Origin of the sequence: Sphingomonas arenae, from assembly GCF_016924655.1 — a bacterium.
GTDB lineage: Bacteria > Pseudomonadota > Alphaproteobacteria > Sphingomonadales > Sphingomonadaceae > Sphingomicrobium > Sphingomicrobium arenae.
In genome coordinates this window covers 558,089-613,123 of record NZ_JAFFJU010000001.1, presented here as the reverse complement: position 1 = coordinate 613,123, position 55,035 = coordinate 558,089, and the positions used below count along the sequence as shown (strand labels likewise).

General features: G+C 66.8%; 55 protein-coding genes (1 of these 55 running past the window's edge). 28 read left to right on the top strand and 27 right to left on the bottom strand.

The features are described from left to right. Positions 1-947 carry the 3' portion of a YihY/virulence factor BrkB family protein gene (locus tag JT720_RS03075; protein WP_205479275.1) on the top strand. The gene continues 85 nt to the left of window position 1, outside the view, so the window shows 947 of its 1,032 coding nt (coding positions 86-1,032); its start codon lies beyond the left edge, outside the window; the stop codon is at positions 945-947. Further along, a complete protein-coding gene (gene fabI / locus JT720_RS03070; RefSeq protein WP_205479274.1) occupies positions 944-1,747 on the top strand; it encodes an enoyl-ACP reductase FabI in 804 nt (267 codons plus the stop codon). Before JT720_RS03075 ends, fabI begins: the two co-directional genes overlap by 4 nt. Before the next feature lie 23 nt (positions 1,748-1,770). Here the strand turns inward: fabI and JT720_RS03065 are convergent, their stop codons facing one another. The 5 genes from JT720_RS03065 to JT720_RS03045 form a co-directional block, all read right to left on the bottom strand. Next, the gene (locus tag JT720_RS03065; RefSeq protein ID WP_205479273.1) at positions 1,771-2,490 is read right to left on the bottom strand and encodes a hypothetical protein; all 720 of its coding nucleotides are present in this window, start codon (positions 2,488-2,490) and stop codon (positions 1,771-1,773) included. Positions 2,491-2,515: 25 nt separating this feature from the next. Next, complete coding sequence (locus tag JT720_RS03060) at positions 2,516-3,805, bottom strand: adenylosuccinate synthase (protein WP_205479272.1); 1,290 nt, start codon at positions 3,803-3,805, stop codon at positions 2,516-2,518. A gap of 81 nt (positions 3,806-3,886) precedes the next feature. Next, positions 3,887-4,225 (bottom strand): tRNA-binding protein, encoded by a 339-nt coding sequence (locus JT720_RS03055; protein ID WP_205479271.1) that lies wholly within the window; start codon positions 4,223-4,225, stop codon positions 3,887-3,889. A 133-nt stretch (positions 4,226-4,358) separates the two neighbouring features. After that, a complete protein-coding gene (gene serA, locus JT720_RS03050) occupies positions 4,359-5,939 on the bottom strand; it encodes a phosphoglycerate dehydrogenase (protein WP_205479270.1) in 1,581 nt (526 codons plus the stop codon). Between the two features lie 100 nt (positions 5,940-6,039). Beyond that, a complete protein-coding gene (locus tag JT720_RS03045; RefSeq protein WP_205479268.1) occupies positions 6,040-7,158 on the bottom strand; it encodes a phosphoserine transaminase in 1,119 nt (372 codons plus the stop codon). Between the two features lie 378 nt (positions 7,159-7,536). Here JT720_RS03045 and JT720_RS03040 point away from each other — a divergent pair, with 378 nt between their 5' ends. From JT720_RS03040 to xth, 3 genes are read left to right on the top strand one after another with little or no spacing between them, the layout of a single operon-like run. After that, a complete protein-coding gene (locus tag JT720_RS03040) occupies positions 7,537-8,613 on the top strand; it encodes a M23 family metallopeptidase (RefSeq protein WP_237219625.1) in 1,077 nt (358 codons plus the stop codon). 37 nt (positions 8,614-8,650) lie between these two features. Beyond that, positions 8,651-8,986 carry an iron-sulfur cluster insertion protein ErpA gene (erpA, locus tag JT720_RS03035; RefSeq protein WP_336511929.1) on the top strand — a complete coding sequence of 112 codons (336 nt, stop codon included), beginning with the start codon at positions 8,651-8,653 and terminating at the stop codon, positions 8,984-8,986. Between the two features lie 23 nt (positions 8,987-9,009). After that, positions 9,010-9,783, top strand: a complete 774-nt coding sequence (gene xth, locus JT720_RS03030) for an exodeoxyribonuclease III (protein WP_205479265.1) — start codon at positions 9,010-9,012, stop codon at positions 9,781-9,783. Positions 9,784-10,456: 673 nt separating this feature from the next. On the opposite strand, the gene JT720_RS03025 is transcribed toward xth, so the two are convergent. The 4 genes from JT720_RS03025 to JT720_RS03010 are packed head-to-tail and all read right to left on the bottom strand — an operon-like array spanning position 10,457 to position 13,990. Beyond that, positions 10,457-11,590 (bottom strand): N-acetyltransferase, encoded by a 1,134-nt coding sequence (locus JT720_RS03025; protein ID WP_205479264.1) that lies wholly within the window; start codon positions 11,588-11,590, stop codon positions 10,457-10,459. A 44-nt stretch (positions 11,591-11,634) separates the two neighbouring features. Next, positions 11,635-12,507, bottom strand: coding sequence for a hypothetical protein (locus JT720_RS03020; protein ID WP_205479263.1), 873 nt, complete (start codon positions 12,505-12,507; stop codon positions 11,635-11,637). A 3-nt stretch (positions 12,508-12,510) separates the two neighbouring features. Then, a complete protein-coding gene (locus JT720_RS03015) occupies positions 12,511-13,482 on the bottom strand; it encodes a diacylglycerol/lipid kinase family protein (protein ID WP_205479262.1) in 972 nt (323 codons plus the stop codon). A 1-nt stretch (position 13,483) separates the two neighbouring features. After that, positions 13,484-13,990, bottom strand: a complete 507-nt coding sequence (locus JT720_RS03010) for a DUF2141 domain-containing protein (protein ID WP_205479261.1) — start codon at positions 13,988-13,990, stop codon at positions 13,484-13,486. 116 nt (positions 13,991-14,106) lie between these two features. Here JT720_RS03010 and lptF point away from each other — a divergent pair, with 116 nt between their 5' ends. From lptF to JT720_RS02990, 4 genes are all read left to right on the top strand, one after another. Next, positions 14,107-15,315: an LPS export ABC transporter permease LptF gene (lptF, locus tag JT720_RS03005; protein WP_205479259.1), complete on the top strand. Its 1,209-nt coding sequence runs from the start codon at positions 14,107-14,109 to the stop codon at positions 15,313-15,315. Further along, positions 15,315-16,409: an LPS export ABC transporter permease LptG gene (gene lptG, locus JT720_RS03000; protein WP_205480142.1), complete on the top strand. Its 1,095-nt coding sequence runs from the start codon at positions 15,315-15,317 to the stop codon at positions 16,407-16,409. The genes lptF and lptG overlap by 1 nt, the downstream gene beginning before the upstream one ends. Beyond that, complete coding sequence (locus JT720_RS02995) at positions 16,406-17,029, top strand: thioredoxin domain-containing protein (RefSeq protein WP_205479258.1); 624 nt, start codon at positions 16,406-16,408, stop codon at positions 17,027-17,029. Before lptG ends, JT720_RS02995 begins: the two co-directional genes overlap by 4 nt. A 78-nt stretch (positions 17,030-17,107) precedes the next feature. Beyond that, positions 17,108-17,932 carry a sterol desaturase family protein gene (locus JT720_RS02990; RefSeq protein WP_205479256.1) on the top strand — a complete coding sequence of 275 codons (825 nt, stop codon included), beginning with the start codon at positions 17,108-17,110 and terminating at the stop codon, positions 17,930-17,932. Between the two features lie 74 nt (positions 17,933-18,006). Here JT720_RS02990 and JT720_RS02985 read toward each other — a convergent pair whose 3' ends face one another. Further along, positions 18,007-18,627 carry an FxDxF family PEP-CTERM protein gene (locus JT720_RS02985; protein WP_205479254.1) on the bottom strand — a complete coding sequence of 207 codons (621 nt, stop codon included), beginning with the start codon at positions 18,625-18,627 and terminating at the stop codon, positions 18,007-18,009. Between the two features lie 290 nt (positions 18,628-18,917). Between JT720_RS02985 and JT720_RS02980 the strand changes: the two genes are divergently transcribed. Continuing rightward, positions 18,918-19,760, top strand: coding sequence for an N-acyl amino acid synthase FeeM domain-containing protein (locus JT720_RS02980; RefSeq protein WP_205479253.1), 843 nt, complete (start codon positions 18,918-18,920; stop codon positions 19,758-19,760). Positions 19,761-19,769: 9 nt separating this feature from the next. On the opposite strand, the gene JT720_RS02975 is transcribed toward JT720_RS02980, so the two are convergent. Both JT720_RS02975 and JT720_RS02970 read right to left on the bottom strand, forming a co-directional pair. Next, a complete protein-coding gene (locus JT720_RS02975; protein WP_205479251.1) occupies positions 19,770-21,224 on the bottom strand; it encodes a hypothetical protein in 1,455 nt (484 codons plus the stop codon). Positions 21,225-21,344: 120 nt separating this feature from the next. Then, positions 21,345-21,917, bottom strand: coding sequence for a DUF1993 domain-containing protein (locus JT720_RS02970; protein WP_205479250.1), 573 nt, complete (start codon positions 21,915-21,917; stop codon positions 21,345-21,347). A gap of 129 nt (positions 21,918-22,046) precedes the next feature. Here JT720_RS02970 and JT720_RS02965 point away from each other — a divergent pair, with 129 nt between their 5' ends. The 3 genes from JT720_RS02965 to JT720_RS02955 all read left to right on the top strand — a co-directional run bounded on the left by JT720_RS02965 (position 22,047) and on the right by JT720_RS02955 (position 24,426). Continuing rightward, positions 22,047-22,871, top strand: coding sequence for a hypothetical protein (locus JT720_RS02965; protein WP_205479249.1), 825 nt, complete (start codon positions 22,047-22,049; stop codon positions 22,869-22,871). A gap of 57 nt (positions 22,872-22,928) precedes the next feature. Then, positions 22,929-23,672 (top strand): 23S rRNA (guanosine(2251)-2'-O)-methyltransferase RlmB, encoded by a 744-nt coding sequence (rlmB, locus tag JT720_RS02960; protein WP_205479248.1) that lies wholly within the window; start codon positions 22,929-22,931, stop codon positions 23,670-23,672. 151 nt (positions 23,673-23,823) lie between these two features. After that, on the top strand, positions 23,824-24,426 hold the full coding sequence (locus JT720_RS02955; RefSeq protein WP_205480140.1) for a DNA-3-methyladenine glycosylase family protein: 603 nt from the start codon (positions 23,824-23,826) through the stop codon (positions 24,424-24,426). A gap of 79 nt (positions 24,427-24,505) precedes the next feature. On the opposite strand, the gene JT720_RS02950 is transcribed toward JT720_RS02955, so the two are convergent. From JT720_RS02950 to JT720_RS02935, 4 genes are all read right to left on the bottom strand, one after another. Next, the gene (locus JT720_RS02950) at positions 24,506-24,670 is read right to left on the bottom strand and encodes a hypothetical protein (RefSeq protein WP_205479247.1); all 165 of its coding nucleotides are present in this window, start codon (positions 24,668-24,670) and stop codon (positions 24,506-24,508) included. Positions 24,671-24,795: 125 nt separating this feature from the next. Then, entirely contained in the window at positions 24,796-26,076 is a 1,281-nt protein-coding gene (locus JT720_RS02945) for a hypothetical protein (protein ID WP_205479246.1), read from the bottom strand. Positions 26,077-26,194: 118 nt separating this feature from the next. Further along, on the bottom strand, positions 26,195-26,887 hold the full coding sequence (locus JT720_RS02940) for a pirin family protein (RefSeq protein WP_205479245.1): 693 nt from the start codon (positions 26,885-26,887) through the stop codon (positions 26,195-26,197). 38 nt (positions 26,888-26,925) lie between these two features. Beyond that, a complete protein-coding gene (locus JT720_RS02935; protein ID WP_205479243.1) occupies positions 26,926-27,450 on the bottom strand; it encodes a gamma carbonic anhydrase family protein in 525 nt (174 codons plus the stop codon). Between the two features lie 93 nt (positions 27,451-27,543). On the opposite strand from JT720_RS02935, the gene JT720_RS02930 reads away from it, so the two are divergent. Beyond that, positions 27,544-30,123 (top strand): PAS domain-containing sensor histidine kinase, encoded by a 2,580-nt coding sequence (locus JT720_RS02930; protein ID WP_205479241.1) that lies wholly within the window; start codon positions 27,544-27,546, stop codon positions 30,121-30,123. Beyond that, the gene (locus JT720_RS02925) at positions 30,123-30,485 is read left to right on the top strand and encodes a response regulator (RefSeq protein ID WP_205479239.1); all 363 of its coding nucleotides are present in this window, start codon (positions 30,123-30,125) and stop codon (positions 30,483-30,485) included. Before JT720_RS02930 ends, JT720_RS02925 begins: the two co-directional genes overlap by 1 nt. 6 nt (positions 30,486-30,491) lie before the next feature. On the opposite strand, the gene JT720_RS02920 is transcribed toward JT720_RS02925, so the two are convergent. The 4 genes from JT720_RS02920 to JT720_RS02905 form a co-directional block, all read right to left on the bottom strand. Next, positions 30,492-31,193 carry a methyltransferase domain-containing protein gene (locus JT720_RS02920; RefSeq protein WP_205479238.1) on the bottom strand — a complete coding sequence of 234 codons (702 nt, stop codon included), beginning with the start codon at positions 31,191-31,193 and terminating at the stop codon, positions 30,492-30,494. 1 nt (position 31,194) lies between these two features. Next, complete coding sequence (gene prfB, locus JT720_RS02915) at positions 31,195-32,322, bottom strand: peptide chain release factor 2 (RefSeq protein ID WP_205479236.1); 1,128 nt, start codon at positions 32,320-32,322, stop codon at positions 31,195-31,197. 112 nt (positions 32,323-32,434) lie between these two features. Then, positions 32,435-35,014, bottom strand: coding sequence for a penicillin-binding protein 1A (locus JT720_RS02910; protein WP_205479234.1), 2,580 nt, complete (start codon positions 35,012-35,014; stop codon positions 32,435-32,437). A gap of 47 nt (positions 35,015-35,061) precedes the next feature. Next, entirely contained in the window at positions 35,062-35,910 is an 849-nt protein-coding gene (locus JT720_RS02905) for an N-acetylmuramoyl-L-alanine amidase (protein ID WP_205479233.1), read from the bottom strand. 431 nt (positions 35,911-36,341) lie between these two features. Here JT720_RS02905 and JT720_RS02900 point away from each other — a divergent pair, with 431 nt between their 5' ends. The 5 genes from JT720_RS02900 (at position 36,342) to JT720_RS02880 (ending at position 41,821) form a co-directional block, all read left to right on the top strand. Continuing rightward, complete coding sequence (locus JT720_RS02900) at positions 36,342-38,954, top strand: Rne/Rng family ribonuclease (RefSeq protein ID WP_205479231.1); 2,613 nt, start codon at positions 36,342-36,344, stop codon at positions 38,952-38,954. A gap of 116 nt (positions 38,955-39,070) precedes the next feature. Further along, the gene (locus JT720_RS02895) at positions 39,071-40,438 is read left to right on the top strand and encodes a M48 family metalloprotease (RefSeq protein WP_205479229.1); all 1,368 of its coding nucleotides are present in this window, start codon (positions 39,071-39,073) and stop codon (positions 40,436-40,438) included. After that, positions 40,428-41,141 (top strand): DsbA family protein, encoded by a 714-nt coding sequence (locus JT720_RS02890; RefSeq protein ID WP_205479228.1) that lies wholly within the window; start codon positions 40,428-40,430, stop codon positions 41,139-41,141. Before JT720_RS02895 ends, JT720_RS02890 begins: the two co-directional genes overlap by 11 nt. 69 nt (positions 41,142-41,210) lie before the next feature. Then, complete coding sequence (locus JT720_RS02885) at positions 41,211-41,426, top strand: DUF2171 domain-containing protein (RefSeq protein WP_205479226.1); 216 nt, start codon at positions 41,211-41,213, stop codon at positions 41,424-41,426. A 134-nt stretch (positions 41,427-41,560) separates the two neighbouring features. After that, a complete protein-coding gene (locus JT720_RS02880; RefSeq protein ID WP_205479225.1) occupies positions 41,561-41,821 on the top strand; it encodes a DUF2171 domain-containing protein in 261 nt (86 codons plus the stop codon). A gap of 46 nt (positions 41,822-41,867) precedes the next feature. On the opposite strand, the gene JT720_RS02875 is transcribed toward JT720_RS02880, so the two are convergent. Continuing rightward, complete coding sequence (locus tag JT720_RS02875) at positions 41,868-42,248, bottom strand: hypothetical protein (protein ID WP_205479224.1); 381 nt, start codon at positions 42,246-42,248, stop codon at positions 41,868-41,870. Positions 42,249-42,357: 109 nt separating this feature from the next. Here JT720_RS02875 and JT720_RS02870 point away from each other — a divergent pair, with 109 nt between their 5' ends. Further along, complete coding sequence (locus JT720_RS02870; protein ID WP_205479223.1) at positions 42,358-42,696, top strand: hypothetical protein; 339 nt, start codon at positions 42,358-42,360, stop codon at positions 42,694-42,696. Between the two features lie 57 nt (positions 42,697-42,753). Here JT720_RS02870 and JT720_RS02865 read toward each other — a convergent pair whose 3' ends face one another. Then, on the bottom strand, positions 42,754-44,589 hold the full coding sequence (locus JT720_RS02865) for an autotransporter domain-containing protein (RefSeq protein ID WP_205479222.1): 1,836 nt from the start codon (positions 44,587-44,589) through the stop codon (positions 42,754-42,756). A 201-nt stretch (positions 44,590-44,790) separates the two neighbouring features. Here JT720_RS02865 and JT720_RS02860 point away from each other — a divergent pair, with 201 nt between their 5' ends. After that, positions 44,791-45,246, top strand: coding sequence for a hypothetical protein (locus tag JT720_RS02860; protein WP_237219624.1), 456 nt, complete (start codon positions 44,791-44,793; stop codon positions 45,244-45,246). A gap of 41 nt (positions 45,247-45,287) precedes the next feature. Here JT720_RS02860 and JT720_RS14100 read toward each other — a convergent pair whose 3' ends face one another. Both JT720_RS14100 and uvrB read right to left on the bottom strand, forming a co-directional pair. Then, positions 45,288-47,393: a M10 family metallopeptidase C-terminal domain-containing protein gene (locus JT720_RS14100; RefSeq protein WP_205479221.1), complete on the bottom strand. Its 2,106-nt coding sequence runs from the start codon at positions 47,391-47,393 to the stop codon at positions 45,288-45,290. Between the two features lie 189 nt (positions 47,394-47,582). Next, positions 47,583-49,784, bottom strand: a complete 2,202-nt coding sequence (uvrB, locus tag JT720_RS02850) for an excinuclease ABC subunit UvrB (RefSeq protein WP_205479220.1) — start codon at positions 49,782-49,784, stop codon at positions 47,583-47,585. Between uvrB and JT720_RS02845 the strand changes: the two genes are divergently transcribed. The 5 genes from JT720_RS02845 to JT720_RS02830 all read left to right on the top strand — a co-directional run bounded on the left by JT720_RS02845 (position 49,777) and on the right by JT720_RS02830 (position 51,585). Then, positions 49,777-49,944, top strand: a complete 168-nt coding sequence (locus JT720_RS02845) for a hypothetical protein (RefSeq protein WP_205479219.1) — start codon at positions 49,777-49,779, stop codon at positions 49,942-49,944. The genes uvrB and JT720_RS02845 overlap by 8 nt on opposite strands. A 32-nt stretch (positions 49,945-49,976) precedes the next feature. Next, complete coding sequence (locus JT720_RS14205) at positions 49,977-50,228, top strand: DUF6894 family protein (protein ID WP_419555380.1); 252 nt, start codon at positions 49,977-49,979, stop codon at positions 50,226-50,228. A 148-nt stretch (positions 50,229-50,376) separates the two neighbouring features. Then, positions 50,377-50,583 (top strand): hypothetical protein, encoded by a 207-nt coding sequence (locus JT720_RS02840; protein ID WP_336511928.1) that lies wholly within the window; start codon positions 50,377-50,379, stop codon positions 50,581-50,583. A 52-nt stretch (positions 50,584-50,635) separates the two neighbouring features. Then, a complete protein-coding gene (locus JT720_RS02835; RefSeq protein WP_205479216.1) occupies positions 50,636-51,190 on the top strand; it encodes a DUF3617 domain-containing protein in 555 nt (184 codons plus the stop codon). Further along, positions 51,187-51,585 carry a VOC family protein gene (locus JT720_RS02830; RefSeq protein ID WP_205479215.1) on the top strand — a complete coding sequence of 133 codons (399 nt, stop codon included), beginning with the start codon at positions 51,187-51,189 and terminating at the stop codon, positions 51,583-51,585. Before JT720_RS02835 ends, JT720_RS02830 begins: the two co-directional genes overlap by 4 nt. On the opposite strand, the gene JT720_RS02825 is transcribed toward JT720_RS02830, so the two are convergent. After that, the gene (locus JT720_RS02825; protein WP_205479214.1) at positions 51,582-52,424 is read right to left on the bottom strand and encodes a DUF2243 domain-containing protein; all 843 of its coding nucleotides are present in this window, start codon (positions 52,422-52,424) and stop codon (positions 51,582-51,584) included. The genes JT720_RS02830 and JT720_RS02825 overlap by 4 nt on opposite strands. Positions 52,425-52,599: 175 nt before the next feature. Here JT720_RS02825 and JT720_RS13730 point away from each other — a divergent pair, with 175 nt between their 5' ends. After that, positions 52,600-53,370, top strand: coding sequence for an NF038132 family protein (locus JT720_RS13730; RefSeq protein WP_237219623.1), 771 nt, complete (start codon positions 52,600-52,602; stop codon positions 53,368-53,370). Between the two features lie 204 nt (positions 53,371-53,574). On the opposite strand, the gene JT720_RS02815 is transcribed toward JT720_RS13730, so the two are convergent. Together JT720_RS02815 and JT720_RS02810 are read right to left on the bottom strand one after the other, a co-directional pair. Next, positions 53,575-54,624 (bottom strand): TerC family protein, encoded by a 1,050-nt coding sequence (locus JT720_RS02815; RefSeq protein WP_205479213.1) that lies wholly within the window; start codon positions 54,622-54,624, stop codon positions 53,575-53,577. 229 nt (positions 54,625-54,853) lie between these two features. Next, positions 54,854-55,027 carry a DUF465 domain-containing protein gene (locus JT720_RS02810; RefSeq protein ID WP_205479212.1) on the bottom strand — a complete coding sequence of 58 codons (174 nt, stop codon included), beginning with the start codon at positions 55,025-55,027 and terminating at the stop codon, positions 54,854-54,856. Between the last annotated feature and the right edge of the window lie 8 nt (positions 55,028-55,035).

Genomic DNA, 55,035 nt, shown 5'->3' with positions numbered 1-55,035 from the left:
GCCGCGTCCGCCCCGGGACTCGGCCGTTCGAGATCCTGAAGCGGGTTGCGCTCGGCGTATACAACGACGGCTTCATCCACGCCGGCAACCTTGCCTACCTGTCGCTGCTATCGATGTTCCCCTTCTTCATCTCGGCCGCGGCCTTGCTGCAGCTGCTCGGGCGGCCGGAAGATGTCGCGCAGACCGTGGGAGTGATCCTGGCGCAGGTGCCCGCGGACGTTGCCGACGTGCTTCGCGACCCGATCAGCGAAGTGCTGACGGCGCGGACCGGACCATTGTTGTGGTTCGGCGGGCTGGTCGGCCTGTGGACCGCGACCAGTTTCGTCGAGACGATCCGCGACATCCTGCGGCGGGCCTATGGCGTGAAATATACGGCGCCATTCTGGGAATATCGGCTGATCTCCGTCGCCTTCATCATCGGCGCGGTGCTGCTGCTGATGATCGCGTTCGCCGCCACCGTGTTCATGGCGTCGCTGCAGCGGGTGATCACCGGCGTGTTCCCGCAGTTCGAGGACATTGCGTCCACTATCCAGATCTATCGGGTGATCCCCGCGCTGGCGCTGTTCGGGACGGTCTACACCATCTTCGTGGTGCTGACGCCGTCGCGATATCGCAAGAAAAGCTGCCGCAAGTGGCCGGGCGCGCTGCTGGTCACCGTCTGGTGGCTGGGCACGGCCGAGCTGTTGCCCGAGGCCATCAGCCTGGCCGGCGGCTATGACCTGACCTACGGCAGCCTGGCGGGCATCATGATTGCCCTCCTGTTCTTCTTCATCATCGGGCTGGGCGTCACGATGGGCGCGGAATTGAACGCGGCACTGGCGGAAGTGGAGCCCACGGCGCTAGAGGGCGAAGTCTATTCGGGGCCGTTCCGCGACCAGCTGGAGGTCGAGGAAGCCGCCCCCGACGAAACGGAACCGAAGGAAAGAGAAGGGGGGGTGGAGGTATGACTCCGCTGATGCAGGGCAAGCGCGGGCTGATCATGGGCCTGGCGAACGACCGGTCGCTGGCCTGGGGGATCGCGCAGAAGCTCGGGCAGGCGGGCGCGGAGATGGCGTTCAGCTATCAGGGCGAGGCGCTGGAGAAGCGCGTGCGGCCGCTGGCGGCGGAGCTCGGGTCCGACCTGCTGGTCGACTGCGACGTGAGCGACATGGCGGCGTTGGACCGCACATTCGCGGCGTTGCAGGAGCGGTGGGGCGGGCTGGACTTCCTGGTCCATGCGATCGGCTTTTCCGACAAGAACGAGCTGCGCGGCAAGTTCGTGGACACCAGCCTCGACAACTTCCTGCTGACGATGAACATCTCGGTCTACAGCTTCGTCGCCTGCGCCCAGCGCGCAGCGCGGATGATGCAGCCGGGCGGGTCCATGCTGACGCTGAGCTATTATGGCGCGGAGAAGGTCATCCCGCATTACAATGTCATGGGCGTGGCCAAGGCGGCGCTGGAGACCTCGGTGAAGTATCTGGCCGCCGACCTCGGGCCCGAGGGCGTGCGGGTCAATGCGATCAGCGCCGGGCCGATCAAGACGCTGGCGGCGAGCGGGATCGGCGACTTCCGCTACATCATGAAGTGGAACGAATATAACGCGCCGCTGCGCCGGAATGTGACCATCGAGGATGTCGGTGGGGCGGGGCTGTATTTGCTTTCGGACCTTGCGTCGGGAGTCACCGGTGAGGTTCACCATGTGGATGCGGGCTACAATGTGGTCGGCATGAAGGCCGAGGATGCGCCCGACATCGCGACGGTGTGAAACTCAGCCCGGCTGTAGCGACCCTACAGACGGGCGCTCTGTCCCGCGAAAATTCTTAGATCACCTGTAGTTCGGTAGCCAGCTTGGCATGCCGAGGCCAGCAGACCTCCCGAAGCGTAGCCCACGATCGGGAGATCGGGCCTGACCGATGCAACGGCGCCCGTGGCGTCGCCGACGAGGTCGCAGTCGATCAAGGAAAACAGATTCGACATGCCGATGCAGGATTCCGAGACGTTGGCGATGCACCCCGCCGCATAGCTCCCTGCGTCCGTCCTTTTCCCCAAAATGGTAATCTCGGCGGCTTGGAGCAGCGACGCGCAGAACATGCGCTCTTCTGTCGGCGAGCCGGCCGCTTTCCATGCGTCTTCCCACTGTTCCAACGAGCGGGCATCAGTGACCCTTTCCCAGCCAACCTGCTCTCGGGCGGGGCCTTCGGGTCGGTAGATCCATGATGCCTCGAATAGAAGGTCGAAGCCTTGGTCGCGCAGATCAAGCTCGCTGAAGCTGTCCTTGTATCCAATCGCACCCCCAAACCTGGATGACAGCTGGCGGAGGTATTCCTTGACCTCCTCCGGATATCCCTCGGAAAGGATCGTCAGGTGCGAGTAATATGGGGGAGGAGGGCCTCCGGCGATGAAGGCGGCCGGCGTGCGAACGTATTCCAACCCGCGCGATCGAAAGACCGCCTCATAAAGATCGGCATTGTTCCGCGCAGCCATAGTTGCGCGAGGATCGGCGCTCACCGGCTCACCCGCGGACCTGCTCGGCTCACCCCGCGAACGGATCCCGAACCAGGATGGTGTCGTCGCGCTCGGGCGAGGTGCTGACCAGCGCGACGGGGCAGCGGATGAGTTCTTCGACGCGGCGGATGTACTTGATGGCCTGGGCGGGGAGTTCGGCCCAGCTGCGGGCGCCGGCGGTGCTTTCGCTCCAGCCTTCGATGTCCTCGTAGACCGGCTCGACGCGGGCCTGGTCGGCGGCGTGGGGCGGCAGGTGGTCGAAGGCCTGGCCGTCGATGCGGTAGCCGGTGCAGATGCGGATGGTGTCGAGGCCGTCGAGCACGTCGAGCTTGGTCAGCGCGACGCCGGTGATGCCGCTGACCGCGACCGCCTGGCGGACGAGGACGCTGTCGAACCAGCCGCAGCGGCGGCGGCGGCCGGTGACGGTGCCGAACTCGCGCCCTCGCTCGCCGATGCGCTCGCCGATCTCGTCGTGGAGCTCGGTCGGGAAGGGGCCGGAGCCGACGCGGGTGGTGTAGGCCTTGACGATGCCGAGCACGAAGCCGGCGGCGCCCGGGCCGGTGCCGCTGCCGCTGCCGGTGGTGCCGGCGACCGTGTTGGACGAGGTGACGAACGGATAGGTGCCGTGGTCAACGTCCAGAAGAACGCCCTGCGCGCCTTCGAACAGGATGCGGCGGCCTTCCGCGCGTGCCTCGTCCAGGTCCTTCCACACGGGCCGGGCGAAGGGGAGGACGAAGTCGGCGATCTCGCTGAGGTCGGCCTTGAGGCGCGCGCGGTCGACGGGAGGCTCGCCGAAGCCGGCACGAAGGTGGTCGTGATGGGCGCAGAGGCGGTCCAGGAGGGGGTCGAGCTCGCCGAGGTGCGCGAGGTCGCAGACACGGATGGCGCGGCGCCCGACCTTGTCCTCGTAGGCCGGGCCGATGCCGCGCCGGGTGGTGCCGATCTTGCCGGCGCCCGATGCGTCCTCGCGCAGGGCGTCGAGGTCGCGGTGGATCGGCAGGATCAGCGGGCAGGTCTCGGCGAGGCGGAGGACGTCGGGGGTGACGGCGATGCCCTGCGCGGAGATGCGCTGGACCTCGTCGCGGAAGGCCCATGGGTCGAGGACGACGCCGTTGCCGATGATCGAGGGCGTGCCGCGGACGATGCCGCTCGGCAGGAGTGACAACTTGTAGACCTCGCCACCAACGACCAGCGTGTGCCCAGCATTGTGGCCGCCTTGGAAGCGCACGACCATGTCGGCCCGGCTGGCGAGCCAGTCGACGATCTTGCCCTTGCCCTCGTCGCCCCATTGCCCGCCGATGACGGTGACGTTGCCCACTGTGTCTGTCCTTTCCGAGCGGCGACCCTGTCCGCCGCGAGTCCGCCGGCGCTCCTATTGGCTGGGGCCGGATTGGTCCAGTTAATGCAGCCTGGAGCCGTTCGGGACCGGCTTGTCGGGGCTGACCAGCACCACAGCTCCCGCTTCGTCCGAGAAGCCGAGGGTCAGGACTTCGCTCATGAACGGGCCGATCTGGCGGGGCGGGAAGTTGACCACGGCGGCGACCTGGCGTCCGACGAGGGACTCCGGCGTGTAGTGGACGGTGATCTGGGCCGAGCTGCGCTTTGTGCCGATCTCCGGGCCGAAGTCGATGGTGAGCTTGAACGCGGGCTTCCGGGCCTGGGGGAAGGGCTCGGCGGCGATGATGGTGCCGACGCGAATGTCGACTGCCAGGAAGTCGTCGAAGGTGATGGTGTTCATCTGGGTCTCCGAGCTAGTGCGCTCGTCCTGAGCGGACCCCGGACTTGATCCGGGGGGAAGTCGAAGGGCGTATGTCTTGCCGATGCCCTTCGACTGCGGCCCGGAGGGCCTCCGCTCAGGACGAGCGATAATCCTAGAATTTCAAGGGGACGACCTGGCGGACGCCTTCAAGGTGGCTGAGTTGTTCGACGACCTCCGGCGGGACCGTGCCGTCGACGGCTACCAGCGCGACTGCCTCCCCGCCGGCGGCGCGGCGGCCGAGGTTGAAGGTGGCGATGTTGATGCCGGCGTTGCCGAGGGTGCTGCCGAGCGCGCCGATGAAGCCGGGTGCGTCGTTGTTGACGATGTAGAGCATGGAGCCGGCGAGATCGGCTTCCACGCCGACGCCGAAGATGTCGACGAGGCGCGGGGCCTTGTTGCCGAACAGGGTACCGGCCACGCACCGCTCGCCGTCCGGGGTACCGGCGGTCACGCGAACGAGGGTGTGGTAGTCGCCCTCGCGCTCGTGGCGGATCTCGCGCACGTCCAGGCCGCGTTCCTTTGCGAGGAAGGGGGCGTTCACCATGTTCACGGTCTGGCTGTAGGTACCCATGAGGCCGGCGAGGACGGCGCCGGTGATCGGCTTCTGGTTGAGCTCGGCGGCCGCGCCCTCGACCTCTACCGCGACGGAGCGGACCTCCTCGCCCAGCACCTGTCCGAGCAGTTTCCCGAGCTTTTCGGCAAGCGCCATGTAGGGCTTGAGGCGCGGGGCCTCTTCGGCGGAGAGCGAGGGCATGTTGATGGCGTTGGTAACGCCGCCCAGCAGCAGGAAGTCGCTCATCTGCTCAGCCACCTGTATGGCGACGTTGACCTGCGCCTCGCTGGTGGACGCGCCGAGGTGGGGCGTGGAGATGAAGCCGGGCGTGCCGAACAGGGGAGAGGCGGTCGCGGGCTCGGTCTCGAATACGTCGAGGGCGGCGCCGGCCACCTGCCCGCTGTCGAGCGCGTCCTTTAAGGCCGCTTCGTCGATCAGGCCGCCGCGCGCGCAGTTGATGATGCGGACACCTTTCTTCGTCCTGGCAAGATTTTCCCGAGACAAAATGTTGCGAGTCTGATCGGTGAGCGGCGTGTGCAGCGTGATGAAGTCGGCGCGGCGAAGCAGGTCGTCGAGATCGACCTTCTCGATCCCGAGCTCCAGCGCGCGTTCGGGGGTGAGGAAGGGATCGAAGGCGATGACCTTCATCCGGAGGCCGAGTGCGCGGCTGGCGACGATCGAGCCGATGTTGCCGGCGCCGATCAGGCCGAGCGTCTTGGCCGTGAGCTCGACGCCCATGAAGCGGTTCTTCTCCCACTTGCCGGCCTGGGTGGAGGCGTCGGCCTCCGGCAGTTGGCGGGCGAGCGCGAACATCAGCGCGATGGCATGCTCGGCAGTGGTGATGGAGTTGCCGAACGGCGTGTTCATCACGACCACGCCGCGCGCGGTCGCGGCGGGGATGTCGACATTGTCGACGCCGATGCCGGCGCGGCCGACGACCTTGAGGTTGCGAGCGTGCTCGAGGAGCTTGGCCGTGACCTTGGTCGAGGAGCGGATGGCGAGGCCGTCATAGTCGCCGATGATGGCGGCGAGCTCGTCGGGGGTCTTGCCGGTGATCTCGTCGACCTGGATGCCGCGCTCCCGGAAAATGGCGGCGGCCTTGGGGTCCATTTTGTCGGAGATGAGGACTTTGGGGGTCATGTTTACCTCGTCGTTCCTGCGGAGGCGGGTCTCTTTCGTCCTGCCGTCGCGCATGATTGTGAGTTCAGGAGATGGATCCCCGCCTTCGCGGGGATGACGGTTAGGCCGTGTGCTGCCGGGCCCAGTCGAGCCACGGGCCGAGCGCCTCGATGTCGCTCGTGTCCACCGTCGCGCCGCACCAGATGCGAAGGCCCGGAGGGGCGTCGCGGTAGCCGGCGATGTCGTAGGCGACGTCCTCGGCGTCGAGCAGCGCGGCCATGCGCTTGATGCGGGCTTCGTCGGCGCTTTCCAGGGTCAGGCAGACGCTGGTGCGGGAGCGGATCGCGGGGTCGGCGGCGAGGTGGGACAGCCATTCGCGCTGCTCCACGATGCGGTCGAGCGCGGCGGCGTTGGCATCCGAGCGGGCGATCAGGCCCTGCAGACCGCCGAGACCCCTGGCCCATTCCAGCGCGAAGATCGCATCCTCGACGGCCAGCATCGACGGCGTGTTGATCGTCTCGCCCTTGAAGATTCCTTCGCTCAACTTCCCCTTCGAGGTGAGCCGGAAGACCTTCGGCAGCGGCCAGGCGGGCGTGTAGCTTTCGAGCCGCTCGACCGCGCGAGGGCCCAGGATCAGGACGCCGTGGGCGCCCTCGCCGCCGAGCACCTTCTGCCAGGAGAAGGTGGCGACATCGATCTTGTCCCACGGCAGGTCGTAGGCGAACACGGCGCTGGTCGCGTCGGCAAAGCTCAGGCCTTGGCGATCGGCGGCGATCCACTCGCCATTGGGTACCCGGACGCCGGAGGTGGTGCCGTTCCAGGTGAACAGCACGTCGTGGCTCCAGTCGACCTGGGAGAGGTCGGGCAGCTGGCCATAGTCGGCGCGAATGACGGTGGGATCGAGCTTCAGCTGCTTGACCGCGTCGGTGACCCAGCCCTCGCCAAAGCTCTCCCATGCGAGCGCGGTCACGGGCCGCGCGCCGAGCATGGTCCACATCGCCATCTCGTAGGCGCCGGTGTCGGAACCGGGCACGATGCCGATGCGGTGAGTATCTGGGAGTTGCAGCATCTCCCGCATCAGGTCGATGCAGTGGGCGAGGCGCGCCTTGCCGAGCTTGGACCGATGCGAACGGCCAAGGCTGTCGAGTTGCAGCTTGTCGGGGGACCAGCCGGGCGGCTTGGCGCACGGACCGGAAGAGAAGAACGGACGCGCGGGACGCACGTGAGGCTTGTCAGTCATAAACTCTCCTCGCAGAGAGCACGCGCCGCGTTGGGACGGCGTGGCCCGCGGCCCGCGTAGGTGTTTTTGCGGGTTGCGGCAAGTGCGTTCGCGAATCCGATTCTGTGGATAAGTTCCCTCGAGAGTCATTCGCGGGACTCATTTTGATCAACGACTCGGCTCCATTCATCGCTTCGCCTGCGCGACTCGTCCCGGATGGCCCGCGTCAAGGTTGTAATCATTAACCAACCGGGGTCTTTTCCTGTTCGCCGATGACGCGAGGGGCAAATCGTCGTGTCGGCGGGGGCTGGGGAGCTCCTTTGAGATGAAGGACTTGAGCGCGCGAGCAGCAACGCCGTGCGAGCATGTCCGAGTAGTGGATCGGGAGTGAAGACCTGCATGGCGCACGCACTGACAGCAACCAACGGCCTGTTCCGCAGCCGAGACCTGTTCGTGCATGACGGCGCCAAGCTGCGCCGGATCCGCCTGTCGGCCCCGGTGCAGGGGATGTTCCTGGTCGCGCTGATGCTGCTGGTCGGCTGGTCGATCTACGCCGCCGCGCTGATGAGCCGGGGCGAAGAGGTGCCGACCCCGGTCGCAACCGGCACTGCCGGCATCGAGAAGCTCGCCGCCGCTGCCGAACTCCGCGCCCGCGAGATCGAGCGTCGCCAGGAACTGTTGGCCGCAATGCTGTCCGGCCAGGACATCGACCCGGCCGACCTGCCCAAGACCACGGAGATGGCCGCCCTGCCGGCTGAGATCGCCGGTCCGCTCGCCCGCGCCGAGGACCGCCTCGCCGCGGAGGAGAGCGCCGCCGCTGCCGAGCTGGAAGCGCGCTACAAGACGGCCGCACGCGAACTGCGCAAGCTCGGCCTCACGCCGCAGCGCGTGGCCGTGGGTGGTCCGTTCGAGCCGGCCGGCAAGGGCGGTTCGAGCTTCAAGGCGCTGTTCAACAGCTGGAAGAAGCTCGACCAGCTGCAGGACGGCGTGATTTCCGTCCCGGCCGACAAGCCGGTTCGCACCGCGGCGTTCACCTCCGGCTTCGGCGTCCGCTCCGACCCGTTCGGTGCTGGTGCGGCCCGCCACATGGGCATCGACCTGGCAGGTCCGGTCGGCACGCCGATCTATGCCACTGCCGACGGCGTGGTGACGGAGGCAGGGTACAACAACGGCGGCTACGGCAACCTCATCAAGCTGGACCATGGGCGCGGCATCGAGACGCGCTACGGCCACCTGTCGGCGTTCAACGTCCGGGCCGGCCAGCGCGTGAAGCGCGGCGACATCATCGGCCGCATGGGCTCGACCGGCCGGTCGACCGGCAGCCACCTGCATTATGAAGTGCGGATCGACGGCCGCGCGGTGAACCCGATCCCGTTCATGCGCTCCACCGATTACCTGCTGGCGATGCGCAACGGCACCGGCGTCGGCGCCATGGACCATGTCGCGCTCGGCGGACCCGAGAAGGGCCGCAAGTAAGCTTGTCCGGGTTGCCCCGACTGCCTATCTCGGCCTCGTGAGCGAGGCCCTTCCCATCATCCTGACGGCAAACGCTGCCAAGCGAGTTGCTGCGATCGCATCCCGGCAGAACAAGCCGGCGATGCTGCGGCTGTCGGTCGACGGCGGCGGGTGCGCGGGGTTCACCTACAGGTTCGGCCTCGCCGAGGAGCCGGAGGCGGACGACACGGTGGTGGAGACCGACGGCGTCAAGCTGGTGGTCGACGCGATGAGCCTGGAGCTGGTCCAGGGATCCGCGGTCGATTACGTCGAGGATCTCGGCGGGGCAGCGTTCAAGGTCCAGAACCCGAATGCGGCCAGCGGCTGCGGCTGCGGGTCGAGCTTCTCCATCTGATCGTTGCGGGCTAGGGCGAGGCCATGAAAATCGCCACCTTCAACATCAACGGTATCCGCGCGCGGCTCCCCCGCCTGCTCGAATGGCTGGAGCGGGAGAAGCCGGACGTCGCCTGCCTGCAGGAGCTGAAGTGCGCGGACGAGGCGCTGCCGGTCGGCGACATCGAGGCGGCGGGCTACGGTGCGGTGTGGCACGGGCAGAAGGGCTTCAACGGGGTCGCGATCCTGACCCGCGGACGCTCACCGGACCTGCGGCGGGTAGGCCTTCAGGGCGATCCGGACGACAGCCACAGCCGCTATATCGAGGCGGAGGTGGACGGGGTTGTGATCGCGTCCATTTACCTGCCGAACGGCAATCCGGTCGGCACGGAGAAGTTCAGCTACAAGCTCGCCTGGATGGAGCGGCTGCGCGAGCACGCCGCCGAGCTGCTGGCGAGCGAGCGGCCGGTGGTGCTGGCCGGGGACTATAATGTGGTGCCGGAGGACCGCGACGTCTGGTCCGCGACGCGGATGGGGCATGACGCGCTGCTGCAGCCGGAGACGCGGGCGGCGTGGCGGCGGCTGCTGTTCCAGGGCTGGACCGACGCGCTGCGTGCCGTTCACCCGCGCGAGGAAAAGCTGTGGACCTTCTGGGATTATACCGCAGGCTGCTGGCAGCGCGATGCGGGCTTCCGGATCGATCACCTGCTGCTGTCACCCGCGGCGGCCGACCGCCTGCAGGGTGCGGCGGTCGACAAGTGGGTGCGGGGGGAGGAGAAGGCGAGCGATCACGCGCCCACGTGGGTGGCGCTGAGCTGAGGGGGTTATGTCTGCTTAAGACCCATTGCAGGCATTAGGGCCGATGGTAGCCTGTGCTTGAAGAGAGGCCGTATGAGTGCTGCTACGGAAGCTTTTGCTGCTCACAAGAACATATCTATCAAGCGTATAATGATTGTGGGTCAGCCTGGCTCCGGGAAGAGCACCCTAGCCGCCGTGCTTGGGAAGCGCACTGGCCTTCCGGTCATCCATATTGATAAGATACACTGGCAGCCAGGATGGATTGAGCGAAGCACGGTCGAAAAGACACGTTTGTGCCGCGAGGCTGAGCAGCAAGAGGAGTGGATCTTTGAGGGTGGTCACTCTATCACTTGGCCAAGCAGGCTAGCACGAGCAGACATGCTGATATGGATTGATCGACCGGCAAGTCTCCGCTTGTGGCGAGTGCTTCGAAGGGCAGTTCTGGGTCTCGGGCAAACCCGACCGGATATGGCAGACAACTGCCCGGAGAGGCTCCGCTCACTACCTGAGTTTTTCAATTACATCTGGAAAACTCGCGAGAGTGGCTCTGCGAAGATCGCCAGACTTGCTGCGCTCGCTCCCGTTGGTTGCGAAGTCGTCCGCATAACCTCGAACGCGGACGCTGAGAAGTTCGTCGCGAAGTTCGCTCCGTTGTGTCCGCTTTCCACCCAGAGCGGACATTCGATCACCAGCCTCAGAGCGCTTTCTCGTACACTCGATAGACCTTGTTGATGTCCGCGCCGGGCAGCTGGGCGATGGACATCATGCCCTGGTTGTCCTCCAGCACCCAGCCGAACTCGCCGTGGCTGGCGCCATACTTGCCGACGGAATAGGCGCGGGACTTCTCGATCATCATGAAGGCCAGCTGGCCGGCGAGGCGGGAGCCCTGGAGGCGCTTGGCCACGCCCATGAGCGGCACGCGCATGCGCCGGGTCCGGGGCTTGCGCAGGCGCCACAGCAGCTTGGCCCAGCCGAACGGGAACAGCCGGCCGTCCAGGTCCGCGAGCAGTTCGTTGATGTCCGGAATGGTGATCATGAAGGCGACCGGCTCGTCCTCATATTCGGCGACGTAGACCAAATCCTCGAAGATGATCGGCTTCAGCTTCTTGCCGGCGTAGGCGATCTCGGACTCGGTCAGGGGAATGAAGCCCCAATTGTCGGACCAGGCATCGTTGAGGATGCCGAGGATCAGCGCGGCTTCTTCGGCGAAGCGGCTCTTGTCGACGCGGCGAAGGCGGATGCGGGGGTTCTTCTCGCCCGCGGTGATCAGGCGCTGGATAAGCGGGACCATGCTGATGCGGATGTCGAGTTCGTAGGTATAGAGGTCCTTGGCCTTGGCGTAGCCGGCGGCCTCGACCCAACCTTCGTAGGCGGGGCGATGGTGGCCCATCATCGCGGTCGGGGGCTGGTCGAAGCCCTTCACGAGGAGGCCGACTTCGTCCCACACGGACAGGCTGAAGGGCCCGAGGGCTCGGGTCATTCCCTGGTCGCGCAGCCACTGCTCGGCGGTGGTGATGAGGGCGGCGGCGGCCTCGGCGTCGAGCGCTTCGAACATGCCCCATTGGCCGGTGCCGGCGCCCATGTGGTGGAGCACCAGCTCGTCCACTTGGGCGCTGATCCGGCCGACAGGCTTGCCGTCGCGCTCAGCGAGCCAGAAGGCGGCGCGGGCATGTTCGAACCACGGGTTCTTGCCCGGGGTGATCAGGCCCATGACCTCGTCCTTCAGCGGCGGAACCCAGGCGGGGTCGTCGCGGTAGACGTCCCAGGCGAGGTCGACGAAGCGCCGCCGGTCGGCAGCGGTGGTCACGGGGCGGATCACGAGGGTCATGGGTCGGGGACCTAGCGCAGCGTGGGATGGCACGCCATGGCTCGCTAGCGGACGGCGCGGGTCTTCCACAGCTTCGGCGCGAGGCTGACGGCCGCGAGGAGGGGCCAGCGCTTCTGCCAGGGCTTGAGCTGGATGTCGGTGCCGGCGTGGCGGTTGATCTTCCACGCGATATATTCCGCGCCGCCGGCGAAGGTGGCGCTGGCCTTGGCGAGGCGGAGCACGGACAGGAGCTTGCCCTCGACCCGGCGGCGGCGCCAGCTGACGTTGCGGCGGCGGCCTTCGGCGCGGGCCGCGGCAAGGGCGGGACCGGTGAAGCGCAGGTAGCGCTCCGGATCGGCGTCCACGACCGACTGGCCACGCTCCTTTCTCTCGGCGCGGAGTTCGGCGGAGTAGGTGAGGGCGAAGGCGGCCCGCCACAGGTCGAGCGGCGGCTGGTCGTTCGGGAGGACGGCGAGGGCCGAGCAGAGCAGGGTCGGTGCGGCGCGGGCGACGGCGGCGATCGTTCGGCCTTGAGCGGCGACGTCCGAGAACCACACGAGGCGAGACGGCTGGGCGAAGCGCGCCCACACCGACACGCTCCGGGTCTCCGGCCCGTTGAGGCGAAAGAAGTCGGCCTCGCTCAGCACCGCATATTTGGCGGTGAGCCCGTCATGTTCGAACGGGAAGACGTTGGGCGGGATCAGCCGGTTGGCGGGCGCGAGCCAGCTGCGGCCATAAGCGTCGGCATAGCTAGACACGATCAGGTAGAAGTCGAGCATCAGCCCGTCGAGTTCGCGCTGACGCAGGCAGGAGCCGTAGAAGAGCACCGCGCGGCTGGCCTTGCCGTACTTGTCGGCTAGCGCGCGGGCCATGGCGGAGACTCGCGGATCGACAGGTTCGAGGAGTTCCTCGCGAACGAGCTCGCGCAACTGGCTCATGGCTCAGGCCGCCAGTCGGACGAAGGACAGGGGCGAGGCCGGGCTCAGGTGGATGGGCTTGCCGATGCTGGCGTGGAACATCTCGCCGTCGAGGATGACGCTGGACTGGTCGCCTTCGATGCTGATCTCGTCCGCTTCCTCGACATGCACGCCGTTGAGCTGACCGCGACCAAGCCGACCGGCGAGGCCCGCGATCACGCCGCGCAGGACCGAGGAGGGGCGCTGCTCGATGGCGAGCAGCTTGAGCGGTCCGGACCCGCGGCCATGAAGGTCGCCCCCGAGCAGCAGCTTTTCGAGCGTGGTCACGGCCAGCAGTGCGAAGCGGCCGCTGATCATGCCGCCCTTGCTGGAGACCTGCAGCGGCATGGCATCGGGCGGCAGGAAGCTCGCCCTGATGCCCAGCAGCTGCCGAAGCAGGACCGCAAAGGCCGTGATGACATGGCTGAGGCCATTCGGCAGCCCGAGCGGATAAATGCGGTCACGGCAATAGAGCATGGTGTCGGCAAGGCCGGCGCCGCCGAGGAACATGCCGATGACCGGGCGCTGTTCGCCCGGGCCGCAGCGCAAGGCGATGAGTTCGCGCGCGACGAGGTGCGGAGAGAGGTCGGCTTGCGCGAGGTTCGCGAGCCGCTCCAGCGCGACGATCGGATCGCCGTGGGCACCGAGGTCCAGCGCGATGAGGTTGGTCTTGCCGCTCGGGAGCACCGCGACGGGCGGCGTCGCCTCCCCGAAGTGGCCGCCATTGTGCAGCTCGGTCAGGGCCGCCTGCACGGTCCCGTCGCCGCCGTTGATGACGAGCATCTTGGGCTTGACGCGCGCGATGGTCTTCAGCGCCTCGCCGATCTGGTCGGCCTGCTCGACCTCATAGTGGAAGATGTCGGGCCGTTCCGCACAGAAGGCGCGGATGCAGGGCAACTGCTTCACGTTGCCGGTGGAGCGCGGATTGGAGAGGAGGGCGATGCGCGCCTGGGCCATGTCAGCCTTTCACCGGGCCGATACGCAGCCCCTGCAGATACTGGAGCTGAACCGGGACCACGCGTGGGCCGCTGCCGACGCTGACCGCCGTCGCCTGGAACCGGGGCCTCAAGCTGGTGAGGCTCAGCCTCGGGTTGCGCGAGAAGCCGCCACCGTCGGTGCGGTCCTTCTGCTTGTCGCCATCGACGTCGTGGTGGACCGCGACGGCATAGGTGCCCGGCGCGGGCACGGCGATGCAGACGTCGAGTGCATCCCTGGATTGCACCGGCACGCGGACCTTGCGTAGCGAGCCGCCCTTCTGGAGGTAGCCGTCGGGCCCGTAGAGGACGACCCGAACCGTTCCCGCAGCCTGCTTGAACCCGCGCACCTGGACGTGGAGCGACGGCTTTCCACCGTTGCACGCGGCCGCATCCTTGCCGACCACCGCGGCCGACACGGGCGCGAGCGCCAGCAAAGCGGGCAGGGCCAGCCCGGTCGCGGCCAGTGCGAGGAACGGAAGTTTGGACATGCTTTTGTACGCCAATCCGTTATAAGCCGTGTGTGGGGCGCCGGGACTGAGCCCAGCGTCTGTGTTCCATCTCGTGGCCCTTTGCGGCCAAATCGTGGTGTTCCGGCGACAAATTCGTGCGCAGCCTTTCCCTGATCGACCGCTACATCGCCCGGTCCATTGCCGTGCCGCTGCTCGGCACGCTGCTGCTGGCGGCCATGCTGCTGGTGCTGGACAAGATGCTGCGGCTGTTCGACTTCGTTGTGAACGCCGGCGGGCCCGTCAGCGTGGTGTGGCGGATGCTGGCCAACCTGCTCCCCGAATATTTCGCGCTGGGTATCCCGATCGGGCTGATGCTGGGCATCCTGCTGGCCTTCCGCAAGCTGGCGCTGTCGTCGGAGCTGGATGCGCTGCGGGGCCTCGGGGCCGGGTTCGGGCGTCTGCTGCGGGTGCCGTATGCCTATGCGTTCGGGTTGCTGCTGCTGAACCTGTTCATCGTCGGCTGGCTGCAGCCGTGGACCCACTATGGCTATGAGCGGCTCCGCTTCGACCTCAGGTCCGGGGCGCTCGGCGCGAGCCTCAAGGTTGGGGAGTTCAACACCCTGTCCAACCGCTTCACCCTGCGCATCGACCGTTCCGAGAAGGGTGGCACGCAGCTGCACGGCCTGTTCGTGCAGGTGGACGACAAGGCCGGCCGGTCGGTGGTGGCCACGGCCGAGCACGGGCGATTCCTGGCGACGGACGATCCTGACACCATCCTGCTACGGCTGGAGCGCGGCCGGCTGATCCAGCAGTCGCCCAAGTTCCAGACGCCGCGGACCCTGGCGTTCGAAAGCTACGACCTGCCCATCAACCTGCCGCGCGTGGACAGCTTCCGGCAGCGCGGCAACGCGATCGACGAGCTGACGCTGCCCGAGCTGACCCGGCAGGCCTACGGGGGCGGCGCGACCGGCGAGGCAAACCTGGCGGCGCGTGCCAACCTCCACTTCCGGATGACCGAGGTGGTGATGATGCTGCTGCTGCCCCTGCTGGCCGTGGCGCTGGCGGTGCCGCCCAAGCGAAGCGCGTCGGCGCTGGGGATCTTTGTCGGGATCGTGATCGTGGTGGCCTACCACAAGGTGAACCAGTGGGCGGAGGACGCGGGCGCGCAGGGGCGGCTGAACCCGGAACTGGCGCTGTGGGTGCCGTTCCTGATCTTTGCGCTGCTGATCCTGTGGATGTACCACACGCTGGCCAGCAAGCCCGGAGGCCAGCCGATCGGGGCGCTGGAGCGCGGGGCCGGACGCGTCGGCAAGTTCGTGCGCGGCCTGCTGCCGCAGTTCGGGCGTGAGGCCGCAGCGACGTGATCAACCTTCAGTTCTTCCCGTCCAAGCGGCTTGCGCTCTACAGCGTCCGGCTGTTCCTGACCCGCAGTTTCGCGGTGCTGGTCGCGCTGGTGCTGGTGCTGATGACGCTCGACCTGCTGGGCGAGAGCGGCAAGATCCTGGCGGTGCCGGGCAATGGCGAGGCCGAGCTGTGGCGCTACGTGTCCTATCGGGTGCCGATGCTGATCAGCCGGTTCCTGCCGTTCAGCCTGCTGCTGGGCGCGTTGATCACCTTCACGGCTCTGAACCAGCATAGCGAAGTGATCGCGATGAAGGCGGCCGGCATCTCGGCGCACCAGATCCTGGCGCCGCTGATCGTCGCGAGCCTGTTCGTGGCCGGAGCGGCGTTCGCCTTCAACGAGTTCGTGGTGACCAAGTCGACCCGGATGGTGACGGCGTGGGACGACAACGACTATCGCCCATTACCGCCCGAGAGCGGGATCCTGAGCAATGTCTGGCTGATGGCCGGGGACGACCTGGTTCGCGTGCGCCACGCGGCCGGGTTCGGAGCGAACGTGCACGCCGAACGGATCACCATCTACCAGCGCGAGGATAACCGGCTGGAGCGGATCGTCGACGTCGAGCGCGCCGACCCGGTCGATGGCGCATGGCTGCTGAAAGGCGTGAAAATCTACGATAGCCGCATGAGCCTGGTGCGGCAGGTGCCGCAGATGCGCGGGCTGGAGGGGGTCGAGCCGGCGCAGATCAAGCTGGCGAAGGTGGATCCGGAGGAACGCGACTTCTTCGCGCTGCGGGAGGCCATCGGCGAAATGAGGGCGGCGGGTCGTCCGACGTCCGAGGCTGAGGCCGGGCTGTGGCACAAGGTGTCCGGGCCGCTGTCGAGCCTGCTGATGCCGCTGCTGGCGGCGGTGGCGGCATTCGGCCTCGCCCGTTCAGGCAACGTTCTGCTGCGCGCGACCATCGGCATGGCGCTGGGGTTCAGTTACTTCGTGGCCGACAATTTCGCGATCGCGATGGGGAATGTGGGCGCCTACCCGCCGCTGATGGCGGCCTGGGCACCCTTCTTCCTCTTCCTGCTGATCGGGGAAACGGTGCTGGTGAGGAGCGAAGAGTGATCAAGTCGTTGCTGATCGTTGCCGCCGCCGCCCTCGCAGCGGGGAGTTCGGCTCCTGCGCCGTCGCTGGTGCGGGTGGGGCCGGCCAAGGCGGCCGACAGCCTGGTGGAATATGGCTCGCTCCATTGCCCGCACTGCGCGCACTTCGCGGAACAGGGGCTGCCGGAGATCGCCAAGCGGGTGCGGGTGGGGAGCCTGCGCTTCGAGTTCCGGCCGTTCCTGATTTTTCCGCAGGACATTCCCGCGACGCTGATCGCGCGCTGCGTGCCAGCGCCCAGGCGGCTGGCGTTCATCGAGGACTATTACCGTAACAGCGCCGCAGTGACCGAGCGGGTGCGGGCTTCGGCGAGCCAGCTGAATGCCGTCAAGGAGCAGGGCGTGCCGGCGCTCAATCGGCGGGTCGCCGCGGTCGGAGGAATGAAGCCGATTGCGGCGCGGCATGGGCTGACGGGGGCGGCGGTCGACCAGTGCGTCAGCGACCCGAAGAACATGGCCTGGCTGGAGAGCGCGCAGACCTCGGCCCAGGCGGCCGGTGTGACTGGAACTCCGACGTTCGAGGTGAACGGGGAGCGGATGAGGCTGGCCACCGCGGACGATCTTCGGGCCGCGCTCGACCGCTAGCCCAAAGGCGGTCCTACTTCCGCCGCATTGCGGTTGCAGAAATGTGACCCATATCCGGAGTGATCCGGGAAAAATCCAATGCAATTCGAGGCAAGCGACGTGAAGAGCGAAGCGGTGAATGGCGGCATCTGGCGGCGGTCCCACTATCTGGACCGCATGACGCTGAAGGAGCTGTGGGTCGCCTATTTCCAGTATCCGGCGATCATTGCCTACATCCTGCTGTCGGCGGTGTCGGTCGGCGTGTGGTTTGCCCATCCAGCGGGTGCGCTGCAGACGGCCGCGGCCGTGGGCATCACCGTGGTGGCCTATCCGCTGGTCTGGTACGCGCTGCACCGCTGGGTGCTGCATTCGAACTGGATGTTCAAAGTGCCGGTGCTCGCCTCCACCTGGAAGCGCATCCACTATGATCACCACCAGGATCCGAACCACCTGGAGGTGCTGTTCGGTGCGCTGCACACCACGCTGCCGACCATTGCGGCGGTAACGCTGCCGATCGGCTATGCGATCGGGGGCATCGGTGGCGCGGCGGCGGCGCTGGCGGCGGGACTGGTCACGACCTGCGTGTACGAGTTCGTGCACTGCATCCAGCACCTGGCCTACAAGCCGAAGAGCAAGATCATCGCGGAAATGAAGAAGCGTCACATGGCGCACCACTTCCACGACGAAAAGGGCAATTACGGCATCACCAACTACTTCTGGGACAAGGTGCTGGGCACTTTCTACGACCGCTCGGAACGGCCGAAGAAGAGCCCGACCGTGTTCAACCTCGGCTACACGGACGAGGTGGCGGTGCGCTATCCGTGGGTGAAGACGCTGTCCGGCGGCGTGGTCGCGACTGGCCATCCGCGCAAGCGTGAGGGTGTTCCGTCCAGGCGTGCCGGCGGGGAGCGCGAGGCCGCCTGATCGGCTGCTCCTCTCGCGCAGGTACAAAAAGGGCGGCCCGAGGGCCGCCCTTTCCGTTCGCGAACCCTGTGGGTTCAGGCGACCTGCATCGCCGGAAGCGCGCTGCGGCGGCGACGCATCGCGAACCCGATCGCGCCGAAGCCCAGCAGCATCATCGCCCAGGTGCCCGGCTCGGGAACCGCGGACGGGATGAAGGTCGCATTGCCGCCGTACGAGCCGAGGCCACGCGAAACGCCGGTGACTTCGATCGTGTTCAGGATGCCGGAGAAGATCGGCACGTTGTTGATCGCGAAGCTTTCCGAAGCGCCGCAGGTGCCGACGCCACGAACGGCGCAGACATTGCCGCTCGCGTCGCGGAGGACGAGGGTCGCGGCGATGCCGTTGACGAGCACGGAGGTGAAGTCGAGGTCGGTCCCGCCGAGGAAGTCCTGCAGCGTGACGCTGGTGATGACCGAACCGCTGCCCGTGCCGTTCTGCGGAATGGTGAACTGGAACAGGTCGGTGAAGTCGCCGGCGGTGATGCCAGTGTGACCGAAGGTGGCCGCAATCGGGCCGTTGAAGATGTCACCTGCGACGACAAAGGTGGTTCCCGCAGGCTGCTCGCTGGGGGTGATGACCGTGGTGGCGGCCTGGGCCGGCACGGCTGTGAATGCAAGGGCGGATGCGGCCGCCAGCAACCCGAGTGTACGCTTCATTGGGAAACCTCCGCTGACTGATTAAGAATCTCTTAACCATTGCGGAAATCATCAACTCGGCAGGAGGTTCCGCAATCCCGATCTGAAACAGCCCATTGCTCCGAGCCCGTTGCGTGGAGGCAACAGGGCCATTTCTCGTTACGTTACCGTAACTTAAGCAGTAGCAGGAACAACTCGGCGCAACCTGCTCACAGGTGAGCGCACAACGAACAGCAGCGTCTACCCTTGCTAACCTGCAGGTCGCAGTAATCGCACGGCCTTGGGACACGATCTGGAATCGTGGGGGGATAATGAAGTTCAAGTGGCGAAGTTCCCGCGAACTGCGGCGAGCCGATGAAGTGCCTGCGGATCCGACGCCGGGTGCGCACCTCCATGCGATCGACCTGCCGACCCGCCACGGGTCGGAGCCGGAGACGATGACCATTCGCCTGGCGGATTGCGACGGGCAGCGGAACCGCGCGAACATGCTGCTGAGCCGGATGTACGAGTGGCGCGGCTATGGCCCCAGCCACCCGCTGCCGGTGCAGCCCAACAGCGTGACCTTCACCGCCACCAACGCCGAGGCGACGATCGGCACGCTCACGCTGACCGTCGATTCCGACGCGGGGCTGGCCGTCGACCGGACGTTCAAGGACGAGGTGGATGTGTTCCGCCGTGCGCCCGGAGCGAGGCTGTGCGAGCTGACGCGGTTCGCTTTCGACACCTCTAGCCCGGCGCGGCCGCGGCTGGCGGCGCTGTTCCACATCATCTTCATCTATGGATCCATGCATTATTCCTGCACGGACCTGCTGATCGAAGTGAACCCGCGGCATCGGCGCTTCTACGAGGCCATGCTCGGCTTCCATCCGGTGGGGGAGCCCAGAACCAACGCCGGGGTCGGCGCGCCGTCGCAGCTGATGTGGCTGAACGTCGGCGCCATCCGCCGCAACATCGACCGGCATGGCGGGCGGGCCGACAACGGGCGCTCGCTTTACCCGCATTTCTTCTCGGCGAAGGAGGAGCAGGGCATCTACGGTCGGCTGGTCAGCATGGCGGAGCAGGCGGGGGCCATGCGGAGCCTGAGCGCACGGAGCCTCCGCACGGGCATGTCGCGATCGGTTGCGAGGCTGCTGGAGCTGGTACGGGCGGCCTAATCGCTGTGCTTATCGGGGCTGCGGTTGCCGGCGTTCACGAACGTGCACGGTGGCGATCTCGTCCGAATGGATCCGCCGCCACCCGGGTACCTTGTCCAGCTTCGCGGATAGCGCGTCGGCCTTCCAGAGGATCACCCACTCGATGCCGTAGCGATCGGCGGTTTGCTGGAACAGGCGGACGTCGCCGTCAGACATTCGATCGAAGTCCAGCGTGAAGCGGTCGCCGTACATGTCGGCACGACCATCGATGAAGACCTTCACCCCCCGCAGGATCAGCGGGCCGCCGAAGCTGTAGGTGTTGAACACCGGCTTGGACCGGAGCTCCGCGGGCACGGCTTCGAATGCGCCGCCCATGTAGCCCGGGGGTGACTTGGGCTCGAGCGGAACCATCAGCCGGACGGCGCTGATAAGCAGGAAACCGGCTGCGAGCAGGACGACGGTCCAGCGGTCGATCGCCGGCGCGGGAGCTGGCCGGTCGCGCCCGGTGAACCGGGCCATGGCGAGGGGAATCACGGCCAGGACGGTCACCAGCGCGAACAGCTGTTGGTGGCGAATGTGCTTCAAGGCCATGTAGGCGAGGGCGGCGGTCAGCAGCAGCCGCACGATCCCGACCCGGCGCCAAGACAGCGCCGCGAAACCGACCACGACGACGAAATAGGCGAGGAAGATGCCGTCGCTGATGACGCGCGTCTGTCGCCACTCGCCGATTACGCTGAGCGCTTCCATGCCGCTGACCTGGAAGGGGTAGAGGAACCCCTGGATGCCGAACGGGGTCACGCACGCGGCGGCGAGGCTCAGCAATCCGAAGGGTACCCAGGCGCGCAAGGTGGCGGCGGGGGAGCGATCCTGGACCAGCGCTTCCAGGGCGAAGACGCCGACCAGCCCGAGGCCGACGATGTAGCTGGCGTGCATGTTCGCCCAGACGACCATCAGCAGGATGGCGAGCAGTGGCGGCGCACGGTGAGCCTCGCGGGCGCGAAGCAGAAGGAGCAGCCAGCTGACCAGGATCGCCCAGGCGAACAGGTGGGGCCGCGCCAGCGTCGCCGCAAACAGGATGTTGAAGACGGCCGCGACCGTGGCGAGCATCCAGCGCACCGGAAAGTGGCGGCTGAGCTCCCGCCCGATCAGGAACAGGGTGAAGGCGAAGGCGGCAACAAAGGGAAGCGCCAGCGCGCGCCAATCGGCGAGATCGTAGGCGAGCGCCATCGGCACCTCGGCCAGCCACTCGTGCGCATGCCAGCTTTTGCCCGGCATGGTGAAGGAAAAGGGATCGTGGAACGGGACCGCGCCATGCTCCAGGATCCAGCGGCCGGTGGCGATGTGCCAGCTGGTATCGCCATCCGCGAACAGGCTGGTGTCGAAGGCCACGTAAGCGGCCGCGAACAGCGAGAACAGCGCGGCGACAAGCGTGCCCGACAGGCTTACCAGCCACGTCCATCTCGACCTTTGCGCGGTTTGCAGCATTCGCCCCCTTGCCCCCTGTGAAGAGGCTAGCAGGGCTGGCCTGAGCGGCAAGCTGGGGGACGTCTTCAACGAACCGTGTGCCCGGAAACGGGACAGCGGCCCATCCCCTCGGCATGTGGATCAGTCCGTCGGCGCGGTTCCTGGCCGCAGGTAGGCCCACATGTGCGGGACGTAGTCGACCTTGCCGAGCGGCACGCCCGCCTGCCGGAACAGCGCGTAGATGATCATGTGATGAAAGGCGACCTGGGGAAGGGCCCAGTCACGGACGTAGGTCTCACCCGTCATGTCGAAGACCATGCCGGTCGGAAGTTCGTGGGCGAGCGGCTTGTCGGCGGCGGCGTCGAGCTCGCCCGGGCCCACCGCTTCCACCACGGCAAGGGCCTCGGTCACGCGGGCGCGGCCCTGCGCCCAGGTGCCGGGCTGCTCTCCGCCGTCGCGGCCTTCCTGGCGGATGACGAGCACGGCCTCAGGGACGGGCTCGCCACGGAGCCGGTAGAGCGGTTCTTGCGCCTGGAAAGCCAGGAACCGCAGCTGCGTGGTCAACGGGAACATGTCGGGGGCGAGGCGCAGGCCAAGCAGCCCGTCCGGGCTCTCGCCGCGTTCGGCCGTGAAGGCCTCTGCCTTGTCGAGCCAACCCGAGAGGGCCCGCAGCTGGTTGACGAGGCTAGGGACGAGGAGGTCGGTAAGGGTCATGGGCGTCCTTGTGGGGGGAAGCTGGCGGCGAGGGCAAGTGCGCTGCAGCCCATGCGGAAGCATTATCCGCGCATTTGCGCCATTGCCTGTGCTATGCCCGCGTCCGAGCAACGGTAGGGGGACACTCCGATGCCTTACCCACGTGCGCCTTACTGTGTGCTGGTTTGCGTCGCGGTCATCCTTGCCGGCTTCTGGCAGAGCTACTTCACACTGTGGAACAGCGTTCCGTGGCAGTTCCACGCGCACGGAGTCGCGGCGAGCCTGTGGGTGCTGATGGTCCTGGCGCAGAGCTGGACGCCGCACCACGCTATGCTCAACCTGCATCGCGCGTTCGGCAAGTCGAGCCTGCTGCTGTTCCCGTTCCTCATCGGCGGGCTGATGGCCATCATCGACGTGACCGCCAAGGGCTTCGCCGCCGGCAACGATCCGGTGCGGGTCCGGTTCGGCGGAGAGATGCTGATCGGCCTTGCACTGGCGATCGCGGCCTACCTCGTCCTCTACTATCGGGCGCTCAAGTTCCGCCGGAAGGTCTGGACGCATGCCGGCTACATGCTGGCCACGCCGCTGATCCTGTTCGAATCTCCGCTCAGCCGGATCTTCAGCGCAGTGATGCCCGGGCTGACCATCCAGGGTCCGCAAGACTTCGACCGGCTCATCCCCTCCATTCTCTGGGCCATGGCGGTGGAGCTGGTGGTCGTCGCCGTGCTCTGGTGGCGGCTGCGAGAAAAGGCGCGGCCGTTTCTTGTCGCCGGTCTGTTCATCGTCGCGCAGATGCTGACCATGGGGCTGATGAGCCGCAATCCGGCACTGGAGGCCATTCTGGTCGCCCTGGCGGCGGTGCCGAGCGCGAGCCTGGTGCTTGCGGGCATGGCGATCGGAGCCGCGACCAGCTGGGCCGGGTGGCACGCAGGCAAGCGCGCGCCGGTCAGCGGAGTCGCAGCGCAGGCGGCCTGAGTGGCTGGCAGGCGCACTTCGTTTGCGTCGGCGGCGGGGTGGTGACAAAGGCGTGCCATGTCCCGCCGCAAGAAATCGCATCAAGGCCATGGCTCCGCCAACCGCCCCCGCTTCTGGGGCAAGCATGCCGTGGCGGCCGCGCTCGACAATCCGGAACGGCGGGTGCTGAAGGCCTGGTCGACCCGCGAGGCGGCTGGCTTCATGCAGTTCCCGTCCGACCTGCCGGTCACCTATGCCGACGTGGCGGATCTCGGCCGGCTGGTACCCAACGATGCGCCGCACCAGGGCGTGGTGATCGAGGTTGAGCCGCTGGAGGACATCTGGCTCGGCGACCTGCTCCGTGACGCGGACGAGCGCGCCACGCTGCTGGTGCTGGACCAGGTCACGGACCCGCACAACGTGGGTGCGATCCTGCGTTCGGCGGCGGCATTCGGAGCGATCGGGATCGTCACTCAGGACCGGCATTCGCCGCCGGAGAGCGGGGCGCTGGCCAAGGCGGCGAGCGGCGCGCTGGAGCGGATGCCGTGGGCGCGTGTGGTCAACCTCGCCCGGGCGCTGGAGGAGATCGCCGAGGCGGGGTTCTGGCGGATCGGACTTGCCGGCGACGCGCCAGGTGAGCTGAAGGAGGCGCTCGGTCCGCCCAAGGTTGCACTGGTGCTTGGTGCCGAGGGGCCGGGACTGCGCCAGAATACGCGCGAGCATTGCGATGCGTTGGCGCGGCTGCCGATCAGCGACGTCGTGGAGAGCCTGAACGTGTCGAACGCGGCGGCGGTGGCGCTCTACGCGGCGAGCGTGGCGTGACGGTGTGGGCTCACCGTGAGGCCGTCGGAGGGTGCTCGGGCTGCGCTTCGACAAGCTCAGCGGAAGCGCGTTGCGTTCGGTGGGCTCCCGAGGCCGCTTCGACAAGCTCAGCGAGAGCGCGGAGGTAGTTTTGGTCCGAACCACGCAGAGCATGGCGGTGGCGCTCGATCATCTCGGAGCGGTGGAGCCGGCCTTTGCCGCGGTGCTCGATCGCCACGGCGCGCCCGAACCGCGGTGCAGCGATCCGGGAGCGACGACGCTGCTCAGGACCATCGTCGGGCAGCAGGTCAGCGTGGCCGCGGCCCGCTCCATGTGGGCCGAGCTGGAGAATGCCTATGGCTCGCCGCCGGACCTCGAGGCGGTGCTGAGGGCCAGCGACGACGAACTGCGGCTCGCCGGCCTGTCGCGGCAGAAGGCCGGCTATGCGCGGAGTCTGGCGGGGCTGGTGCTCTCGGGCGAGCTCGACCTTGGCTCCTTGCCGGCGGATGACGAGCAAGCGATCGCACTGCTGACGCGGATCAAGGGGATCGGCCGCTGGAGCGCGGAGATTTACCTGCTGTTCGCGGAAGGGCGGGCCGACGTGTGGCCGGCCGGAGATCTGGCGGTGCAGATCGAGATCGGGCGGCTGATGGGGCTGGAAGCGAAGCCCAGCGAGAAGCAGCTGCGGACGATCGCCGAGCCTTGGCGTCCGCACCGGGGCGCGGCGGCCGTGCTCGCGTGGCACAGCTACAATTCGATCGGAACCGCGCTCTAGCAGAGGCCAAGGCTGCAGCCGAGCTAGATGACCTCGCAGGACCTTGTCTGCGGCAGCCCGGGTAGACGAGCGGCGGGCGTCAGCTCTTTGGCGTGAAACCTGTCACGGCCCGGCGGACTGCCGTCCAGGGACGTCGGCGCCATCCTTCGCGCGGGCGCCGTTCAAGACGAGCGATCCCAGCCTGGATTTCCTGTTCGGCGAACGTGCGGTTCGACAGGGCGAGGATGAGCGGGAGGTGCGACATGGGCGTCTCTTGAAGGGCGATGATAGGCTGAATGTGGGTGCGAGGCACGGATGTGGGTGCATCGGCGCCGCGCCACTACCCCCTCGTCTCGGCGATGCAAGCGGAAGCCGGATGTATTCGTATGCTTAGCGCCGAACGCCCGAAGGGAGCAGCTTGGCGGCGACGCTGCGCCACTCGCGGGGGCCCTGATCGACCCGCAGCGGGCCGAGCTTGTCAGCACCCGGCTGGCCGACGCCGACCAGGAACGCCGCCGACGTGCGGCCCGCGCCGCTGCTCCAGCGATAGGCGGCATTGAAGGAGACGATCGGCACGAACAGACGGCGGCCCTCGACCGCATATTCCCGCATCGCCGCACGCTGCAGCCGCACCTGGCTCTGCAACGGAAGCGTGCCGAGCGGCGGCACGGCGTCGATCCCGTCCCCGGGAATCTCCGGTCGCGCGAAGAAGGCGTTCAGCGCCTCCTCCTGCTCCTCGCCCGCGTTGATGATCACGGCTTCGACGATCACCTGGCGAGCGGGCATGCTGCCGCTGTTGCGGACGACGATCTCGAAGTCGATCACGACCTCCGTGTCGGTCAGCACGGCGCGAAGCGGAGCGAATTCGAGGTCGATCCACGGACGCAGCCGAGTGGACACGATGCCGACGGGCGCGGGCGGCGGCGGCGGGGTTTCGGCTGCCGGCCGGAGAGGCGGCGGGATATCGGCCGCGGGACGGAGCGGCGGCGCAGGCGGAGGAGTGGGTGCTGGAGCCGGCTCGGGCGCTGGCGCGGAACCGGCGAAGGCGAGTTCCCCGTAGCGACCGCCCTCGCTCCGGCTCGACCCCCGGCGGAACCAGAGCAGCCCGGCGATCCCGGCCAGTGCCGCCAGGAGCAGCCACGGCCACAGGCGCGGAGCCGAGCTGGCCGTCGTGCTCTCTTGCAGCGGCGCGTCGGTGGACGGCGGCCCGAGGTCGTTCGGGGAGGTGATCGGCGGAGAGAATTCCTGCGCCGGCGTGGGCGGCGGGAGATCGAGGCTGAGCGACGGGGCCGGAGCCGCGGTCTCGGCGGGTGCCTGAGTGGGCCCGGGTGCCGCTGGCGGGGTCGCCTCCGCCGTGCCCGCCGGCTGTGTCGCGGGCGGAGGGCGATTGGCAGAGGAAGTCGGCTGTGCCGGCGTGGAGCGGGTCGCCGTAGTCGAAGGTGAACCGGTCGCTGGAGCCGTCCGAGACGCCGGCTGCTCGTCGGAACGGCGCGTTACCGTTCCAGGAAGCGAGAAGTCGCGCAGCTGTTCTGGTCCGACCGTATCTGCGCGCGGAGCGGGCGGCGCCGGCACATCGACCGTCGCGGCGCTATTGTTCTGCGCCACCGCGGGTGACGCGGCGAGCAGCAGGACAAGCAGGAACGAGGCAGGCGCGCGGCGACCGTCAGGCACTTGGCGGATGGTATCCCTTGTGAGCGGCCGGCGCCCCCAGACGTCCCTGCGTCTGGCCAGCCTGTGCTTTGCCGCGCCTCATGCCCGGATACGGGCGCTGGTTCAAGGCGGCTGTGGCCTAGCGGGCGTCCACCAGCACCAGTTCGGCGTCTTCCTCCGCCTCAATCCGGAGGCCATTCTCGCCGGTGATCGCCACGCCGTCGCGGGCATTGGCCGTCACTCCGTTGACCCGGACCCGGGCGCTCGGAACGAGGTACAGGTGACGATCCGGGGTCACTTCCAGCGCGATGCTCTCTCCCGCCGGCAGGGTAGCGCCAAGGATCCGCGCATCCGCGTTAATGGTGAGGGCGCCATCGTTCGCATCGCCGCTCGCCAGCAACTGGAAGGCGCCGTTGCGGGCTTCCTTGGGGAAGGGCATTGCGCCCCAGCCAGGCTTGGCCGCCGGCCGGTCGGTCTCGATCCAGATCTGGAAAAGGGTCGTCTCCTCATCCTCCAGATTGTACTCGGCGTGGGTGACGCCGGTGCCGGCGCTCATGACCTGCACGTCGCCGGCCGCGGTCCGGCCCTTGTTGCCCATGCTGTCCTGGTGCGTGATCGCGCCGGTGCGGACATAGGTCACGATCTCCATGTCTCGGTGCGGATGGGGCGGAAAGCCGGAGCGGGCGGCAATCCGGTCGTCGTTCCACACCCGGATCCGGCCCCAGCCCATGCGGGCGGGATCATAGTAGTTCGCGAACGAGAAATGGTGGCGCGCATCGAGCCAGCCGTGATCGGCGTGGCCGAGGGTGGAGAAGGGGCGAATGTCGATCATGAGCGGAAGGTGGGACGTTCGCGTAAAGCCGCCAAGTGTCAGGCTTGTAACCGCAGCCCGGCGGCGTATCGCTGCGCCCGTTCGGCGTAATGGGCGGCGCTCATCTCCAGCATGGCGAGTTCCTGCTCGGTGAGCGCTCGAAGCGGACGGGCGGGGGAGCCGACGATCAGCAGGCCCGGTTCGTAGGTCTTGCCCTCCGTCACCAGCGCGCCCGCGCCGACGATGCAACGTGCGCCGATGAAGGCGCGGTTGAGGATGCGTGCGCCCATGCCGATGAGCGCGCCGTCGCCGATGGTGCAGCCGTGCAGGATGGCCTGGTGACCCACGGTCACGCCCTTGCCGATAGTCAGCGGCGCGCCGGGATCGGAATGGCAGACCGCCCCGTCCTGGATGTTGCTTTCATCGCCCACGATAATGGGCGTGTTATCCGCGCGGATGACCGCACCGAACCAGACGCTGGCGCGCTGGCCCAGGCGAACGTCACCGATCAGGTCTGCGGAGGGTGCGGCCCACGCGCGGTCTGAGAGCGTCGGGGCAAGGCCTTCGAATTCGTAGCTTGGCATGGCGAGAGGCTAGGAGCCCTCACCCCAACTTTCCAGCGCGATGACATTTCGCCCTCTTTCCACGCGGCGTTCGAGGCGATAGCGCGGCGAGCGATGCCTGTATTTCTGGACGGTGGCGGCGAGTGCGGCGCCCTCATCAAAGCGCGAGACTGGTCCGGGAGCCTGGGCCCCGTTGCAAGCTGGTCGCAAAGCCTGAAGGCCGCGACCGGCCTGCTGCTTCGTTCCCCCGTGCCCATGGTGATGCTGTGGGGCGAGGACGGCATCATGATCTACAACGACGCTTACTCGCTGTTCGCCGGAGGGCGGCATCCGCAGCTGCTCGGATCCAAGGTGCGGGAAGGCTGGCCGGAGGTCGCCGACTTCAACGATCATGTGATGAAGGTCGGCTTGGCAGGCGGGACGCTCAGCTACAAGGACCAGGAGCTGACGCTTTATCGAAGTGGCGCTCCGGAACAGGTCTGGATGGACCTCGATTATTCGCCGGTGATTGGGGACGATGGCCGCCCGGCCGGCGTGCTTGCCGTGGTGATCGAGACAACGGACCGGATTCGTGCGGTGCGGGCGCTGCGTGATCGGGAGCGGCATCTTGAAGCGTTGTTCCAGCAGACAAGTGCCGGAATCGCGGAGGCTGACCTCCAGGGGCGTATCATCACGGCGAACGACCGCTACTGCGAAATCGTCGGCCGAGCGCGCGAGGACCTCCTCAGCATCACCATCGCAGACCTCACGCATCCGGATGACTTACCAGAGAACCAGGTTCTACTGGGCAAGCTCCTTGCGAATGGCGAGTCCTTTCGCATCGAAAAGCGCTACGTTCGTCCAGAAGGTGAGGCCGTTTGGGTCAGCAATGACGTAAACCTCGTCCGGCACGAAGACGGACAACCCGCAAACATCGTCGCCGTCTGCGTGGAAACCGGAGATAGGCGCCGAGCCGAAGAAGCCCTGCGGGAAAGCGAGGCTCGGTTCCGCAACATGGCAGACCATGCACCGGTGATGCTGTGGGTGACCGATGCGGACGGGCGCTGCACCTATCTCAATCGCTCATGGTACGAGTTCACCGGTCAAACCAAGGAACAGGCTGAGGGCTTCGGGTGGCTGGATGCCACCCACCCGGACGACCGAGCTGAGGCGGAGCGCGTGTTCCTTGAGGCCAACCGTCGAGGCGAGCCGTTCCGGATAGAGTACCGGCTGCGGCGGCACGATGGTAAATACCGGTGGAGCATCGACGCGGCCGCCCCCCGCTTTGCGCCGACGGGCGAGTTTTTGGGTTATATCGGGTCCGTCATCGACATCGATGAGCGGCGAGAGATGGAAGATGCCCTTCGCGACAGCGAGGAGCGCTTCCGCAACATGGCCGACAACACGCCGGTCATGCTGTGGGTCACTGACGAGACCGGCTACTGCACCTATCTGAACCGCCGCTGGTACGAATATACCGGACAGGCCCCCGGCGAAGGCGCGGGCCTAGGGTGGTTGAAGGCCGTGCATCCCGATGACCGGCAGAATGCGGAGCGCGTCTTTCTGACGGCGAACGACGAGCATCGACCTTATCAGGTCGACTTCCGGCTTCGGCATTCGGATGGAGGCTATCGCTGGTGTGCCGATACAGCCGAACCGAGGTTTGACGGGTCGGGGCGGTTCCTGGGGTACGTCGGGTCTGTCGTTGACATCGACGAGCGTCGCGAAGCTGCCGAGAAGGTGCGGCTGAGCGAGGAGATGCTGCGCAGCGTGATCGAGCAGATGCCGGTTGGCGTCGCCGTGGCCCGGGTCCCCTCTGGCGAGATCTTCGAGTATAACCAGGCGCTGGAGGACATGCTCGGTCACCCGATCCTGTCGGAGGATGCGTCCACCTACAACCGCTACGGCGGGATCGACGAGGAGGGGAATTCCCTGCCGCCGGAGGCCTACCCACTCGGCCGGGCGGTGATGTTCGGCGAAACGGTGGTCGGCGACGAGATGCGCTACCGGCGCGCCGATGGTCGGATCATCCACTTGCTCGGCCATGCGTCTCCCGTGATCGGCCCGACAGGCAAACCCGATATCGCGGTGGTGACCTTACAGGACATCACCGATCGCAAGAGGGCGGAGCAGCACCAGCGGCTGCTGATCGACGAGCTCAGCCACCGCGCCAAGAACCTGCTCGCAATCATCCAGAGCGTCGCGCAGCAAAGCTTCAAGAACGGCAGCTCCCCCGCCGCGATGGTCGCGAGCTTCGAGGGCCGGCTGGGCGCACTGGCGGCCGCGCACGGCATCCTGACACGTCAGCGCTGGGAATCCGCGCCGCTGCGTCAGGTCATCTGCGACACGATTACCGCCGTGAAGGCCGATGACCATCGCCTCCAACTCGACGGCCCGGACCTGATGGTGGCGCCGAAGACGGGCGTGAGCATCGCCATGGCGGTCCACGAACTGACGACCAATGCCGTGAAATATGGCAGCTTCAGCAATGACGAGGGCACGGTCTCTGTTACATGGAGGATCGAGGACGGACGGCTGAAACTGGAATGGCATGAGCGCGGTGGTCCTCCCGTGCAGCCTCCGTCGAAGCGTGGCTTCGGCAGCCGGATGATCGAGCGGGGACTGGCGGCCGAACTGGGCGGCAAGGTGAAGATCGACTTCGATCCGGAGGGCGTGGTCTGCCGGGTCGATGCTCCCTTCGCCGAGGCGGACTGATGCTGGCCGGCAAGCGCATCCTGCTGGTCGAAGACGAGCCGGTGATCGCTTTTGCGGTAGAGGACATGCTCGCCGACATGGGCTGTGAGGTGGTGGGTCCGGCGTTTCGGCTGGACGACGCGCAGGACCTTGCCCGAGCCGAAAGGATCGATGCCGCCATCCTGGACGTGAATCTGAACGACCAGCGCAGTTACGCCGTCGCGGAGGAGCTTGAACGGCGCTCCATCCCCTTCCTGTTTGCGACCGGATATGCGGAAGGCGGAGTGGAGTGGCCCGGCAGCGCGGCGCTTCTGCCAAAGCCCTATCGCGCCGACCAGATCCGTGCGGCACTGGAACAGCTGTTCGGCGCTGACGCCGGCTAAAGCCGTCTATTCCTTGAGCTTGCAGGCCTGGATCGCACTTGGGGCCGGTGCTGGACCGGACGCGCGGAACGCGGCGAAGTAGCTGTCGCCGCCGGGGAGCCGGGAGAAGCGGTCGAGCGTGAGCCCCACGGCGCGGAACTCGCATTCCAGCAACGTGGGTGGGGTGCCATGGCGCGGGATGGGCCGGTCTGCGTCGACGACGATGATTTCGGCGCCGGGCTTCAGTCCTGAGCGCAGGTTCCAGAGGAACTCGTACGGGCTCGCCACCTCATGGTACATGTGGACCAAGAAGATGCGGTCGAAGCTTGCAGGTGGTAGCTTTGGGTCTTGCGGCAGTCCGAGCTGGACGGCGACATTGTCCAGATTCTCGCGCTGGACCCGCTGCACAAGCTGGTCGCGCACCGGGGCGGAGATATCTTGGGCGAGCACGCGGCCGCGAGGGCCGACCACGGGTGAGAGACGGACGGTATAGTAGCCTTCGCCGGCGCCGACGTCCGCGACCCACATGCCCGGCTTCACTCCGGCGCGGCTGACCACCTGCTCGAACTCGCCGATCCGGTCGCGCACGTCTTCGGTCGAGTAGGAATCGGAGACGATGGGTGCGACGACCCGTTGCGATGGCGGAAAGGAGGAGGGTTGCTGCGGTTGCGCCTGGCAGCCTGCAAGCGCAACCGCCAGTGCTACAAGGAGGAACCTGGCGCGGCTCACCTTAGTCCACGTCCTCCACCTCGACCTTTTCGCCCGTGACCCGCTGCGAGAGTGCAGCTGCCATGAAGCGGTCAAGGTCGCCGTCGAGCACGTCGCCCGGAGCGGTGGAGGTGACGCCCGTGCGGAGGTCCTTCACCAGCTGGTAGGGCTGCAGCACGTAGGAGCGGATCTGGTGGCCCCAGCCGATGTCCGTCTTGGCGGCGGCGTTTGCGTTCGCCTCCGCCTCCCGCTTCTGCAGTTCCACCTCGTACAGGCGGGCCTTCAGCTGCTTCATCGCTTCGGCGCGATTCTTGTGCTGGCTGCGCTGGTTCTGGCACTGGACCACGATGTTGGTCGGGATGTGGGTGATCCGGACGGCGCTGTCGGTCGTGTTGACGTGCTGCCCGCCCGCGCCGGACGCGCGATAGGTGTCGATGCGCAGCTCGCTCTCGTTGATCTCGATGTCGATGTCGTCGTCGACTTCGGGATAGACCCAGACGGAGGCGAAGCTGGTGTGGCGGCGGGCGGAGCTGTCGTAGGGGCTGATGCGGACAAGCCGGTGGACGCCGCTTTCCACCTTCAGGTTGCCGTAGGCGTTCTCGCCCTTGATCAACAGGGTCGCCGACTTGATCCCGGCCTGCTCGCCGGCGTGAAAGTCGATCAGCTCGACCTTCATGCCATGGCGCTCGGCCCAGCGCGTGTACATGCGCTGGAGCATCCCCGCCCAATCCTGGCTTTCGGTGCCGCCCGCGCCGGAGTTCACCTCAACATAGCTATTGTTGGCGTCGGCCTCGCCAGCGAGCAGGGCGGCGACTTTGTCCTTTTCTGCCCGCTCGGCGAGTTCCGCGAGACTGGCGACACCGTCGTCGACCAGGCTGTCGTCGCCCTCGGCTTCCGCCATTTCGATCAGCTCAACGGTATCGGTGAGCTCGGTCTCCAGCTTGCGCGTGGCGCCGATCGCTTCCTCCAGGCGGCGACGCTCGCGCATGACCTCCTGCGCGGCCTTGGGGTCGTCCCACAGGGTAGGGTCCTCGACCTTGGCGTTCAGTTCCTCCAGCCGCCGGAGCGCGCGATCCCAGTCGAGGAAGCGGCGCAAGAGCGCGGTGGCGGCCTTGATCTGGTCGGCGTGGGCTTGCGCTTCGGCGCGCATATGTTGTCTTCCTCTTTCGTCATCCCCGCGACGGCGGGGATCCATCTCCAGGCCGTCTCGCGGGCGTCAAGCTCAGGAGATGGACTCCCGCCTGCGCGGGAGTGACGGTCACCTAGTAAATCCCGCCCTGCCTCTGCAAGAAGTCGCTGTCGGCCGGCTGATCGGATTGTGGGCGGGGCGCGGACTGACGCGGCCGTTCGCGAGTGGCCGAGGCGCGCCGGCGCGGGCGTTCGCCTGCCTGGTCGGCGTTGGCGGCCGCCTCTTCGCGGCGGATGGTGCGGCGGGGTTCCGTTTCCGGCTTGAACGCCTCCCAGATGACGGGCGACTTGGGGTCCTCGCGGACAGGGAAGGTGCCGAAGACGCGCCGTCCGCTGGTGCGGTCGATCCTCACCATCCGGATGCCGGGCGGAGCCACGAATGGCACGGGCGGCACGTCCTTGAACGCCGCTTGCGCGAATTGCTTGAAGATCGGCGCGGCAATGCGGCCGCCCTGCGCTCCGCCGCCCAGCGAACGGGGCTGGTCGTAGCCGAGATAGACACCAGCGACCACGTCCGGCGTGCCGCCGATGAACCACACGTTGGTCGGGCCGGAGGTCGTGCCGGTCTTGCCGAACAGCGGCCGGTTGAGATCGCGCAGCACCGTCGCCGTCCCGCGCTCCACCACGCCGGTCAGGATGTGCACCATCTGGAAGCTCGCCTGCGGGTCCAGCAGCTGCTTGGTGCGGGAGGGCGGGCGAGGCATGGCCTTGCCGTCCCAGTCGGGGGCGTTGCAGCGACCCTCCATCACTTCGCAGCGATTATCCGTGCGGAAGATGACCTTGCCATTGCGGTCCTGGATGTAGTCGATGGTGGTTGGGGTGAGCGCCCGGCCGTGGTTCGCCAGCATGGCGTAAGCATTGGTGAGCTTGAGCACGGTGGTGTCGCCCGCACCCAGAGCGATCGACAGGTAGGGCTGGTAATCACCGACGCCGAGCTTCTTCGCGGTGTCAACGATCTTCTGCATGCCTGTCTGCGACGCGGCGCGGACCGTCATCAGGTTGCGCGACTGCTCCACGCCCCAGCGCATGGTCTTGGGGCCCGCGTAATTGCCGTCGAAGTTGCGGAAGCACTTGTTGCCGAGACCGGCGCCCTGCCAAACGCAGAAGGGCGCGTCGGGGATGATGGAGGCCGGCGTCATGCCGTTCTCCAGCGCAGTTTCGTAGACGATCGGCTTGAAGGTGGAGCCCGGCTGGCGCAGCGCCTGTGTGGCCCGATTGTAGCTGGACCCGCGCGCGTCGAAGCCGCCCTGCATGGCCAGCACCCGGCCCGTGCGCACCTCCTCGGCGACAAACCCGCCGCCGATCTCCGGGATGGAACGCAGCGCATAGCTGTTCCCGCCGGTCTTCTTGACGATGATGACCATGCCCGGGCGAAGGAAATTGAACGCCGCCGTGCTCGTTCCGCGCTTGGGCTGAACGGCGGCGGAGGCCGGCAGCACGCCGGTGTCGCCGTTGGTGAAGCCGATATCGGCCGAGCCGCCGCTCTTGCTCAGCACGACGGCCTTCTGCCAGTCGGGGAATCCAGTGCCCACCGCCGCCCGGTCGAGCTCGCCGCGCCAGTCGCCGTCGAGATCGACGCTGAGGCCGAGGTCGCGCCAGCCGCGCCCGCCGTCGAAGCGGGCCAGGCCCTCGCGCAGGGCCTCGGCCGCGGCGTCCTGCATCTTGGGGTCCATCGACGTGCGGACCCAGAGGCCGCCCGCATAGACGCCGTTCGAACCCTTTTCGGTGCCCTCGCCATAGCGGCGGATCAGCTCGCGGCGGACGTCTTCCATGAAGTAACCACCCTGCTGGCGGAACTTCTCGTTGCTGCCGTAGCGGATCGTGCCGAGCGGCCGGGCGGCGGCGTCTCGCCACTGGGCCTCGGTGATGTAGCCGTTGTTGTGCATCTCCCGGAGCACGTAGTTGCGCCGGTCCAGCGCTCGCTGCGTTGCACGGACGGGATCGTAGTTGGATGGAGCCTTGGGCAGGACGGCCAAGTAGGCCGCTTCGTGCAGCGCCAGGTCGGTCACGTCCTTGTCGAAATAGGCGCGAGCCGCGGCCTGGATTCCGTAGGCGTTCCGGCCGAGGAAGATCTGATTGAGATAAAGCTCGAGGATCTGCTCCTTGCTGAGCGTGTTCTCGAGCCGGAAGGCGAGGATCGCCTCGCGGATCTTGCGGCTGACGGCATAAGCGTCGTCCTGCAGCAGTGCCTTGGCGACCTGCTGGGTGATCGTCGATCCGCCGCGGGCGCGGCCGCCGCCGGTCGCCTTCTTGGTGACGAAGTCGCCGACCGCGCCGAACAGGCCCGGGTAGTCGATGCCGCCATGCTCGAAGAAGGTCTTGTCCTCGGCCGAGATGATCGCCTGGACGACCACCGGCGGATATTCGTCATAGTCGAGTTCCACCCGCCGTTCGCGGGCGAAGGTCTGGACGGGCTGCCCGTCGTAGCCGCGCACGTTGGTGGGCAGTGGCGGCTGGTACGCCAGCAGCTTCTCCGAGGAGGGAAGCCCGGCCGCAAAGGTCACCCATACCCCGATGAACAGCAGGTAGCCGAACGCTACCAGATAGAGCAGGCGGCGCACCCACTTGCGTGCGAGCCAGCCCCGCACGCGTGACGCGGCGCTCTGGTGAAGCTCGAACCAGCGAGGGGCGGCGGGGGTAGCGACGGCATCCATGCCCGGCCGCATCTAGCCCAGCCCAGCGGCGGGGAAAAGCTTAACCGTCAGCGCCTTGCGCGCCTCACCGCAAGTTCCGCCTCGATCGCGTCCGCGAGCGCCCGGACCAGGCGGGCCCGCTGCTCGGGAGAGCGAAGGGCCGCCTCGTCTTCGGCATTGCTGAGGTAGCCGGCCTCGAACAGGACAGCCGGGGCCTCGGCCCCGCGCAGGACGCGGAAGGCGGCGAAGCGATGAGGTTCGGGCCGCAGCTCGACGCCTCTCCCAGCCGACTTGGTCACCAGCCGTCCGGCGAAGCTCGCGGACTCGGCCATTTCGTCGCGCGCCGCGAGGTCCGCAAGCAAGGTGCGGACGCTGCCGTCGGGGAGGCTCGACATGGGTCCGCCCGATCCGTTCTGGGCCGCGGCGAACCGGGCCGCATCGGCGTCGGAGGCGATCTCGGACACCGAATAGACGGTCGCTCCCCGGGCGAGCGGATTGGGTGCGCTGTCGGCGTGGATGGACACGAACAGGTCCGTGCCGAGGCGACGCGCGATCGCCGCGCGCGTGTCGAGCTCAAGTGTCCGGTCCTCGTCGCGGGTCAGCGCCACCCGCACCCGGCCACCTTCGGCCAGCCGGTCGCGCAGTTCGCGCGCGAGGGCCAGCGTGATCTCCTTCTCAACGACCGTGCCACTCACGCCCGGGGCGCCCGGGTCGTCGCCTCCGTGCCCGGCATCGATGACCACGAGCGGTCGTCCGGGCACCCGGGCCTCGATGACCTTCACGTCGCGGACCGCCTGGGGCAAGTGCGTGGTGACCGCGCCACGCGCGACCTCGTCAGCTTGGCTCCGGTCGCCTCGCTGCTGAAGGGCATAAGCTGACAAGCCGACCAGGCACACGGCGATTGCCGCGCCGGTCACCAGCGACCTTCGTTGGTTCTTGTTCAACGCGCGCAACCCACACCCTCCGTTGCGGCACATAGCATGGATCATCGGGCGGTAATGCCGGAAAAGGTGACTTCCTCACCCGAAGCGGGTTGTTGCGGGTGAGGCGAGGGGGTGCTACGCCGCAGCGTCCGCGGAACTGTTTCGCCGGATTGCGTCGCGGCTCCCGTCCTGGGATCAGCCGCGGCACTTCACAGGTTGACGCTGCATGAGTTCAAGGAACGCCCGCATCCCGCTCTCGACAGAGCCGAGCGGCGCGCGTTCCCCCGCCGAATCCGGGGGACCTCAGGCAGCAGACACGAATTCCACCATCATCGCCATTCCAGCCGGCCCATCCGCGCCGGTGATGGCCGCAGATCGCGCGCGTCGCCTGGCCCCGCTGGGCCCGCGCGCTCGGAGACATTTCAATGACCATGCGCATGCTGATCGACGCGCGCCACCCGGAGGAGACCCGGGTCGCCGTCGTCAAGGGAAACCGGATCGAGGAGTTTGACTTCGAGTCCGCTGAGCACAAGCAGCTCAAGGGAAACATCTATCTCGCCAAGGTGACCCGCGTCGAACCGTCGCTGCAGGCGGCGTTCGTCGAATATGGCGGCAACCGTCACGGCTTTCTCGCCTTCAGCGAGATCCACCCGGACTATTACCAGATCCCCAAGTCGGATCGTGACGCTTTGCTCCGCGAGGAAGCGGAGCATGCGGCGGAGGAGGAGCGCCTGCGCGCCGAGGCGGACGACCTCGAGCCGATCGACGGTCATCACGAGGATGACGGCCGCGACGACGACCGCCCGGAAGAGCCGGACGACCTGAGCGATGCCGACGAGAACGGCGAGGGCGAGCAGGCCGGCGAGGACCGCCCGCGCCGCCGCAAGTCATCCGCGGACGAGGCGGCCGACGAGCTGCGCCGCAAGCGCATGAACCTGCGCCGCCGTTACAAGATCCAGGACGTCATCCAGCGTCGGCAGGTGCTGCTGGTCCAGGTCGTCAAGGAAGAGCGCGGCAACAAGGGTGCGGCGCTGACCACCTACCTCAGCCTCGCGGGCCGCTATTGCGTGCTGATGCCCAACACGTCGCACGGCGGCGGGATCAGCCGGAAGATCAGCAACGGCGCCGACCGCAAGCGGCTGAAGTCGATCATGGCGGACCTGAAGCTGCCGTCGACCATGGGCCTGATCGTCCGCACCGCGGGTCTCCAGCGCACCAAGACCGAGATCAAGCGCGACTTCGACTATCTCGCCCGACTGTGGGACGAGGTGCGGGAGAAGACGCTGCAGAGCGCTGCGCCCGCGCTCATCTACCGCGACAGCGACCTCATCAAGCGGGCCATCCGCGACCTCTACCACCGCGAGATCGACGAGGTGATCGTCGAGGGCGATGAGGGCTACAAGGCGGCGCGCGGCTTTATGAAGCTGCTGATGCCCAGCCACGTCAAGCGTGTCCGCCAGCATGGCGAGGCGACCCCGCTGTTCCAGCTATATGGCGTGGAGGACAGCCTCAATGCCATGTACCAGCCGGTCGTCCAGCTGAAGAGCGGTGGCTATATCGTGATCAATCCGACCGAGGCCTTGGTTTCGATCGACATCAACTCGGGCCGCTCCACGCGCGAGCACAATATCGAGCAGACGGCTTACGCCACCAACATTGAGGCCGCGCACGAGATCGCCCGCCAGCTGCGCCTGCGCGACATGGCGGGGCTGGTAGTTATCGACTTCATCGACATGGAACAGAACAGCCATGTCCGAAAGGTCGAAAAGGCGATGAAGGAGGCGCTGAAGAACGATCGTGCCCGCATCCAGGTCGGTCGGATCTCCAGCTTCGGCCTAATGGAAATGAGCCGCCAGCGCCTGCGCACCGGCGTGCTCGAGGCGTCGACAAAGGCGTGCCCGCATTGCGAAGGCACGGGCCTGATGCGGACGGCGTCGTCGGCGGGCCTCCAGGCGCTGCGGATGATCGAGGACGAGGCCGGCCGTGGTCGCGGTGACCGGGTCTGCCTGCGCGCCGGAAGCGAGGCGGCCGTCTACGTCCTCAACAAGAAGCGCGCCGAGCTGGCCGACATCGAGGAGCGCTATGGCGTTACCGTCGAGGTGCTGGTCGACCCGAGCTACGAAGGCGCCCGGATGAGCGTCGAGAGTTCGGGTCCGCGTCCCGTGGCTCGCCCCCGCCCGCTGCCTGCTCCGATCGTCGACGAGGAAGAGCCGGAGGTCGAGGAAGACGAGTTCGAGGACGAGCACGAGGAAGAGTCCGAGGAGCGCTCGCAGAGAGGCGACCGCGACGAGGGTGATGGGCGCGGTGGACGCCGCCGTCGTCGCCGTCGCCGTGGCGGGCGCAACCGCCGGCGCGACGGTGAGGCCGAAGGCCATGCCGAGGCCGAAGAGGTCGAGCAGGAAGAACAGCCCGAGCAGCTTGAACAGCTCGAGCAGCCGGAACAGCCTGAGACGGAGGAAGAGGGCGACGAGGAGCGTCCGCGTTCGCGGCGTGGCCGGCGTGGAGGCCGTCGTCGGGCGCGCGAGCGGGACACGGGTTCCGATCAGGGCGAGCCGAGCGCCGAGAGCACGGAGTCGACCGACAGCGAGCAGGCCGCTCCTCCGGCACCGGACGAAGCTCCGATGAAGGAGCCGGTCCCGTCCGAGGACGCCACTCCCGAGGTCCCGCAGGAGGAGGAGAAGCCCAAGGCTCGCCGCCGTCCGCGGGCACGGAAGACCGCTGACGCGGCACCCGCCGAGGCGCCAGCTGCGCCGGCGATCGAGGAGATCGCTCCCGAAGCGCCGGCCGACGTCGCCGCGGAAGAGGCGCCGAAGCCCAAGCGCCGCAGCCGGGCCAAAAAGGCGGCGGCAGAGGTCGTCCCATCCGACTCGGTTGCGTCCGCGCCCGACGAGGCGGCGGTATCCTCGCCGGAGCCTGCGCCGGAAGCTCCAGCCGAGGCGGCATCCGCGCCGGAGGCCAGCAACGACGCGGCGCCGGCCGCTCCGTCCGAGCCGGGTGCATCGCCCCGGCGCGGGTGGTGGCAGCGCACCTTCGGCTAGTATCGATGCCGATGAGAGGCGAAGCAATCCGGATCCTGCCCTCCGATTGCTTCGCCTCGCTTCGGCGAACCTCCCCTTTCATCCGCGGTTCAGCCGCGAATGCGGAAGGCAGGGCCATGCGGCGCCTGACCTCCCTCGCCCGTCTGCTGATGCTGACGTGTCTGCTGGCCTTCGCGGCAGCGCGGCCGGCGGCGGCCCAGTCGATCCTTCGCGACAGCGAAACGGAACGGCTATTCGCCGACATGTCGAAGCCGCTGATCGAGGCGGCGCAGCTCGACCCGAAGAACGTCAAGATTGTCCTGGTCTCCGACCCGGAGATCAACGCCTTCGTGGCGCAGGGGCAGGTCGTCTACATCCACACGGGCCTGCTGACCGCAGCGGACAACGCCAACCAGGTGCAGGGTGTTATCGCCCACGAGCTGGGGCACGTCGCCGGCGGCCATTCGCTGCGCATCTATGACGGAGTGCGCCAGGCGACGGTGGTGAGTATCCTCAGCATGGTCTTGGGCGGGCTGGCGATTGCGGCTGGAGCGGGCGAGGCCGGCATGGGCGTGATGGCCGCGGGACAGCAGGCCGCCATGGGCCAACTCCTGGCATTCACCCGGACGCAGGAGACCAGCGCAGATCTTGCCGGCGCATCCTACCTCAGCAAGGCCGGTTTCAGCGGCAAGGGGTCGATCGAGTTCTTCAAGAAGCTGCAGAACCAGGAGTACCGGCTCGCCGTCTATGCGACCGAGAGCTACGATCGCACCCACCCGCTTTCCAGCGAGCGCATCGCGAGCCTGAAGCAGGTATATGAGAGGGACCCGGCGTGGAACAGGCCGACGGACCCGCAGATCGAGGCGCGGTTCCAGCGGGTCCGGGCGAAGCTGGTCGGCTACATTTCGGAGCCGCAGCAGGTGCTGCAGCGCTATCCGGAAAGTGACCGGAGCGTTCCCGCGCACTACGCACGCGCTTACGCCTACCATCGCCTCGGTTATCGCGACAAAGCCGTGGAGGAGGCGGATTCCCTGCTCAAGACGGCGCCGGAGGACCCCTATTTCCTCGAGCTGAAGGGGCAGGTGCTGCTGGAATCGGGCAAGCCGCAGGACGCCTTGCCGCCGCTGCGGGAAGCGGTGAAGAACGCGCCCGACGCTCCGATGATCGCGGCCATGCTCGGCCACGCCCTGATCGCGACGGAGAAGGAGGAGAACTTCCCGGAGGCCGAGAAGGTGCTCAAGACTGCGGTCAATCGCGACAATGACAATCCCTTCGCCTGGTACCAGCTGGGCATCATCTACGATCGCAAGGGCGACCCGGCCCGCGCGGCGCTGGCGTCGGCCGAACGCTACAACCTGCAGGGCGAACCCAAGCTTGCCCTGGTCAGCGCCGAAATGGCCCTGCGCGGCATTCCGACGGGAACGCCGGACTATCTTCGCGCGCAGGACATCGCCATGGTATCCCGCACCGCGGTGAAGAAGGACAAGAACAGACGTGACCGTTGAAGCGAAGGGCAAGCCGTGGCTCGCGGCCTTGCTCGGGGGGATCGCAGGAGCGGCACTGGTCCTGCTCGGCCTGTTCATCGCTTCCCGGATGGGGTTCGGTGATCGTCTGGTCCGGGAGGCCCTGCAGCGTCAGCCCGAGATGCTGATCGAAGCGTCGGATGCGCTGCGTGACCGGCAATATGCCCCGATCCTTGCGGCCAATCGCGCGGCGCTGGAGACACCGTTCGGCTCCTCCTGGCAAGGCGCGGCGAAGCCCGAGGTGACGCTGGTCGAGTTCTACGATTATGCCTGCGGCTACTGCAAGGCGAGCCTGCCCGTGATCGAGCGCCTGCTTAAGGAAGACCCGGGCCTCCGCGTCGTCTATCGAGAGTTCCCGATCCTTGGTCCGCAGAGCGAGGCCGCGTCGCGACTGGCCCTGGCGGCCTCGAAGGCGGGCCGCTTTACCCAGTTCCATGACGCGCTCTATGCCGCTGGTCGGCCGGCTCCGGAAACCTTGCGACAGGCTGCCAGCGCCGCGCGTATTCCGTTCGAACCGCCTGCTGGACCGGACATCGATGCCGAGCTGCGCAGGAACTACCAGCTGGCCCAGACACTCGGTGCGACGGGAACGCCGCTATTCGTGGTCGGGGATCGGGTCCTGAACGGTGCCGTGGGCTACGACGTTCTGAAGCAGGCGATCGACCGGGCGCGCGAGCGGAGCTGAACGTCGGTGCTCCCTCCCGCCGGCGAGACGTGCTACTGCGCGGCTCTCGTGGTGAGAAGGAGGCCGAACATGCCCATCATCAAGAACATCACTGGGAAGAGGGTGCTCAGCGCTGACGGAACCCTGCTGGGCGTCGTTGAAAGCGTCGATGGCGACCGCATAAAGCTGTCCGGCTCGGGAGGTCAGTTCGTGTCCGGCTCCCTGATCGCCAGCGTCCAGGATGACGAGGTCCAACTGTCCACCGGCGCCAACGAGGTGACGAGGTCGGGCAGCGGGTCTGAATAGCCCCTCGCTTTGCCCGTGGACGGCGAGCGCGCGCCAGCAGGCCTCCGTTAGCGTCGCGCTGCGACCCAATTGTTCGCTCCGGTGGGAGACCTCATCGTTTCCGCGCGTTGGAGCGGCGCAAGGAGGAGCAAACGATGAACCAGATCGAGAACATCCGCGAGCATATGGAAGTGGTGGGTGCCGACGACGTGCACCTCGGGACCGTGGACCGCGTGGAAGGCCACCGGATCAAGCTGACCAAGGCGGACAGCGGGGTCGCCCACCAGGACCACCACCATTACATCCCGGCCGGGCTGATTGCCGCAGTAGAAGGCGACAGGGTGCGCTTGTCCGCCAACGCGGACGTGGCCGCCAGCCTGTTCGAGGAAGAGGAAAGCGGCGAGCCGATCGGCTGAGCATAGAGGGCGGCGTGGGAGTGTGCTCGCCGTCCTTGAGTTGCGATTAGCAGCGCCAGCCCGCACCCGAGGACCAGACGCGCTCGCAACGCTGATTGTCCGATAGCCAGCGTGGCATGCTGCGATCCGGCCGATCGTGCCACCAGTCATTGAAGCTGTCCGGCGCGAAGGTGCGGTTGTTGTACAGCGCCCAGCCCTCGTTCCAACCGAGCGCGCCCACTACGACCACGTCCTGGCCGCGGCGCCGATCCCGGACTTGCGGTCCACCCGTACCGCGCACAACGCGAACCCCGTGCGACATGGACTGTACGGGTCCGCTGATCCGTGATCCGTTGACAGGCGAGCTCGCGAACTGGGCGGCGGACGGGGCGGGAACCAGGATCAGGGCTGATCCGACCGCGCAGGCTGCAAACCAGAGACGATCCATGGCCGCGTTCCTTCTCCTGAAGCGATGAGCACAACGCTTGCGCGGCGCGGACGTGCCATTGGCGCCGGTGGAACCTGGCCCCGCGTCACGGACGCTCTAGGCTCGCCCAATGTTGCTTGTGCTTCTTGCCGTACAGGCCAGTCCCGACCTGGCGCGAGCCGCTAGCCGGGAAGTCGCACGGCAGGAATGCCGCTTGCGAGAGAAGGCCGACGAGGTTGTCGTCTGCGGCCGTCGTGATGCGCAGCGCCGCTATCAGGTCACCGATCCGAATGCTCCATTCGATCCGTCAGGACCGGTGGACAGCGTCGCTCGCGAACGCTCGCGTTGGGTCGAGGAGGGTGACGTTGGGACGCAGTCCTGCTCGGCTGTCGGCCCTGGTGGGTGGACGGGGTGCGCGGTCAAGCAGTGGAAGCGCGCACGTCAGCAGCACAAGGGCTGGTACCAATAGAAAAGGGGCCGATACCCCGTAGGTACCGGCCCCTGTCTCTTACAGCTAAGCTGGGGCCTAGAAGCCGACCCGCAGGCCGACCTGGGCTCCCAATTCGTCGCCGTCATCCTGACCGAAGGTCGAGCTGACGTTGGCGTCGAGGCTGATGTTGGTCGCGAGTGCCGCAGAGGCGCCGCCGCTGAGGCGCACGTACGGGTCCTTGGACCGGTTGCCGATGTCGAAGCGGTTCACGATTCCCGGCGCACTGGTCTGCGACCAGACGGCGGTGCGGCCGTCACCAGTGAAGTCCTTTTCGGCAACCGCGGTGAAGTAGGGGCGAAGCGGGATGCCACCGCCTGCAAAGTCGCCGCGCACCTCAATTCCGACCGCTCCGGTGAGAGCCTTCAGGTCCTGCTTGCGGACGTCGAGCGCCAGCGCTTCGTCGCCCTCTTCCGTGTAGCCGTCGACCTTGGCCTTGACGTAGTCGAGCGCGACCACCGGCCCGGCGCGGAATACGCCGAGTGGAGCCAGGTATCCGGCCTTCGCGCCGGCCGTCCAGTGGCTGCCGTCAGGACGCGCGGACAGGTTGTCGATCACGCCCGTGCGCCGCACCTTGTGCTTGTCGCGGCCGTAACCGAGGTGCCCCTGCACGAACACCGGGCCGATGGCGGTCCCGGCATACGCGCCGATCTGCAGGCTGCGTCCCCGAACGCGGCCCTCCTCCGTCGCGAACTTGACCTTCGGGCGCGTGATGTTGCCGGCGATGCCGACCACGCCGTTGCCGAAGCCGAACTCGACCCCCGCGGTCGCCCCGACCCCGTCGATGTCATAGGCGTTCGTCGTCGTGCTGATCCCGACGTCGCGGGAGAAAGTGTCGCCGACGACGAAGAAGCGCGTGCCCTCGGCGGTCTCCCCGTCACGCGGGGAGCCGAGATCGACCCGGCTGGTCAGCGTGCGACCGAACTGCCGGGCCACGTCGAAGCCGACATTGCTTGCAGCGCCCAGCGTCAGCGGAGCCGTCAGCTGCGCATCGATGTAGCGTCCGACGATTGCAAACCCGGCCGAGGTCAGGTGCACCTGGTCGACATAGAACAGATACTGGTTGGCGAAGGCCGGATCGGTGACGCAGCGCGTCGCCTGCGCAACCGGGCAGCCGCCGGCGCTGGTCAGGCCATAGGCGGCCGGATCGGCAATGATGCGGTCGCCCATCAGGTTGAGGTCGAGGTAATGCACGACCACGCCATTGTCCGCATAGCCGGCCAAGATGTCCTGGAAGCCCGAGTTGAAGGACTGGGCGAAGGCGGATCGGACCGCTTGTGCGGCGGTGTTGCCGGCCACCTCCGGCATGCGCGAGGTGTCGCCCGCGATGTAGCTGATGGTGCGTGCGCCCGCGCCGACCAGCGCGTCGAGTCCGGTCTCCGCTGCCGCGACCGACGTCGCTGCGGCGGCGGCCGCGCCGGCGACGGTGCCGCCAGTCTGCTGGTAGACGCGTCCGTCATTGCCGCCAATCGACAGGGTCAGAAGGTCGTTCTCATCGAACGTGCCGCTGACGCGCGGAAATGCGGCGGGACCACCGCCTGCCAAAAAGCTCTGCCACTCGGTCTGGAAGCCGAGGGGGGCGCCGCTGGTGTTGCGGTTGTCGGTCAGCGCGCCGCCGATCGCGAAATTGTCGACCGGGACGCCAAGCAGGGCGCTCAACGTGTCGATGTAGTTGGTGCCGCCAGAGAAACGGCCCGTGGAGTAGGGCGCCGGCAGGGGCGTGCCGGTCAGCTGGAAGACGTTGCCGTCATCCGCATAGCTGTCGCCGAATGCGACGATGCGGTCGACCCGCTGCGCCGAGGCGGCGGTTGGCAGGGCAGCAAGGGCCAGTGCGGATGCGCCGAGCAGGGCGCCGGTGAGCGTACGATGAAGCACGATGGAAAGATCCTCCCCCAGGGCTCCAGGAAACCGGCCCTGCTACTGCGTGATTTGGCCGGGTTGTCCGACAAGGACAAGTGACGCGGGTGCAACAGTCGCTCTCCACGCGCATGCGCGAGCCCCGCTTGACACGGACGCGAAACGAGCGGCGTCATGGGTCGGGGCGGGCGTGCCTGCCTCGACATAGGGGAGGTGACCATGACCGAAGAGATGAGCACGCAATCTCGCACGCCCGTGCACTTGTGGATCGTTGGAGCCGTCTCGTTGCTGTGGAATGCGTTCGGCGGCTACGACTATCTCATGACCCGGCAACGGAACCGGGAGTATCTCTCGCAGATGGGGATCAACCCCGATGAGCTTCTCGCATACATCGACGGGTTCCCAATCTGGGCGCAGATCGCCTGGGGGCTCGGTGTCTGGGGCGCGGTGGCCGGTTCCGTCCTGCTCCTGCTACGAAGCCGCTGGGCCGTGCTGGCGTTCGGCCTGTCGTTGATCGGCGCGCTGGTGAGCTTCGCCTACCAGTTTGCCGGACCGCCCGCACCCGCGGGGATGGACGAAGGCGCCGCTGCATGGATTCCGCTCGTCATCGTCGGCATCGCCGCAGCCCTGTTCTTCTACGCCCGCCGTCAGCAGGCCAGCGGAGTGCTGCGCTGACCCTCAGCGCCGCAGGACTTCATGCGCACTCGCGGGCGGATCTATAGCAGCAGATCGCCTCGGCCGAGATCGTGGAGGCCGTCGACGCGAATCGTGAAATCGGCAATGCCGTCGCCGTCTGTGTCGCCCGACAGGTAAGTGTTGTCGCCGATCTGCTGGTAGCGAAGCTGTCCCGCGCTGCCGGAAAAGGCGTCAGTTCCGATGAACGCAAAAGCCTGGTCGCCGGCGGCGATACTGTTTGCGTCGATATAGGTGAGGCGGATGCAATCTCCCTCGGCGGCGGAGAAGTCGTAGATTTGGTCGCAGCTTGAGCGCAGGGCACTGGCAAGGTCGCCGTCCCGGAATACGAAGACATCGGCCCCCATGCCGCCGAAGTAGCGGTCGCGCCCCGCGCCGCCTTCGAGCCAGTCGTTGCCGCTTTCGCCGTTAATCGTGTCGTCTCCTCCTCCGCCGTATAGCCTGTCCTCCCCAACCCCACCCTTCAGCACGTTGGCAGAAACATTGCCCGTGATCGCATTGGCGGAATCGTTGCCGTAGCCGTTGGTGGCGGATGAACCGGTCAGGAACAGGCTTTCCACATTGGCCGCAAGGAAGTGGCTGACCGAAGCGTAGACCCGGTCGGTGCCCTGACCGGCATACTCGATGATCCGGTCAGTGGCGTCATCGACGATGTAAGTGTCGTCGCCAGCTCCGCCATAGAGCCGGTCACTGCCAGTTCCGCCATCCAGTGTATCGTTCCCGAGGCCGCCGGACAGGCGATCATCGCCGGCAAGTCCATAAAGCTTGTTCGCCCCATCATTGCCGGTGATGGTGTTGGCGAGCTCATTCCCTCTGCCTGTGATGGCCTCGGTGCCGGTGAGTGTCAGCCGTTCGACGTTGCTTCGCAGCGTATGGCTCACTGAAGCGTAGACCTGGTCCAGCCCCTCTCCGCCATATTCGAAGACGAAGTCGGTTGCATCGCCGACGAAGTAGACGTCGTTACCGGTCCCGCCGTACAGCCGATCGAGGCCCGCACCGCCGTCCAGTGTATCGTTGCCGGCGTGTCCGAACAGATGATCGTCGCTGTTGAAGCCGCGCACGGCTTCACCGGCGGCGCTGGAATCGAACCGGAACCCATCCTTGAAGCGGGTGATCGCCACCCCCGACTTCTGCAGGTTGAGACTGAACGGGTGAACCGGCAATGTTCCGGTCGGGCCGACCGCGAACAGGAGATCACCGCCAGTCAGGAGGTGTGAGAAGCTGGCGGTTGCATATTGCACGCTTAAGCGATCCGAAGGTGTTCCGGGAACAAGGATGACGACCCCGGCGGTAGCATCCACGGTCACCGCCCCGATGCTCATGCTCGTTCCATCTGCCAGCCGGAACCCGGCGGCGCTCGTCAGGCTTGCTAGCGCCTGCCCATCCGCGAGATTAAAAGAGAGATAAATCTTTCCGTCCGCCGCCATGGTGCCGAACTCCAGGGTCGGCGAGCCGACGCCGGTGGAAATCGCGTTGGCCATGCGCGCCGCGGCAATCCGGTAAGCATCACTGGTGAGGTGCACTGTGTCGACCAGCGGAAGGTCGAACACGGCTGTCGAGAGATGCACCCAGTCGAAGCGCTGAGCGAACTCCTGCTGCGCCTGCTGGATGAGGTCCGTCCCGCCATGGAGCGACGGCGACCAGCCGGATCGATCGCCGAGCGCCTGGATGAAGACATCGTCCGCGCCCGCAAGCTCCATCAAGCGGCCGAGGACATGAGCCTGGCCCTCCATGTAGACCTCTGCGGTCAAGTCGCGCACGTAAGGCGTGTCCGCCTCACCCTGAGCCCAGATGACTCCGAGCACGTCCTTGCCTGCGGCCCAGGAGGCGAGCTGTTCCTCCAACTCGTCGAGCAGCGGGCCGTCGGTGCGGGTGACCTCGTTGTACCAGTAGTTGTCGAGCGCTGCAGCAGCAGCCTCGGGCGGCAGCTCACTTGCCTCGGCGTTCCGGAGCGCGCTCGCGGACAACATCGCCGATCCGCCGACCGCGCAGTCAAAGAACTGCACGTCGGAGTATTGGGGATTGAGCCGGAGGAACTCGTCTTTGAACGCTTGCAGGATCGTTGGATCATTGACCCAAGCCTTCACGTTCGACTGACCAGCAAGAACGAAATACGCAACTTCTGACACGCGAGAACACCCAAAATTGCCATGCGCCCCCAGGCGAGAAGCGGCTGGAGCAGGCAAGGACTGGCTTGCGTAGGGCTTTCCGACCCCCCGCGGTGGGCGCGATTAGCAGCTTTGTTCGTTGAGGCTATACCTGGACACGGTTAACAGGAAGTTAGGTCGGCCGTGTGTTGCCAGTGGGCCGCAGGTGGATCAGCGCCGCGCGCGCTTGTTCATGCGGACTTGCTGCTGCTTGCCGAAGCGGGTCTTGCGGGTGCCGGGCTTGCCTTCTGTCGAGTGACCGACCCGCGGCGCGACGCGCTGCGAGTGCGGGATGCCGAGGTCGTCCTCCTCAAGCCGCCGGATCTCGTCGCGCAGGCGGCCGGCCTCTTCGAACTCGAGGTCGGCGGCCGCCTTGCGCATGCGCTGCTCGAGGTCGCTGATGTAGGCGCGCAGGTTGTGGCCGACGAGGTGCGGCGTGTCGGGATCGCCAGTGTCCACCACCACGCCATCGCGCGTCGAGACATGGGCGATAATGTCGCTGATCTGCCGCTTGATCGTCTCGGGCGTGATGCCGTGGATGCGGTTGTATTCTTCCTGCTTCTCGCGTCGCCGGTTGGTCTCGTTGAGCGCGCGCTCCATGGAGCCGGTGATACTGTCTGCGTAGAGGATGACACGCCCCTCGACGTTTCGGGCGGCGCGGCCGATGGTCTGGATCAGCGAAGTTTCGGACCGGAGGAAGCCCTCCTTGTCGGCGTCCAGGATCGCCACCAGCCCGCACTCGGGAATGTCGAGGCCCTCGCGCAGCAGGTTGATACCGACCAGCACGTCGTAGACGCCTAGACGGAGGTCGCGGATCAGTTCGATGCGCTCCAGCGTCTCGACGTCCGAGTGCATGTAGCGGACCTTCAGGCCCGCCTCGTGGAGGAACTCGGTCAGGTCCTCGGCCATCCGCTTGGTCAAAGTGGTGACGAGGGTGCGGTAGCCCTTCTGCGCGGTCTTCTTCGCCTCGTGGATGAGGTCGTCGACCTGGTCTTCGATCGGCTTGATCTCAACCGGCGGGTCGATGAGGCCGGTGGGGCGGATCACCTGCTCGCTGAACACGCCGCCGGTCTCGTTGAGCTCCCACGGCCCCGGCGTCGCAGAGACGAAGACCGATTGAGGGCGCATCGCGTCCCATTCGTTGAACCGCAGCGGACGGTTGTCGATGCAGCTCGGCAGTCGGAAGCCGTACTCGGCGAGCGTGATCTTACGACGGTGGTCCCCCCGGGCCATGGCGCCGATCTGCGGCACGGTCTGGTGGCTTTCGTCGACGAACAGCAGGGCGTTGTCGGGGAGGTATTCGAACAAAGTCGGCGGCGGCTCGCCGGGCAGGCGGCCGGTAAGGAAGCGGCTGTAGTTCTCGATGCCGGCGCAGGAGCCGGTGGCGGCAATCATCTCGAGGTCGAAGTTGGTGCGCTGCTCCAGCCGCTGCGCCTCGAGGTAGCGGCCTTCCGCGTTCATCTCCTTCAGGCGCTCCTCCAGCTCGTGCCGGATCGCGCCCATCGCCTGCTTCAGGGTCGGGCCCGGCGTCACATAGTGGGAGTTGGCGTAGACCTTCACGCTCTGCAGCGAGGCGATCTTCTTGCCGGTCAGCGGATCGAACTCGACAATGTCCTCGATCTCGTCGCCGAAGAAGCTCACCCGCCAGGCGGTGTCCTCATAGTGCGAAGGGAAAATCTCCAGATTGTCGCCGCGCACCCGGAAATTGCCTCGGGCAAAGGCCTGGTCGTTGCGCTTGTACTGCAGCGCGACCAGCTTGCGGATGATCTCGCGCTGGTCCTCCTGCGCCCCCTTCTTCATCGAGAAGACCATGGCCGAATAGGTCTCGACCGAGCCGATGCCGTAGAGGCAGGAGACGGACGCCACGATGATCACGTCGTCGCGTTCCAGCAGCGAGCGCGTGGCCGAGTGGCGCATCCGGTCGATGCCCTCGTTCACCGAGCTTTCCTTCTCGATGTAGGTGTCGGTCCGAGGAACGTAGGCTTCGGGCTGGTAGTAATCGTAGTAGGAGACGAAGAACTCGACGGCGTTGTCGGGGAAGAAGCTCTTGAACTCGCCATAAAGCTGGGCAGCGAGGATCTTGTTGGGGGCGAGGATCAGCGCGGGCCGCTGCGTCGCTTCGATGACCTTGGCCATGGTGAAGGTCTTGCCGGAGCCGGTGACGCCAAGCAGCACCTGGCTCTTCTCGCCCTGCTCGGAGATGCCGTCGACCAACTCGCGGATGGCGGTCGGCTGGTCGCCGGCGGGCTCGTAATCGGACTTGAGCACGAACTTGCGGCCGCCCTCCGCCTTGTCAGGTCGGGCGGGACGATGCGGAACGAACTCGCCGCCGGTCTCCGGCTCGGCGAGGGAAGTGCGGATCTGGATGGCCATTGTGCGGGAATATGGGGGCGAAGACGGCGTGGGGCAATTCGTGCCGATTGTCTGCCTCGGGTGGAACACGGACATCGTGCCGCTTTGGAGACTAGTCGCCGTACGTCGTCTATCCTACATAGCGCTCATCACCGGTCGAACCATGGGCTCCGGTGGCTGAGAGACAGTGCGCTCCCGCCTCTAGGCTTGGAGATGCTTGTGCCTCGCTACTTCTTCCACGTTTCAGATGGCGACGAATTCCCTGACCTTCAGGGAACAGTGCTTGACGACGATGCAGCGGCGCGGACGGAAGCCGTGAGATTCTCGGGTCAGTTGCTAAGCGCCACTCCTGACAAGTTCTGGAGCGGGCAGGAGTGGAAAATGAGGGTGACCGACGACACGGACCTGACCCTCTTCGAGCTCATGTTCACCGCCAGCTGCTCGGCAGCCATGAGAATGCCTTAGGGATTGGTCCACGCCATAGCCTTTGACGCTTCGGATCGCTGGCGGACATAAGCTCAACCCCCATATCTGAGTCGTGGCCTGCCCTGAGGAACCTACCTGCTGGCTCTGCACCCGCCCGCTCGGTCGGCGGGTAGAATATCACCACGCCGTGCCCAAGAGCCGTGGCGGACGCTTGACCGTGCCGGTCCATCCGATCTGCCACCGGGCGCTGCACGTGCACCTGACCAACATCGAGCTGGCCAAGATCGGGGACGATCCGCCGAAGCTCCGCGTTCAAGCGGGGCTTGCGACGTTCCTGCGCTGGGTGGCGAACAAGCCGCCCGACTTCCATGCGCCGACGCGGCGCAAGCGCTGACGGTTGCCAATCGGCGCCTTTCGCATAAGCTGCGCCGCATCAGGGGGCGATCATGCGAACACCCACGATCATGCTGGCGGGGGCGGTCCTGGCGGGCTGCGGCGGCGGGGACGAGACGGTAACGGCGGAGAACGCCTCCGTTGGCGAGGTCCAGCAGAAGCTGCGCGAGGCCGGCCGCGACGAGCAGTTCGTCCGGCCCGGCCGCTGGGAGCAGCGCGCTACGCTTGTCGACATCGACGTGCCGGGCATGCCGGCCGACATGCGCGCGGGCATGAAGAAGGCGATGGGCACCAGCCAGACGCACGTCACCTGCCTCACCCCCGAGCAGGCCAGAAACCCGCGCGAGGACTTCTTCGCCGGCGCCGACAAGAGCTGCCGCTACGAGACCTTCAGATGGGGCGGGGGGCAGATCGACGTGCGCATGCGCTGCGGCGCAGAGGGGCGGCAGCAGACTATGGCGCTGAACGGCACCTACTCGCCCGACAGCTACCAGATGAACATGCGCGTGCAGGGGCAGGGCGACGCGCCCGACCAGCAGATGACCATGTCGATGCGGGTGGAGGCGAGCCGCGTCGGCGAATGCAGCGGAGGAGAAAGCAAGGGATGATCGGCTACGTCACGCTCGGTACTGACGACCTAGACCGGGCTCGCGCTTACTATGACGCGCTGCTTGGTACCATCGGCGCGAAGCGGCTGATGCAATTCGGCGACGAGGACGGCGGCTTCACCATGTACGGCGTCAGCATGGACAAGCCGGCGCTTGTCGTGACCCGGCCGTACGACAAGGGCCGGGCGGACTGCGGTAATGGCAACATGGTCGCGATCGTGTTCGATTCGAACGAGAAGGTGGACGCGTTTCACGCCAAGGCGCTGGAATTGGGCGGCACGGACGAGGGCGCGCCGGGGTACCGGGGCGACCCGAAGTTCGGCTATTACTTCGCTTACTTCCGTGACCCGGACGGCCACAAGCTGGCGGCCTTCCATATCGGCCAGCCCGGCTAGGCGATCCCGCTCCAGGCGGAGCAGCCGGCGGGAGTGCCCGAGCCGGCGACGAACAGGGCGCCGTGGTGGTACAACTCCCAGCCACTGCCCTCGTCCAGCGCAACGACGTAGACGCCTTGGTCGGGCGCGCTGCCGGCGACGGCGGCTCCGGAGGCTGCGAGCGCGCCCATCATCTGCGCTTCGCTCAAGCCCCCGGCGAACACGACTGTGGTGAAGCGCTGGTCGGACGGGCCCTGCAGTGCCCATGCGCCCGCGGCCGCCGTCCCGATCGTCAGCGCGAGCAACAGGGGCGGGGCGTTGCGGAGGCTGATAGCGCGGTGCCTCCGCCCGAGCAGCCACGCGGTGAGCAGGGGCGGACCGCCGACCACAACCAGCCAGCCCACGTCCCACAGCAGCGGCTCGGGCCGGTCCACGCGGATGCGGTGAATCTCTAGGATCCAGTGGAACAGCACCACGTCGACGACCTGCCACATGCCGAAGCCGAGCAGCAGCAGGACCGTGAGCTGCCGCCGGTCGATCCCCCCGCGTCCCGCTCGCCACAGGCCGGCGAGACCGATCACGGCCAGCACGTACATCAGGATGTGGAACAGCCCATCCCACAGGATCTGCGTCCGCAGGTCGTTCATGCCTGGGACGAGGCTCAGCAGATGGTGCCACTGCAGCACCTGGTGCAGCATGATGCCGTCGAAGAACCCGCCCAGCGCGAACCCGAGGAGCATGGCGTAACCCTTGTCCGACCGTTCCGCCATGATCGTCTCCGGGTCGCGGAGCGCGACCTCCTTCTCTAAGCGCAGGAAGAGCGCACGGGTTGCACCGGCCAGCCGGCTTTTCTGCAACATGCGCTCAACCCATGCTCCGGCGGCTCCTACCGCTTCCGTTGATTCTGTGTTAAGCAGTAATCCTGTGAGTCGCGCGTTGTGGCGCCGCAGGCCTCTTGAAACAGGGTTATCGAAGACACCGTGCACGCTTCGCGTGACCCGTGGTTGCGCGCTCGTGCCATAAAAGGAGGCAAGGATGAGAAATCGCCTTCGTTGCCTGCTGCATCTTGCCGGGCTCTTTGCCGGCGCTTCACCGGCCGCCGCCTCGATCTGCATCGGCACCTGCGGCACCCTGGGACCGAACGGGGTCGTCACCGCACCGCCCGGAGGAACCAATTATAGCTATGTGACCACCAACGGTGGCGTCAGCGGGGCCGGACAGTTGGCTGGTTTCGCGGGCACCAACGGGTCCACCTTCACCACCGATGTGTTCAGCGCCGCGGCCGGCGATCCGCTGAACTTTTTCTTCAATTACATCACGAGCGATGGCAGCGGTTTCGCCGATTATGCCTGGGCGCGGCTCCTGACGTCGACGGGCGATGAGGTCGCGATCCTTTTTACCGCGCGCACCAAGCCCAGCGGGAGCATCATTCCGGGGCAGGACTTACCGGGCGTCACCGCAACTCTAAACCCTGCAAGCGTGCCGATCATCTCGGGCGGCCCGCAATGGTCGCCGCTTGGCAGCTACTCGGGCTTATGCTTCGGGCCGGGATGCGGTTACACGGGCTGGGTTGGATCGACCTACTCGATCGCTGGTGCCGGAGACTACATGCTGCAGTTCGGGGTCACCAATTTCTCGGATACGATCTACCATAGCGGTATGGCGTTCAGCGGGATCACCGTCGCGGGCAACCCGATCGGCGGAGCGGTCCCGGAGCCCGGGACCTGGGCGATGATGCTGGTCGGCTTCGGGGCGATCGGGTTCGTTCTCAGGCGTCGTCGGATGTTTTCCCCCAGCCCGGCCTGACGCTCTGTCCTTCCGGCAGCAAGCCCCGGTGGCGATGCGCGCAGCCGGGGCTTGCAATGTGGGCTCGCCCGCAGCCTTTGCTCCATGACGGGCACCACGCACGATGGGTTGCGGCTTGCTCATGCCGTGGCCCATCAAGCTGAGCCTAGCTAGCTGCATCGCGCGCGAGGACGGACTTCCGGCTGCTGGTATATCCGTCGACGATCAGACGGCCTTGCCGCCGGTGAGCTCGTCGATGTGGCGCCGGGCCGCGTCCGGGCCCTCGTCCGCGGGCCAGCCGGGCTCCGGCTGACCCTTGGTCTTGTAGAGCGAGTAGCCGACCCCGCCCGCGATCAGCGCCGCAGTCACGCCGAGGCTCAGGACCGGGGGGAACTTGTCGCCGCCGAGCAGGAAGTCGGACACGAAGATCTTGGAGCCGATGAACACCAGGACCAGCGCCAGCGCGTATTTCAGGTAGTGGAAGCGGTGCACCATCGCGGCAAGCGCGAAGTAGAGCGCGCGCAGGCCGAGAATGGCCATGATGTTCGACGTGTAGACGATGAAGGTGTCGGTGGTGATGGCGAAGATCGCCGGCACGCTGTCCACCGCGAACACCAGGTCCGCCAGGTTGATGACCACCAGCGCCAGGAACAGCGGGGTCGCCGCAGTCACCAGCTTGCCGGTGGTGCTGTCCGGCACCTTCACGAAGAAGTGCTGGGCGTGCAGTTCCTTCGTCACCCGCATGTGACGGCTGATCCAGCGGACCACCGGGTTGTGCTCGATGTCCATCGGCTTGTCGCCAGCGAACAGCATCTTCACTCCGGTGAACACCAGGAAGGCGGCGAAGATGTACAGCACCCAATACCATTGCTGCACCACCGCGGCGCCGAGGCCGATCATGATGCCGCGCAGCACGATCACGCCGATGATGCCCCACAGCAAAGCGCGATACTGGTACTTCGCGGGAATCGCGAAGTAGGTGAAGATGAGGCTGATCACGAAGACGTTGTCGATCGACAGCGCTTTCTCGATGAAGAAGCCGGTGTAGTAGGCCATGCCCAGTTCGGGTCCGCGCTCCAGCCATACCCAGACGCCGAACAGCAGCGCGATGGTGATGTAGAAGACGCTGAGCTTCAGGCTTTCGCCAATGCCCATCTCCTTGTCCTCCTTGTGGAGGATGCCGAGGTCGAAGGCCGTGAGGCCGATGACCAGGCCAATGAAGGCTAGCCAGAACCAGGCCGGCGTTCCGAGCCAGTCAGTGAACAGAAATTCCATGGTGAACTCGTTTCCCTGTTGCGGCGACCGGTCGCATCGGCGCCGTGATCACTGGAGCCCCGGCATCAGAGCCTGGACCTTGGAGGTTTCCCCACGCCGCGGCTCCGCATGGAGAGCCCGAAGCCTTACCGCGGCAGCAGATCGGGCAGGTTCGACTGCCAAAGGGGGGCTGGCAGGCGGCGTGGGGAACTGGTCGGCCCGGTTTGCTGCCGGGCCTGGTTCGTTGAACTCAGGCGTGGGCGCGCCGCATGGTGAAGCGATGGATGAGGTCCTTCACTCTCAGCTTCATCTTCTTGAGCTGAGTAAGCCGCATCGGATCGGCACCACGGCGGCGCTGCTCGTCACGGAGCGCGCGGTCGATCCGCTGGTGAGTCTCGATCAGGCGGTACAGGCGCGAATGCACGTTACATC

What these genes read in the sequence shown, in the direction of transcription:
- fabI (WP_205479274.1), top strand. Translation starts at nt 944, where the DNA reads ATGACTCCGCTGATGCAGGGCAAGCGCGGGCTGATCATGGGCCTGGCG.
- JT720_RS03055 (WP_205479271.1), bottom strand. Translation starts at nt 4,225, where the DNA reads ATGAACACCATCACCTTCGACGACTTCCTGGCAGTCGACATTCGCGTC.
- serA (WP_205479270.1), bottom strand. Translation starts at nt 5,939, where the DNA reads ATGACCCCCAAAGTCCTCATCTCCGACAAAATGGACCCCAAGGCCGCC.
- JT720_RS03045 (WP_205479268.1), bottom strand. Translation starts at nt 7,158, where the DNA reads ATGACTGACAAGCCTCACGTGCGTCCCGCGCGTCCGTTCTTCTCTTCC.
- JT720_RS03040 (WP_237219625.1), top strand. Translation starts at nt 7,537, where the DNA reads ATGGCGCACGCACTGACAGCAACCAACGGCCTGTTCCGCAGCCGAGAC.
- xth (WP_205479265.1), top strand. Translation starts at nt 9,010, where the DNA reads ATGAAAATCGCCACCTTCAACATCAACGGTATCCGCGCGCGGCTCCCC.
- JT720_RS03025 (WP_205479264.1), bottom strand. Translation starts at nt 11,590, where the DNA reads ATGACCCTCGTGATCCGCCCCGTGACCACCGCTGCCGACCGGCGGCGC.
- JT720_RS03020 (WP_205479263.1), bottom strand. Translation starts at nt 12,507, where the DNA reads ATGAGCCAGTTGCGCGAGCTCGTTCGCGAGGAACTCCTCGAACCTGTC.
- JT720_RS03015 (WP_205479262.1), bottom strand. Translation starts at nt 13,482, where the DNA reads ATGGCCCAGGCGCGCATCGCCCTCCTCTCCAATCCGCGCTCCACCGGC.
- JT720_RS03010 (WP_205479261.1), bottom strand. Translation starts at nt 13,990, where the DNA reads ATGTCCAAACTTCCGTTCCTCGCACTGGCCGCGACCGGGCTGGCCCTG.
- JT720_RS02990 (WP_205479256.1), top strand. Translation starts at nt 17,108, where the DNA reads ATGCAATTCGAGGCAAGCGACGTGAAGAGCGAAGCGGTGAATGGCGGC.
- JT720_RS02985 (WP_205479254.1), bottom strand. Translation starts at nt 18,627, where the DNA reads ATGAAGCGTACACTCGGGTTGCTGGCGGCCGCATCCGCCCTTGCATTC.
- JT720_RS02980 (WP_205479253.1), top strand. Translation starts at nt 18,918, where the DNA reads ATGAAGTTCAAGTGGCGAAGTTCCCGCGAACTGCGGCGAGCCGATGAA.
- JT720_RS02975 (WP_205479251.1), bottom strand. Translation starts at nt 21,224, where the DNA reads ATGCTGCAAACCGCGCAAAGGTCGAGATGGACGTGGCTGGTAAGCCTG.
- JT720_RS02970 (WP_205479250.1), bottom strand. Translation starts at nt 21,917, where the DNA reads ATGACCCTTACCGACCTCCTCGTCCCTAGCCTCGTCAACCAGCTGCGG.
- JT720_RS02965 (WP_205479249.1), top strand. Translation starts at nt 22,047, where the DNA reads ATGCCTTACCCACGTGCGCCTTACTGTGTGCTGGTTTGCGTCGCGGTC.
- rlmB (WP_205479248.1), top strand. Translation starts at nt 22,929, where the DNA reads ATGTCCCGCCGCAAGAAATCGCATCAAGGCCATGGCTCCGCCAACCGC.
- JT720_RS02955 (WP_205480140.1), top strand. Translation starts at nt 23,824, where the DNA reads ATGGCGGTGGCGCTCGATCATCTCGGAGCGGTGGAGCCGGCCTTTGCC.
- JT720_RS02950 (WP_205479247.1), bottom strand. Translation starts at nt 24,670, where the DNA reads ATGTCGCACCTCCCGCTCATCCTCGCCCTGTCGAACCGCACGTTCGCC.
- JT720_RS02940 (WP_205479245.1), bottom strand. Translation starts at nt 26,887, where the DNA reads ATGATCGACATTCGCCCCTTCTCCACCCTCGGCCACGCCGATCACGGC.
- JT720_RS02935 (WP_205479243.1), bottom strand. Translation starts at nt 27,450, where the DNA reads ATGCCAAGCTACGAATTCGAAGGCCTTGCCCCGACGCTCTCAGACCGC.
- JT720_RS02930 (WP_205479241.1), top strand. Translation starts at nt 27,544, where the DNA reads ATGCCTGTATTTCTGGACGGTGGCGGCGAGTGCGGCGCCCTCATCAAA.
- JT720_RS02925 (WP_205479239.1), top strand. Translation starts at nt 30,123, where the DNA reads ATGCTGGCCGGCAAGCGCATCCTGCTGGTCGAAGACGAGCCGGTGATC.
- prfB (WP_205479236.1), bottom strand. Translation starts at nt 32,322, where the DNA reads ATGCGCGCCGAAGCGCAAGCCCACGCCGACCAGATCAAGGCCGCCACC.
- JT720_RS02910 (WP_205479234.1), bottom strand. Translation starts at nt 35,014, where the DNA reads ATGGATGCCGTCGCTACCCCCGCCGCCCCTCGCTGGTTCGAGCTTCAC.
- JT720_RS02900 (WP_205479231.1), top strand. Translation starts at nt 36,342, where the DNA reads ATGACCATGCGCATGCTGATCGACGCGCGCCACCCGGAGGAGACCCGG.
- JT720_RS02895 (WP_205479229.1), top strand. Translation starts at nt 39,071, where the DNA reads ATGCGGCGCCTGACCTCCCTCGCCCGTCTGCTGATGCTGACGTGTCTG.
- JT720_RS02885 (WP_205479226.1), top strand. Translation starts at nt 41,211, where the DNA reads ATGCCCATCATCAAGAACATCACTGGGAAGAGGGTGCTCAGCGCTGAC.
- JT720_RS02880 (WP_205479225.1), top strand. Translation starts at nt 41,561, where the DNA reads ATGAACCAGATCGAGAACATCCGCGAGCATATGGAAGTGGTGGGTGCC.
- JT720_RS02875 (WP_205479224.1), bottom strand. Translation starts at nt 42,248, where the DNA reads ATGGATCGTCTCTGGTTTGCAGCCTGCGCGGTCGGATCAGCCCTGATC.
- JT720_RS02870 (WP_205479223.1), top strand. Translation starts at nt 42,358, where the DNA reads ATGTTGCTTGTGCTTCTTGCCGTACAGGCCAGTCCCGACCTGGCGCGA.
- JT720_RS02860 (WP_237219624.1), top strand. Translation starts at nt 44,791, where the DNA reads ATGACCGAAGAGATGAGCACGCAATCTCGCACGCCCGTGCACTTGTGG.
- JT720_RS02845 (WP_205479219.1), top strand. Translation starts at nt 49,777, where the DNA reads ATGGCCATTGTGCGGGAATATGGGGGCGAAGACGGCGTGGGGCAATTC.
- uvrB (WP_205479220.1), bottom strand. Translation starts at nt 49,784, where the DNA reads ATGGCCATCCAGATCCGCACTTCCCTCGCCGAGCCGGAGACCGGCGGC.
- JT720_RS14205 (WP_419555380.1), top strand. Translation starts at nt 49,977, where the DNA reads ATGCTTGTGCCTCGCTACTTCTTCCACGTTTCAGATGGCGACGAATTC.
- JT720_RS02835 (WP_205479216.1), top strand. Translation starts at nt 50,636, where the DNA reads ATGCGAACACCCACGATCATGCTGGCGGGGGCGGTCCTGGCGGGCTGC.
- JT720_RS02830 (WP_205479215.1), top strand. Translation starts at nt 51,187, where the DNA reads ATGATCGGCTACGTCACGCTCGGTACTGACGACCTAGACCGGGCTCGC.
- JT720_RS02825 (WP_205479214.1), bottom strand. Translation starts at nt 52,424, where the DNA reads ATGTTGCAGAAAAGCCGGCTGGCCGGTGCAACCCGTGCGCTCTTCCTG.
- JT720_RS13730 (WP_237219623.1), top strand. Translation starts at nt 52,600, where the DNA reads ATGAGAAATCGCCTTCGTTGCCTGCTGCATCTTGCCGGGCTCTTTGCC.
- JT720_RS02815 (WP_205479213.1), bottom strand. Translation starts at nt 54,624, where the DNA reads ATGGAATTTCTGTTCACTGACTGGCTCGGAACGCCGGCCTGGTTCTGG.